General features: G+C 70.7%; 51 protein-coding genes and 1 pseudogene (1 of these 52 only partly in view). 27 read left to right on the top strand and 25 right to left on the bottom strand.

Features of this window, described 5'->3' with window-relative positions:
• The 8 genes from AQI94_RS16040 to AQI94_RS16005 form a co-directional block, all read right to left on the bottom strand.
• Positions 1 to 880 carry the 5' portion of a PHP domain-containing protein gene (locus tag AQI94_RS16040; protein WP_031046390.1) on the bottom strand. 788 nt of this gene lie to the left of the window's left edge, so only the first 880 of its 1,668 coding nucleotides appear in the window; it begins with the start codon at positions 878 to 880; its stop codon lies off the left edge, out of view.
• Positions 881 to 899: 19 nt separating this feature from the next.
• Positions 900 to 2,726, bottom strand: coding sequence for a LamG-like jellyroll fold domain-containing protein (locus tag AQI94_RS16035; RefSeq protein WP_031046393.1), 1,827 nt, complete (start codon positions 2,724 to 2,726; stop codon positions 900 to 902).
• A gap of 40 nt (positions 2,727 to 2,766) precedes the next feature.
• Positions 2,767 to 5,715 (bottom strand): glycoside hydrolase family 2 TIM barrel-domain containing protein, encoded by a 2,949-nt coding sequence (locus AQI94_RS16030; protein ID WP_031046395.1) that lies wholly within the window; start codon positions 5,713 to 5,715, stop codon positions 2,767 to 2,769.
• On the bottom strand, positions 5,712 to 6,650 hold the full coding sequence (locus tag AQI94_RS16025; protein ID WP_225890198.1) for an alkaline phosphatase family protein: 939 nt from the start codon (positions 6,648 to 6,650) through the stop codon (positions 5,712 to 5,714). Before AQI94_RS16025 ends, AQI94_RS16030 begins: the two co-directional genes overlap by 4 nt.
• Positions 6,651 to 6,883: 233 nt before the next feature.
• A complete protein-coding gene (locus tag AQI94_RS16020; RefSeq protein WP_031053596.1) occupies positions 6,884 to 7,753 on the bottom strand; it encodes a carbohydrate ABC transporter permease in 870 nt (289 codons plus the stop codon).
• Positions 7,750 to 8,724 (bottom strand): carbohydrate ABC transporter permease, encoded by a 975-nt coding sequence (locus AQI94_RS16015; protein WP_208611843.1) that lies wholly within the window; start codon positions 8,722 to 8,724, stop codon positions 7,750 to 7,752. The genes AQI94_RS16020 and AQI94_RS16015 overlap by 4 nt, the downstream gene beginning before the upstream one ends.
• 34 nt (positions 8,725 to 8,758) lie before the next feature.
• Complete coding sequence (locus AQI94_RS16010; RefSeq protein WP_031048284.1) at positions 8,759 to 10,036, bottom strand: ABC transporter substrate-binding protein; 1,278 nt, start codon at positions 10,034 to 10,036, stop codon at positions 8,759 to 8,761.
• Between the two features lie 64 nt (positions 10,037 to 10,100).
• A complete protein-coding gene (locus tag AQI94_RS16005) occupies positions 10,101 to 11,117 on the bottom strand; it encodes a carbohydrate kinase family protein (RefSeq protein ID WP_031048287.1) in 1,017 nt (338 codons plus the stop codon).
• 128 nt (positions 11,118 to 11,245) lie between these two features.
• Here AQI94_RS16005 and AQI94_RS16000 point away from each other — a divergent pair, with 128 nt between their 5' ends.
• The 4 genes from AQI94_RS16000 (at position 11,246) to AQI94_RS15985 (ending at position 17,716) form a co-directional block, all read left to right on the top strand.
• Complete coding sequence (locus AQI94_RS16000) at positions 11,246 to 12,010, top strand: DeoR/GlpR family DNA-binding transcription regulator (RefSeq protein ID WP_031048290.1); 765 nt, start codon at positions 11,246 to 11,248, stop codon at positions 12,008 to 12,010.
• Entirely contained in the window at positions 12,007 to 13,344 is a 1,338-nt protein-coding gene (locus AQI94_RS15995; RefSeq protein WP_031048293.1) for a 6-phospho-beta-glucosidase, read from the top strand. Before AQI94_RS16000 ends, AQI94_RS15995 begins: the two co-directional genes overlap by 4 nt.
• Before the next feature lie 76 nt (positions 13,345 to 13,420).
• Positions 13,421 to 16,462: an alpha-mannosidase gene (locus AQI94_RS15990; RefSeq protein ID WP_031048297.1), complete on the top strand. Its 3,042-nt coding sequence runs from the start codon at positions 13,421 to 13,423 to the stop codon at positions 16,460 to 16,462.
• 3 nt (positions 16,463 to 16,465) lie between these two features.
• Positions 16,466 to 17,716 (top strand): alpha-L-fucosidase, encoded by a 1,251-nt coding sequence (locus AQI94_RS15985; RefSeq protein ID WP_031048300.1) that lies wholly within the window; start codon positions 16,466 to 16,468, stop codon positions 17,714 to 17,716.
• 259 nt (positions 17,717 to 17,975) lie between these two features.
• Here AQI94_RS15985 and AQI94_RS15980 read toward each other — a convergent pair whose 3' ends face one another.
• Both AQI94_RS15980 and AQI94_RS15975 read right to left on the bottom strand, forming a co-directional pair.
• Entirely contained in the window at positions 17,976 to 19,649 is a 1,674-nt protein-coding gene (locus tag AQI94_RS15980; RefSeq protein ID WP_031048302.1) for a carbohydrate binding domain-containing protein, read from the bottom strand.
• 143 nt (positions 19,650 to 19,792) lie between these two features.
• Positions 19,793 to 20,926 (bottom strand): ATP-grasp domain-containing protein, encoded by a 1,134-nt coding sequence (locus AQI94_RS15975; protein WP_031048306.1) that lies wholly within the window; start codon positions 20,924 to 20,926, stop codon positions 19,793 to 19,795.
• A gap of 263 nt (positions 20,927 to 21,189) precedes the next feature.
• Here AQI94_RS15975 and AQI94_RS15970 point away from each other — a divergent pair, with 263 nt between their 5' ends.
• Both AQI94_RS15970 and AQI94_RS15965 read left to right on the top strand, forming a co-directional pair.
• Positions 21,190 to 22,050, top strand: a complete 861-nt coding sequence (locus tag AQI94_RS15970; protein ID WP_031048308.1) for a metallophosphoesterase family protein — start codon at positions 21,190 to 21,192, stop codon at positions 22,048 to 22,050.
• Positions 22,047 to 22,757: a 4'-phosphopantetheinyl transferase family protein gene (locus tag AQI94_RS15965; RefSeq protein ID WP_062229773.1), complete on the top strand. Its 711-nt coding sequence runs from the start codon at positions 22,047 to 22,049 to the stop codon at positions 22,755 to 22,757. Before AQI94_RS15970 ends, AQI94_RS15965 begins: the two co-directional genes overlap by 4 nt.
• On the opposite strand, the gene AQI94_RS15960 is transcribed toward AQI94_RS15965, so the two are convergent.
• A complete protein-coding gene (locus tag AQI94_RS15960) occupies positions 22,754 to 22,993 on the bottom strand; it encodes a hypothetical protein (RefSeq protein ID WP_031052610.1) in 240 nt (79 codons plus the stop codon). The two genes, AQI94_RS15965 and AQI94_RS15960, sit on opposite strands and share 4 nt — an antisense overlap.
• Positions 22,994 to 23,214: 221 nt before the next feature.
• Between AQI94_RS15960 and AQI94_RS15955 the strand changes: the two genes are divergently transcribed.
• Positions 23,215 to 24,237: an alpha/beta fold hydrolase gene (locus AQI94_RS15955; RefSeq protein WP_031052612.1), complete on the top strand. Its 1,023-nt coding sequence runs from the start codon at positions 23,215 to 23,217 to the stop codon at positions 24,235 to 24,237.
• A 14-nt stretch (positions 24,238 to 24,251) separates the two neighbouring features.
• Here AQI94_RS15955 and AQI94_RS15950 read toward each other — a convergent pair whose 3' ends face one another.
• Positions 24,252 to 24,782, bottom strand: a complete 531-nt coding sequence (locus AQI94_RS15950) for a hypothetical protein (RefSeq protein WP_031052614.1) — start codon at positions 24,780 to 24,782, stop codon at positions 24,252 to 24,254.
• A gap of 32 nt (positions 24,783 to 24,814) precedes the next feature.
• Positions 24,815 to 25,471, bottom strand: coding sequence for a helix-turn-helix domain-containing protein (locus AQI94_RS15945; protein WP_031052617.1), 657 nt, complete (start codon positions 25,469 to 25,471; stop codon positions 24,815 to 24,817).
• A gap of 224 nt (positions 25,472 to 25,695) precedes the next feature.
• Between AQI94_RS15945 and AQI94_RS15940 the strand changes: the two genes are divergently transcribed.
• The 8 genes and pseudogenes from AQI94_RS15940 to AQI94_RS15905 all read left to right on the top strand — a co-directional run bounded on the left by AQI94_RS15940 (position 25,696) and on the right by AQI94_RS15905 (position 35,059).
• Entirely contained in the window at positions 25,696 to 26,346 is a 651-nt protein-coding gene (locus tag AQI94_RS15940; protein WP_031052619.1) for an MmyB family transcriptional regulator, read from the top strand.
• A 241-nt stretch (positions 26,347 to 26,587) separates the two neighbouring features.
• On the top strand, positions 26,588 to 26,860 hold the full coding sequence (locus AQI94_RS15935; protein WP_159050637.1) for a hypothetical protein: 273 nt from the start codon (positions 26,588 to 26,590) through the stop codon (positions 26,858 to 26,860).
• 116 nt (positions 26,861 to 26,976) lie between these two features.
• Entirely contained in the window at positions 26,977 to 27,972 is a 996-nt protein-coding gene (locus tag AQI94_RS15930) for a LacI family DNA-binding transcriptional regulator (protein ID WP_031051850.1), read from the top strand.
• Positions 27,973 to 28,093: 121 nt separating this feature from the next.
• Positions 28,094 to 29,440 carry an ABC transporter substrate-binding protein gene (locus AQI94_RS15925; RefSeq protein WP_031051846.1) on the top strand — a complete coding sequence of 449 codons (1,347 nt, stop codon included), beginning with the start codon at positions 28,094 to 28,096 and terminating at the stop codon, positions 29,438 to 29,440.
• Positions 29,441 to 29,444: 4 nt separating this feature from the next.
• Positions 29,445 to 30,401 (top strand): carbohydrate ABC transporter permease, encoded by a 957-nt coding sequence (locus tag AQI94_RS15920; protein ID WP_031051843.1) that lies wholly within the window; start codon positions 29,445 to 29,447, stop codon positions 30,399 to 30,401.
• Positions 30,398 to 31,258: a carbohydrate ABC transporter permease gene (locus tag AQI94_RS15915; RefSeq protein WP_031051842.1), complete on the top strand. Its 861-nt coding sequence runs from the start codon at positions 30,398 to 30,400 to the stop codon at positions 31,256 to 31,258. Before AQI94_RS15920 ends, AQI94_RS15915 begins: the two co-directional genes overlap by 4 nt.
• A gap of 29 nt (positions 31,259 to 31,287) precedes the next feature.
• The gene (locus AQI94_RS15910) at positions 31,288 to 32,868 is read left to right on the top strand and encodes a glycoside hydrolase family 13 protein (RefSeq protein ID WP_062229771.1); all 1,581 of its coding nucleotides are present in this window, start codon (positions 31,288 to 31,290) and stop codon (positions 32,866 to 32,868) included.
• A gap of 54 nt (positions 32,869 to 32,922) precedes the next feature.
• Positions 32,923 to 35,059, top strand: a pseudogene (locus tag AQI94_RS15905) (discoidin domain-containing protein).
• On the opposite strand, the gene AQI94_RS15900 reads toward AQI94_RS15905, so the two are convergent.
• The 9 genes from AQI94_RS15900 to AQI94_RS15860 all read right to left on the bottom strand — a co-directional run bounded on the left by AQI94_RS15900 (position 35,028) and on the right by AQI94_RS15860 (position 41,692).
• The gene (locus AQI94_RS15900; RefSeq protein WP_199814349.1) at positions 35,028 to 35,852 is read right to left on the bottom strand and encodes an ABC transporter ATP-binding protein; all 825 of its coding nucleotides are present in this window, start codon (positions 35,850 to 35,852) and stop codon (positions 35,028 to 35,030) included. The pseudogene AQI94_RS15905 and the gene AQI94_RS15900 sit on opposite strands and share 32 nt — an antisense overlap.
• 26 nt (positions 35,853 to 35,878) lie before the next feature.
• Positions 35,879 to 36,658: an ABC transporter permease gene (locus tag AQI94_RS15895; RefSeq protein WP_031049080.1), complete on the bottom strand. Its 780-nt coding sequence runs from the start codon at positions 36,656 to 36,658 to the stop codon at positions 35,879 to 35,881.
• Positions 36,655 to 37,428, bottom strand: a complete 774-nt coding sequence (locus tag AQI94_RS15890) for an ABC transporter permease (RefSeq protein ID WP_031049078.1) — start codon at positions 37,426 to 37,428, stop codon at positions 36,655 to 36,657. The genes AQI94_RS15895 and AQI94_RS15890 overlap by 4 nt, the downstream gene beginning before the upstream one ends.
• Positions 37,425 to 38,396 carry an ABC transporter substrate-binding protein gene (locus AQI94_RS15885; RefSeq protein WP_031049076.1) on the bottom strand — a complete coding sequence of 324 codons (972 nt, stop codon included), beginning with the start codon at positions 38,394 to 38,396 and terminating at the stop codon, positions 37,425 to 37,427. The genes AQI94_RS15890 and AQI94_RS15885 overlap by 4 nt, the downstream gene beginning before the upstream one ends.
• Positions 38,397 to 38,522: 126 nt before the next feature.
• Positions 38,523 to 39,461, bottom strand: a complete 939-nt coding sequence (locus tag AQI94_RS15880) for a PDR/VanB family oxidoreductase (protein WP_031049074.1) — start codon at positions 39,459 to 39,461, stop codon at positions 38,523 to 38,525.
• Entirely contained in the window at positions 39,458 to 39,661 is a 204-nt protein-coding gene (locus tag AQI94_RS15875) for a hypothetical protein (protein ID WP_031049072.1), read from the bottom strand. The genes AQI94_RS15880 and AQI94_RS15875 overlap by 4 nt, the downstream gene beginning before the upstream one ends.
• Complete coding sequence (locus AQI94_RS15870) at positions 39,658 to 40,731, bottom strand: aromatic ring-hydroxylating dioxygenase subunit alpha (RefSeq protein WP_031049070.1); 1,074 nt, start codon at positions 40,729 to 40,731, stop codon at positions 39,658 to 39,660. The genes AQI94_RS15875 and AQI94_RS15870 overlap by 4 nt, the downstream gene beginning before the upstream one ends.
• A 93-nt stretch (positions 40,732 to 40,824) precedes the next feature.
• Positions 40,825 to 41,193 (bottom strand): hypothetical protein, encoded by a 369-nt coding sequence (locus AQI94_RS15865; protein ID WP_051832380.1) that lies wholly within the window; start codon positions 41,191 to 41,193, stop codon positions 40,825 to 40,827.
• 73 nt (positions 41,194 to 41,266) lie between these two features.
• Positions 41,267 to 41,692, bottom strand: coding sequence for a hypothetical protein (locus AQI94_RS15860; protein WP_031049067.1), 426 nt, complete (start codon positions 41,690 to 41,692; stop codon positions 41,267 to 41,269).
• A 473-nt stretch (positions 41,693 to 42,165) separates the two neighbouring features.
• Between AQI94_RS15860 and AQI94_RS15855 the strand changes: the two genes are divergently transcribed.
• Both AQI94_RS15855 and AQI94_RS15850 read left to right on the top strand, forming a co-directional pair.
• Complete coding sequence (locus AQI94_RS15855) at positions 42,166 to 42,960, top strand: hypothetical protein (protein WP_031049064.1); 795 nt, start codon at positions 42,166 to 42,168, stop codon at positions 42,958 to 42,960.
• Positions 42,957 to 44,498, top strand: a complete 1,542-nt coding sequence (locus tag AQI94_RS15850; RefSeq protein ID WP_062229770.1) for a serine/threonine-protein kinase — start codon at positions 42,957 to 42,959, stop codon at positions 44,496 to 44,498. The genes AQI94_RS15855 and AQI94_RS15850 overlap by 4 nt, the downstream gene beginning before the upstream one ends.
• 26 nt (positions 44,499 to 44,524) lie before the next feature.
• On the opposite strand, the gene AQI94_RS15845 is transcribed toward AQI94_RS15850, so the two are convergent.
• Together AQI94_RS15845 and AQI94_RS15840 are read right to left on the bottom strand one after the other, a co-directional pair.
• The gene (locus tag AQI94_RS15845) at positions 44,525 to 45,676 is read right to left on the bottom strand and encodes a serine hydrolase (protein ID WP_062229769.1); all 1,152 of its coding nucleotides are present in this window, start codon (positions 45,674 to 45,676) and stop codon (positions 44,525 to 44,527) included.
• Positions 45,677 to 45,765: 89 nt separating this feature from the next.
• Positions 45,766 to 46,260, bottom strand: a complete 495-nt coding sequence (locus AQI94_RS15840) for a hypothetical protein (RefSeq protein ID WP_031042268.1) — start codon at positions 46,258 to 46,260, stop codon at positions 45,766 to 45,768.
• A 235-nt stretch (positions 46,261 to 46,495) separates the two neighbouring features.
• Here AQI94_RS15840 and AQI94_RS15835 point away from each other — a divergent pair, with 235 nt between their 5' ends.
• The 10 genes from AQI94_RS15835 to AQI94_RS15790 all read left to right on the top strand — a co-directional run bounded on the left by AQI94_RS15835 (position 46,496) and on the right by AQI94_RS15790 (position 56,340).
• Positions 46,496 to 46,954 (top strand): hypothetical protein, encoded by a 459-nt coding sequence (locus tag AQI94_RS15835; RefSeq protein WP_031042271.1) that lies wholly within the window; start codon positions 46,496 to 46,498, stop codon positions 46,952 to 46,954.
• Between the two features lie 123 nt (positions 46,955 to 47,077).
• Positions 47,078 to 47,425 (top strand): hypothetical protein, encoded by a 348-nt coding sequence (locus AQI94_RS15830; protein WP_063760155.1) that lies wholly within the window; start codon positions 47,078 to 47,080, stop codon positions 47,423 to 47,425.
• Positions 47,426 to 47,694: 269 nt separating this feature from the next.
• Entirely contained in the window at positions 47,695 to 48,729 is a 1,035-nt protein-coding gene (locus AQI94_RS15825) for a chitinase (protein ID WP_318658109.1), read from the top strand.
• Positions 48,730 to 48,927: 198 nt separating this feature from the next.
• Positions 48,928 to 50,226 carry an extracellular solute-binding protein gene (locus AQI94_RS15820; RefSeq protein WP_031042278.1) on the top strand — a complete coding sequence of 433 codons (1,299 nt, stop codon included), beginning with the start codon at positions 48,928 to 48,930 and terminating at the stop codon, positions 50,224 to 50,226.
• A complete protein-coding gene (locus AQI94_RS15815; protein WP_031042281.1) occupies positions 50,226 to 51,167 on the top strand; it encodes a carbohydrate ABC transporter permease in 942 nt (313 codons plus the stop codon). Before AQI94_RS15820 ends, AQI94_RS15815 begins: the two co-directional genes overlap by 1 nt.
• A complete protein-coding gene (locus tag AQI94_RS15810; RefSeq protein WP_031042285.1) occupies positions 51,164 to 51,985 on the top strand; it encodes a carbohydrate ABC transporter permease in 822 nt (273 codons plus the stop codon). The genes AQI94_RS15815 and AQI94_RS15810 overlap by 4 nt, the downstream gene beginning before the upstream one ends.
• Before the next feature lie 70 nt (positions 51,986 to 52,055).
• Positions 52,056 to 53,201: an ROK family transcriptional regulator gene (locus tag AQI94_RS15805; RefSeq protein WP_031042287.1), complete on the top strand. Its 1,146-nt coding sequence runs from the start codon at positions 52,056 to 52,058 to the stop codon at positions 53,199 to 53,201.
• Positions 53,202 to 53,231: 30 nt separating this feature from the next.
• Positions 53,232 to 54,740: a GMC oxidoreductase gene (locus AQI94_RS15800; protein ID WP_031042289.1), complete on the top strand. Its 1,509-nt coding sequence runs from the start codon at positions 53,232 to 53,234 to the stop codon at positions 54,738 to 54,740.
• 20 nt (positions 54,741 to 54,760) lie between these two features.
• Positions 54,761 to 55,372, top strand: coding sequence for a nucleoside deaminase (locus tag AQI94_RS15795; protein WP_031042292.1), 612 nt, complete (start codon positions 54,761 to 54,763; stop codon positions 55,370 to 55,372).
• The gene (locus tag AQI94_RS15790; RefSeq protein ID WP_037941887.1) at positions 55,369 to 56,340 is read left to right on the top strand and encodes a sugar phosphate isomerase/epimerase family protein; all 972 of its coding nucleotides are present in this window, start codon (positions 55,369 to 55,371) and stop codon (positions 56,338 to 56,340) included. Before AQI94_RS15795 ends, AQI94_RS15790 begins: the two co-directional genes overlap by 4 nt.
• Here the strand turns inward: AQI94_RS15790 and AQI94_RS15785 are convergent.
• Entirely contained in the window at positions 56,287 to 57,585 is a 1,299-nt protein-coding gene (locus AQI94_RS15785; RefSeq protein ID WP_031042298.1) for an MFS transporter, read from the bottom strand. The two genes, AQI94_RS15790 and AQI94_RS15785, sit on opposite strands and share 54 nt — an antisense overlap.
• Positions 57,586 to 57,671: the final 86 nt, after the last annotated feature.

Raw genomic sequence — 57,671 nt, 5'->3', positions numbered from 1 at the left:
CCCAGTCGAAGCCGCCGTACGTCAGATACGCGTCCGCCGGGTAGCCCGACCAGGACTGCGCCGACGGCTTGTTCTCGTACTCGCCGCGGATCGAGGTCGCCCCGCGCAGGCTGGGGATCGCCGCGCCCTGGGCGCCCGGCGCGCCCTCCATGCCGATCATGATCTCGGGGGCCGCGTCCCGCCAGCCCCGCATCTCGTGCGGGGAGTCGATGCCGAGCCGCAGCGGGTGGTTGGCGAGGACGAGGACGTCGTCCACGTAGCCCGAACGGCGCTGCTCCGCCAGCCACTTGATGGCCTTGACGGCGTGGGCCTCGTTGCGGGCGGTGTCGGTGGCGCCCGCGGAGCCCTCGGTGTAGCCCAGGAGCTTGCCGTCGTAGGCGAGCTCGAACTGCGTGAGCAGGTCGGTCTCGTGGGGGCCGGGCGCGGCGAAGACCGTGCAGTGCTCCGCGGCCGGGATGTACCACTCCAGGCCCTGGAAGATGAGCTGGCGCGGGTTCTCCGCGCGGGCCCTGACGATCTCCGCGTGCTCCATCCTGGCGCCGTAGTAGGCGTGTCCGAAGTTGGAGTGCTCGTTGAAGACCATCCAGTCGAGGCCGTACTTCGCGGCGGCCTGCGCCTGCTGGGAGAACGTGTACTTGGCGTCGTGGCTGTACACGGAGTGCACATGGTGGTCGCCGACGAGATAGGCGAGGTGGGGGTCGTCGCCGCCGAGGCGAGGGCGGCCCGGAGCGGCCAGTGCAGGCGTCGCCGACCCCAGCGCGAAAGCCGCGCCGAACAGGCCCGCGCGGCGCAGGAGTCCGCGTCGCGACACGCCCTGCGCGTCGAGGTCGGCGGGGGAGACGGACGGGTCGGCCCAGGAGGGCAGTTGCTGCTCGGTCATGGTGATCCTCGAAAGGGGGTCAGTGAGTCATGAAGGACGAGACGGGCAGCGCCCGCGAGACGATCCGCACGTCACCGAGGCGGCCGTGGAAGATCTGGTCGATCGTGTCGGCGTAGGTGTAGCCGCCCAGCAGCCAGGGCTCGCCGACCGAGGTGATCCCCACGGCGGACGCCTTCGGGTTGCGGACCACCGGGCAGCCCTGGACGTACAGCGTGGTGTGCCTGCCGTCGTTGACGACGGCGAGGTGCCACCAGGTCTCCAAGGGGGTCTCCTGGCCCCAGTTGGTGGCGATGCCCTGCTGGTTGAGCGGGCGCATCGCCCACTGCGGCTCCCGGTCGTTGGAGAGCGAGAGCGTGGCGAGCGGCTCGTCGGGGTCGTCGCCGGTCTTTCCGGCAGCCCCGCCGGTACCGCGCCGACTGACCAGCCCCGCCCAGGCGTTGTGGTCCGGGTCCCAGTCGGCCGGCATGCGGTAGAACACCTCGATGGTGTAACCGTCCCTGAAAACCGCCGAGTTGAGCGGTGCCTTGTCGACGGTCTGCAGGTAGGCACCCTTCAGGGGCGACTTGTAGCCCTGGAACTCCAGGCTGCCGTGACCGGGCTGGTCGGGGTGGTGGTCCGCGGACCAGCCGAGCGAGCCCCCGCCGACCGACACGACGGTGAGGTCGTTGCCCTTGCCGGAGAGGTCGCGAACCGTGCCGGAGACCGCCGAGTCGAAGCGCCAGTAGGCCGCCGTCCCCGGTATCAGCATCTTCGCCGCCGGACGCGCAGCCCGCGCGGGCACCGGGTCGAAGCCGGCGAACCGCTTCTCGAAGTCGATCTCGACCGAGAACCGGTCGGCGTCGCCGCTGAGTTCGATCTCCTGCCGCTCCAGCTCGTTGAGGCCCTTCCGGGCCCGGCCGAGGATCCACGGGGAGACCGTCTCCACGTCGATCACCCCGCGGTCGAGGTCGAAGCGGTACAGGCGGATCATGGCCGCGCCGCCGAAGTACCGGTTCTGGTAGTTCGTCAGGTGCAGGTGGACGTCGTTGCCCGCGATGTTCTCGCGGGTCGCCCTGCCGGCGGGCCAGTAGTGGCCGTTGAGGGTGAGGAAGATCTGGTCGTGGTCCTTGACCAGCCGGTCCCACAGCTGCTGTCCGTGGTCTGAGAGGGTCTCGTCCTCGACGACCAGCTCGTGCGTGGTCAGGACGACCGGGGTCCTCGGGTGCGCGGCCAGGACGCTCTTCGCCCAGGCGTACCCCTGGTCGGAGAGCCGCCAGTCCAGCGCGAGGACCATCCACTCGCGGCCCGCCGCCCTGAAGAGGTGGTAGGAGTTGTAGCCGTCGGGGGAGGCGCCGCCGAAGGTCTTGTGGCCCTTGAAGCGGTCCGGGCCGAACACGTCCAGGTACGGGCTCGCACCGCGCTGGTCGGTGGTGGACGACTTCACGTCGTGGTTGCCCGCGAGGACGCTGTAGCCGACCCCGTGCCGGTCGAGGAGCCTGAACGCGTCGCCGATCGCGGCGAACTCGGCTGCCGCGCCGTTCTGGGTGAGGTCGCCGAGGTGCGACAGGAAGACGACGTTCTCGTCCTTGCCGTGCTCCAGCAGATAGCGCAGCGAGGCCTCGACGGGGGCCTTGTCGATGCTGGGCCCGTCGAAGAGGTACTGGGTGTCGGGCATGACGGCCAGCGTGAACCGCCGGCTCTCCGTGTCGGGACGCCAGGACGCACCCGGGGCGGCCTCGGCCGCCGTGGGCAGGGCGACCCCGGCCGTGGCGGCCGCGCCCAGCAGTGCCGTCGCCCGCAGGAAACTGCGTCTTCCGGCACCGGCCTGCGCGGCCTCGGCCTGATTCTGGTCATGCGAAGTACACACGTGTGCTCCGTACTGGGGAAGTCGGGGAAGTCGGGAGGGATCAGAGCGCGCGCAGGGTCCAGCTCCAGCGGTGGACGCCCGGCGGGACGCGGTAGGAGGCGAAGGTGTCAGGACCGCACGAGGCGGTGCCGAGGCCGCGATGGGCCGCGTCGATGTGCACCACACAGCCCGCCCCGGGGACGAGCTCGTCGTGGTGCGCCACGGCGGTGAGGTCCGCCGCGCGGTACCGGGTCACGCAGACCTGGCGCGGTTCGTCCAGGGCGACCGCGAGGTCGGTGGCGTCCCGCGCGGAGAGCGTGAAGTGCCGTACGCCGTGCCGGCCGCCGCTCTCCTGCGGGCGCAGATAGGGAGTGAACAGCTCGTCCACGGGAACCGCGTGATGGCCGACCGGAGCCCCGAAGCCGCGGTCCGGATACGACTCCCAGGGGCCCTGTCCGTACCACTCCATCAGGTCGAGACCTGCGACCGTCTCGAACACGGAGCCCACCCGTGCCACGTCGTCGAGCTCGTCCGGCAGCTCCGCCGACTCCTCGACGTGGATTCCGCCCTCGACGGCGGTGAGGACCTGCACATGGCGTACGACACCGGCCTCGCACGCGTACTCGGCGCGTACGGTGACCCGGCCGGAGGTCTGCCGTATGTGCGCGACCTTGCGCACCAGCACGTCGAGGCCCCAGCCGCGCCAGCGCGCCGCCATGCCGCCCAGCTCGTCGTTGTCGGTCGGTGCCCGCCACAGGGAGAGCGTGGGGGCCGCGGTGAGCAGCGGATGGACCAGGAGCCCGTCGTCATCGACCTTGACGGAACGATTCCGCACGATCGCGGGAGTCTGCGGCGCGGCCTCCCGCAGCCGGACCTGCGGCACGCACACTACCGTGCCGCGCGGCGCCCACGGTTCGTCCCGCGCGGTCGTCACCCGCAGCGTCAGCCACGCCTCGCCGCCGTCCTCGGGCAGGTCGAACGGCAGCGGTACCGCCGCCGTCTCACCGGGCCGCAGATCGGGCAGCTCGGCGGGCGCGGTCAGGGTGCGGCCGTCGGCCAGGGACAGTTCCCACTCGCCGGCCAGCCAGGCAAGGCCCCGGAAGTGCTGGTGGTTGCCGAGCACGATGCCCTCGTGCCGGAAGCACTCGATGCGCACCGGTGCCGCGATCTCCCGGTGCTCGTACATCACCGGCTTGGGCGTGCGGTCGGGGAGGACCACGCCGTCCGCGATGAAGGCGCCGTCGTGCAGGGCCTCGCCGAAGTCGCCGCCGTACGCCCAGCGATGCCCGGGCGCGGCGACACCGTTGTCATAGAGCCCGACGCCCCCACGTCCGACCGGTCTGCCGTCGTTCACACGCTGCAGAATGCCGTGGTCCCAGAACTCCCAGATGAACCCGCCCTGAAGACCCGGCGTTGACTCGATGGCCGCCCAATGGTCCGCGAGCGTGCCGTTGCTGTTGCCCATGGCATGCGAGTACTCGCACCAGATGAGCGGCTTGGTCTGCCGTCCGGACAGGGCGTGCGCCACGCACTCCTCCAGTGAGGCGTACATGGGGCAGGCGATGTCGGTCGCGTCGCCGGCCGCCGCCCAGTCGAGCTTCGCCGCGCCTTCGTACTGGACCGGCCGCGTCGGATCGTGCCGGCGCACCCAGCCGGCGGCCGCGTCGTGGTTCGCCCCGTAGTCGGACTCGTTGCCCAGTGACCAGACGATGACCGACGGGTGGTTCTTGTCCCGCAGCACCATCCGCGAGAGGCGGTCCACGAAGGCGTTCAGGTAGCGCGGGTCGTCGGCGATCTCGTGGGCGTGGTCGTGCGACTCGATGTCCGCCTCGTCGACGACGTAGAGACCGAGCTCGTCGGCCAGGTCGTAGAGGGAGGGATCACCGGGGTAGTGGGAGGTGCGGATCGCGTTGAACCCGAACCGCTTGAGCGTGACCAGGTCCGCGCGCATGTCGTCGTACGACACCGTCCGGCCGGTCAGCGGGTGGAAGTCGTGCCGGTTCACGCCCCGGACGAAAACCCGCTCGCCGTTGACCAGCAGGTCCCGGCCGGCGATCTCGACGTCCCGGAAGCCGATCCGGTGCCGTGAGGTGTCGGACACCGTGCCGTCGGCGCGGTGCAGCCGGACGGTCAGGTCGTACAGCTCGGGCGTCTCGGCGTTCCAGGTGCGGACGTCCTCGACGGTGGTGCGGATGCGTGCCTCGCCGAGGAAGTCGGAGACCCGGTCGTCCTCCCGGTTGAACCGGTCGAACTCCGTGTCCTGCCCGAGCGGCCGGCCCTCCAGTTCTCCGCTGACGTACCACCCCTCGGGCAGCGCGCCCCCAGCGTCCCGCACCTGGCAGTCGACCCGCAGCGAGCCGTCGAACGAGGCCCGCACGGTCACGTCGGACAGATGCAGCGGATCCGTGGCGTAGAGCAGCACGGACCGGGTGATCCCGCCGTGCCACCACTGGTCCTGGTCCTCGATGTGCGAGGCGTCCGACCACTTGACCACGGTCAGGCGTACGACGGCCCGTTCGCCGGCGCGCACCAGTCCCGTCAGGTCGAACTCGGCCGCCAGGTGGGAGTCCTTGGAGACGCCGACGGGCCGCCCGTCCACGTGCACGAGGAGCACGCTCTCGGCGGCGCCGACCTGGAGCACGACCCGGCGTCCGGCCCAGTCGGCGGGGACGTCCACCGCACGCTCGTACACCCCGGTGGGATTCGCCGCGGGGGAGTGCGGCGGGAACTCCGGGAACGGCATGCGGACGTTGAGGTACTGCGGCAGGTCGTCCGTGCCCTGCATCGTCCAGACGCCGGGGACGTGGATGGTCGACCAGGAGCCGCCGACCGGCGCGTCCGGAGTGGGCAGCAACTGGAACCGCCAGTCGCCGTCCAGGGGGAGTGCTCCGGAGCGCCGGTCGACGGCGTTCATGGGCAGCCGCCCCCAGGAGGTCACCTCGGGGGCGTCCCAGGGGCGCAGGGCGAGCAGAGGATCGGTGGGGCGGGGTCCGCGGGGTGCGTCGGTCATGACCGTTCCGTAGTCGGTGGTGCGGGGGCGTGGCAGGACTGTCCGTGGCCGTGCAGGACGCGGCCCTGCAGGCCCCAGGCCGGGTCGACGGGGACGCCGAGCCGGTCCAGGACGGTGGGGGCGATGTCGATGAGGCGTGGTGTGTCGAGACGGGTGCCGCCGGGCATGCCGGGCTCGGCGAGGACGACGAACACCTCGCGCTCGGCACGGGTGTCGCCGCCGTGGCCGCCGGTGTCGAGGTGCCCGTGGTCCGTGGTGACCAGCACGGTCCAGCGCTCGCGCGCGCGGGCGGGGTCCAGCCGACGGGTCTCGATGGCCGTCAGCAGCCACCCGAGGTGGGTGTCCTGGGTGAGCAGCGCCCGGTCGTGGGCGGCGCTGTGCGGGCCCATGGCGTGGGCGGCCTCGTCGGTGGCGCCGAAGTACACGAACACGGCGTCCGGGTCGTCCTGGGTGAGCCAGCGCTGGGCGGTGCGGGCGACGAGGCGGTCCGCGGTGCCGTAGCCGTCCGACTCGCCGTCGTAGCGCACCCGGCGGCCGACGGCGGGGCCGAGAGTGCCGCGCCGGATCAGCTCCGGCCAGGACACCGCGGCCGCGGTGCGCAGCCGGCGCCGGGCGGTGCCGGCCCGGCTCAGGAAGTCGGGGTAGCGGCCGTAGTCGGCACCGGCGAAGTCGTTGCCGCGCACTCCGTGCCGGTCGGGCCACACCCCGGTCAGCACGCTCGACCAGCCGGGTCCCGAGTCGGTGTAGGCCATGCTCGTGGTCGGCCCGTCCGGGGCCTGGCCGTCCGCCTCGCCGTAGGGCAGCAGGCTGGTGCCGTGGGCGCCGGACGCCATGAGCCCGTGCAGCACGGGCGCCACCGCCGGGGAGCGGGCGAGCAGGTCGTACCGCAGCCCGTCCATCCCGACCACGAGCACTTTGCCGACGGTGTGGCTCACCGCGCACCCCTCTCTCCTGGCGGCGGGCCGGTCGGTCCGGGTGCGGGGCGGGTTGTCCCGGTGGGTGGTCCGTCCGGGGCGTGGTGGTCTGCCCTGCCGCGGGGTGGCTCACCCGTTGTGTGGGCGCGCCGCAGCCCCTCCACGAGCACTTCTGTGTGGGCGCGCCGTAGCCCGACCACAAGCACTTCGCCGACGTCGTGGGTCACCGCGCACCCCTCTCTCCCGGCACCCGGTCAGGTGCCCTGGACCGCGCCCTCGGTGGCGCCCGCGATGAACCCGCGGGCGAAGATGCTGAACACGATGACCAGCGGGAGCGCCGCCATCAGCACACCGGCCATGACCATGCTGTAGTCGGTGGTGTGGCCGACGTTGAGCTGGGCGAGCTCCACCTGGAGGGTCACGTGGCCCGGGTCGGTGAGCACGACGAGCGGCCAGATGTAGTCGTTCCAGCAGTTGACGAAGGCGTAGATGGCGAGGAACGACAGCGCGGGCCTGATCATCGGCAGCGCGATGTTCCAGTACTGCCGGAAGAACCCGGCGCCGTCGATGCGTGCGGCGTCGAGGAGTTCGTCGGGCACGCCGTTCTGGATGTACTGGTGCAGCCAGAAGATGCCGAAGGCGTTGGCCAGGGAGGGCAGGGCGAGTGCCTTGAGCATCCCGACCCAGCCGATCTTCGACATCAGGATGAACTGCGGCAGCATCGCCAGCTGGAGCGGCAGCATCATGAACAGCAGCAGCGTGCCGAAGAGGATCTTGCGCCCGGGGAAGTCGAACTTGGCGAAGGTGAAGGCCGCCAGGGAGTCGATGAACAGCACCAGGACGGTGGTGACGGTCGCGACCATCACCGTGTTGAGCATCGACCCGAAGAAATCGATGGTGTTCAGCACGTGCCGGATGTTCTCCAGCAGATGGGAGCCGAAGGTGAACTTCGGCGGGCTCTTGTAGATGTCCTGCGTGGTGTTGGTCGCCATGATGATCGTCCACGCGAACGGGAAGACCGAGATCAGGACGGCCACGACGAGGACGATGTGCGCTGAGAGGCCCTTGGGGCGGCGCGGCTTCCTGCCGCCCGTGGCCGGCCGTGCGGTGTCGAGCGCGCTCATGCCTTCCTCCCTCGTGTGGTGATGCGCCAGTTGACGGCGACGAGGATGATGATCAGGACGAAGAAGGCCCACACGATGGCCGCGCCGTAGCCGTAGTCGTTGTTGAGGAAGGCCGACTGGTAGAAGTACAGCAAGGTCGTCAGGCCCGCCTGGCCCGGGCCGCCGAGGTTGGCGTTGGCGGCGTTGCTGGCGAACAGGACCTGCGGTTCGCTGAAGCTCTGCAGGCCGTTGATGGTCGAGATGATGACCGTGAACAGGATGATCGGCCGCATGATCGGGATGGTGATCTGGAAGAACGTGCGGATGGGACCCGCGCCGTCCATCTTCGCCGCCTCGTAGATCGAGGTCGGGATCGCCTGGAGACCAGCCAGATAGATGATCATGTTGTAGCCGGTCCACTGCCAGGTCATCAGCAGCGAGATGACCACCTTGATCAGCCACGGGTTGCTCAGCCACGGGACCGGCGAGATGCCGACCACGCCCAGGATCGCGTTGACCAGGCCGAAGTTGTTGCTGAACACCGCGCCGAAGAAGATCGCCACGGCGACGATCGAGGTCACGTTCGGCACGTACAGCGCGATGCGGTAGAAGCCCTTGAAGCGGCGCACCGAGTGCAGCAGCGTCGCCAGCGTCAGCGCGCCGAAGAGGGTCGGCACGGTGGACAGCACCCAGATCACCAGGGTGTTGCGGATCGACAGCCAGAAGACCGGGTCGTCCCACAGGAACCGGAACTGCTGGAGCCCCACGAACTGCATGGTGCCCATGCCGTCCCAGCGCTGGAAGGCCAGGTACAGCGAGTAGAAGACCGGGAAGAACGAGAACGCGGCGAAGATCAGGTAGAACGGCGAGATCGCCAGGTACTGCCGCCAGTACGCCAGCGGTCCGCGCCGCCTGGACCGGGCAGTGCCCGCGGGTGCGGTGCGCCGCGGGCGGAACCGGGCCGGGCCCGGCCCGCCGCGGCGCACGGGCACCGCGGCGGGACCGGTGACCGGAGGTGACGTCACCTCAGCTCACCCCCTGCCGCCGGGCGATCTGCTTGGCCTGGCTGACCGCGTCCTTCCAGGCGTCGTCGGGCTTCTTGCCCTTGGCCTCGATGTTGGTCAGCTCCGTCATGAACGGGGCCTGGACGGCGGCGTCGGCGGGCGCCTCGTAGGCGACCTGGATGTCCTTGGCGGCCGGGCCGAAGACCTCGATGATCTTCTGTCCGCCGAAGAAGGCGTCCGGACCGGTCATGGCCGGCATGGCGTAGGCGGCCGGCGCGGCCGGGAAGATGGCGGCGTCCGTGAAGCCGCGGGCGTCGTTGGCGGGGCTCAGGATCCAGCTGATGATCTTGAACGCCTCTTCGGGGTTGCGGCACTGCTTGGGCAGCGCCAGGTAGGAGCCGCCCTGGTTGGCCGGTCCGACCGGGTTCGCGCAGACCCGCCACTTGCCCTTGGTCTGCGGCGCCGCCTGCTCGATGTCCAGCGCGTGCCAGGCCGCGCCGAGTTCGGTGAGGAGGTTCTTGCCGACGGCGGCGTTCCAGGTGTTGTCGTTGATCTTGGCGTCGATGCCCAGGGTGTACGGGCGCACCGCCGTGGTCCACGCGGCGCGGATGTGGTCCTGGTCGCCGATGAAGTGGTTGTCCTTGTCGATGAACCGCTGGCTGCCCTGGCCGACCGCGATGTTGAAGACGGAGCTGATGTTGTTGACCAGGTAGGTGCCGGGGTTCTTCTTCTGCAGCTCCACACCGAGCTGGAAGTAGTCCTCCCAGGTCTTCACCAGCGCGGCCACCTTGGCGGGGTCGGTGTCCACCCCGGCCTTGGCGAACAGGTCCTCGCGGTAGAACATCGCGGTGGGCCCGATGTCGATCGGGAAGCCGACCTGCTTGCCGTCCTCGGTCTGGGCGAGCTTGGTCTTCCAGTCCAGGTACTGCGACGAGATCTTCTTGAAGCCGAGGTCGTTCAGGTCGAGGAAGCGGTTGGCGTTGGGCAGGAAGGACGCGATGTCCTCGCCCTTGATGCCGGTGATGTCGGGCACCGAGGTGCCCGCCGCGAGGGTGGTGGTGAGCTTCTGCTTGAAGTCGCCGCCTATGGACGCCGTGGTCAGCTTGATCTGGCTGCTGAAGTGGGTCTTCGCCTCCGCGACCACCTTGTCGCTGAGCGCGCCGCCCCAGTACCACAGGGTGAGGTTCTTGCCGTTCTTGGTGCCGCCCGAGCCCGAGCTGCCGCCGCAGGCGACGGTCAGTCCGGACGCGGCCGCGGTGAGCGCGGCGGCCTGGAGGAAGCCTCTACGTGAAAGGTCCACGGGTCACTCCTGTTGTTCCTGTTCGTGGTGCTGAGGGGCTTGGACTGTGGGGGCGTGGTGAGGGTCAGTGCTGCCGGGGCGGGGTGACCGGGGCGTGGCGGACCGGCGGGCCGACGTCCGCCGGCAGCCGGTCGGCGAGGAAGCCGTAGGTTCTGCGCAGGTCGGGGTCGGTGAGGGAGCGCCACCAGCGGTCGACGCCGTACCAGCCGGGGGCCGCGAGGGCGCCGCCGTGGTGCCGGACGGACAGACCGGCCGCGAGGACGGCGAACCGCAGCCGTTCCGCCAGCGGCCAGCCGCCGAGCGAGGCCGCGACGAAACTCGCGCCGAAGACGTCTCCCGCGCCCGTGGCGTCGAGCACGTCCACGGCGAGGGCCGGGACGTCCGCGTACTCGCCGGTGATCTGGTCCACGGCGACCGCGCCGTCCCCGCCGCGGGTGACCACGGCGACCGGGACCAGCTCGGCGAGCGTGCCGAGGGCCGCGACCGCGCTGTCGGTACGGGTGTAGGCCATCGCCTCGCCCTCGTTGGGGAGGAAGGCGTGGCACAGGGCCAGCTGGTCGAGGAGGTCGGTGGACCACTGCTGGGTGGGGTCCCAGCCGACGTCCGCGTAGATGTGCGTGCCGTTCGCGGCGGCCTTGGAGAGCCAGGCGCGCGGCTCGGCCTCCAGGTGGACGAGGGCCGTGCGCGCCTCGGGCGGGTCGCCCATCAGCGCGTCCTGGGAGTACGGCGGTTCCTGCCCGTGGGTGACCAGGGCCCGGTCGCCGCCGGTGGCGAGCGCGACGGTGACGGGGGTGTGCCAGCCGTTCGCGACCTGGGAGAGGGAGACGTCGACGCCCTCCTGGGCTGCGAGGACCTCCTGGCAGTGGGCACCGTAGAAGTCGTCGCCGAAGACCGTGGCCAGGGAGGTCCTCAGGCCGAAGCGGGACGCGGCGACCGCCAGGTTGGCGATGCCGCCGGGGCCGCAGCCCATGCCGGCCGTCCAGATCTCCTCACCCGGCGTCGGCGGCTTTCCGAGGCCGGTGAGGACGAGGTCGTAGAAGAGCAGCCCGGTCAGGAGCACGTCGGGCCTGTCGTCGTCCACGCGAGGAGCCTCTCGTCAAAACTCGTCAATTTCGATGACCGGAATCGTGCGCTGATCCGAGAGATTGGTCAATACCCGAGCAGAACTGAGCATGGATTTGATTGAAGATGACGAGTAGTGTTCACGCCGTGCTGGCAGAACGACGACACCAACTCATCCTGCGGGCCCTGCGCTCCGGTGGCCCCGCGTCCGTGACCGATCTCTCCGAGCAGCTGGGTGTGAGCCCCGCCACGATCAGGCGTGACCTGGTCAAGCTTGAGGAGGACGGGCTGCTCACGCGTGTCCACGGCGGCGCCGTCGTGGACGAGGGCGACCAGCCCTTCGCCGAGGTCGCCGAGGTGCGGGTGTCCGAGAAGGACGCCATAGCCGCGCACGCCGCCGCGATGGTCTCCGACGGCCAGTCCGTGCTGCTCGACATCGGCACCACGGCCTTCCGGCTGGCCCGGCAACTGCACGGCCGCCGCCTCACGGTGATCACCAGCAATCTGGTGGTCTACGAGGAGCTCGCCGACGACGAGGGCATCGAACTGGTGCTGCTCGGCGGCATGCTCCGCCGTGAGTACCGCTCCCTGGTCGGCTTCCTCACCGAGGACAACCTGCGCCAGCTGCACGCCGACTGGCTCTTCCTCGGTACCAGTGGAGTGCGTCCGGGTGGGCAGGTGATGGACACGACGGTCGTCGAGGTTCCGGTGAAGCGGGCCATGATCAAGGCCGGCGACAAGGTCGTCCTGCTCGCCGACGCCGCCAAGTTCCCGGGTACGGGCATGGCGAAGGTCTGTGGTCCCGAGGACCTGGACGTGGTGGTCACGAACGCCCCGGCCGACCCGGTGACCCGCTCCTCGCTGGAGGAGGCGGGCGTCGAGGTGGTCGAGGCAGGAAAGGTGCAAGAATGAAGCTGACGATTCTGGGCGGCGGCGGGTTCCGCGTGCCGCTCGTGTACGGCGCCCTCCTCGGCGACCGCGGCGAGGGCAGGGTCACCGAGGTCGTGCTGCACGACCTGGACGCCGGACGGCTGTCCGCGGTGACCCGGGTCCTCGCCGAGCAGGCCGCCCGGGTCGAGGACGCCCCACGGGTGAGCGCCACGACCGACCTCGACGAGGCCCTGCGCGGCGCCGACTTCGTCTTCTCGGCGATCCGCGTGGGCGGCCTGGAAGGCCGTGCCGAGGACGAACGAGTGGCTCTCGCCGAGGGCGTCCTCGGCCAGGAGACGGTCGGCGCGGGCGGCATCGCCTACGGCCTGCGCACGGTCCCGGTGGCCGTGGACATCGCCCGCCGCGTGGCCCGCCTCGCCCCCGACGCCTGGGTCATCAACTTCACCAACCCGGCCGGCCTGGTCACCGAGGCCATGTCCCGCCACCTCGGCGACCGCGTCATCGGCATCTGCGACTCCCCGGTCGGCCTCGGCCGCCGTATCGCGCGCGTGCTCGGCGCCGACCCCAACGAGGCCTGGATCGACTACGTCGGCCTCAACCACCTCGGCTGGGTCCGCGGCCTGAAGATCGCCGGCCGCGACGAGCTGCCCCGGCTGCTCGCCGACCCGGACCTGCTCGGCTCCTTCGAGGAGGGCAAGCTCTTCGGCGTCGACTGGCTCCAGTCGCTGGGCGCGATCCCCAACGAGTACCTGCACTACTACTACTTCAACCGCGAGGCCGTCCGCGCCTACCAGCAGGCCGAGAAGACCCGCGGCGCCTTCCTCGCCGACCAGCAGGCGCGGTTCTACGACGAGGTCGGCGCCCCCGGTGCGAAGGCGCTGGACGTCTGGGACCGCACCCGCGCCGAGCGCGAGGCCACCTACATGTCCGAGAACCGGGAGACGGCCGGCGCCGGCGAGCGCGACGCCGACGACCTCTCCGGCGGCTATGAGAAGGTCGCCCTCGCCCTGATGCGGGCCATCGCGCGCGACGAGCGCACCACCCTGATCCTCAACGTCCGCAACCAGGGCACGCTCGCCGTGCTCGACCACGACGCCGTCATCGAGGTTCCCTGCCTCGTCGACGCCAACGGCGCCCACCCCGTCTCCGTCGCCCCGCTGCCCGAGCACGCCACCGGCCTGGTCTGCTCGGTCAAGGCCGTCGAGCGGGAGGTGCTGGCCGCCGCCGAGTCCGCCTCGCGCACGACCGCGGTGAAGGCCTTCGCGCTGCACCCGCTGGTCGACTCCGTCAACGTCGCCCGCAAGCTGGTCGAGGGCTACACCTCGGTGCATCCCGGGCTCGCGTACCTTAAGTAGCATCCGTTTTTGGAAAGCGCTTTCTCCTGGCTTCCCGGCCCCACCAGCTCGCCCTCTCCCTCCCTGGAGACCTTTCATGCACGACGAAAGCCGCCGCATCGAGGAGCGCGTCCAGCGCGCCCACGACCAGCGCATCAAGCCCGCGATCTACGCGGCCACCGTCCCCTTCGAGGTCGAGGCCTGGCAGGCGCCGGGCGAGCCGGTCTCCTTCGAGGAGGCCGCGGCCGCCCGCTACACGCCCTTCGCGATGGACACCCCGTGGGGCCCGCCCTGGGGGACCACCTGGTTCCGGATGCGCGGCCGGGTGCCCGCCGAGTGGGCCGGACGGCGCGTCGAGGCCGTCATCGACCTCGGCTTCGTCGGCGACTGGCCCGGCAACCAGGCCGAGGCCCTGGTCCACCTGGCTGACGGCCGCCCCCTGAAGGCCGTCAACCCGCTCAACCAGTACGTCCCCGTCGCGAACCCGGCGGACGGTGGCGAGGAGATCGACTACCTGGTCGAGGCCGCCTCCAACCCGGACATCCTCAAGGACAACTTCTCCAAGGTCACGCCGATGGGCGACAAGCTCACGGCCGGCTCCGCGCCCCTCTACACCTTCCAGCGCGCCGACCTCGCCGTCCTCGACGAGGAGGTCTTCCACCTCGACCTGGACCTCCAGGTGCTGCGCGAGCTCATGGTCCACCTCCCCGAGCACGAGCCCCGCCGCCACGAGATCCTGCACGCCCTGGACCGGGCCATGGACGCCCTCGACCTGGACGACGTCTCCGGCAGCGCGGCGGCCGTCCGCGAGGTGCTCGCGCCCGTGCTGGCCAAGCCGGCCAACGCCAGCGCGCACACCATCTCCGGTGTCGGCCATGCCCACATCGACTCCGCCTGGCTCTGGCCCATCCGCGAGACCAAGCGCAAGACGTCCCGCACCTTCTCCAACGTCACCGCGCTCGCCGACGAGTACGACGACTTCATCTTCGCCTGCTCCCAGGCCCAGCAGTACGAGTGGGTGCGCGACAACTACCCGCACGTGTGGGCCCGCATCCAGGAGTCGGTGAAGAAGGGCCAGTGGGCGCCGGTCGGCGGCATGTGGGTCGAGGCCGACGGCAACCTGCCCGGCGGCGAGGCGATCGCCCGCCAGCTCATCCACGGCAAGCGCTTCTTCATCGAGCACTTCGGCGTCGAGACCAAGGGCGTCTGGCTGCCGGACTCCTTCGGCTACACCGCCGCCTACCCGCAGCTCGCCAAGCTGGCCGGCAACGACTGGTTCCTCACCCAGAAGATCTCCTGGAACCAGACCAACAAGTTCCCCCACCACACCTTCTGGTGGGAGGGCATCGACGGCACCCGCATCTTCACCCACTTCCCGCCCGTCGACACCTACAACGCCCGCTTCAGCGGCGAGGAGATGGACCGCGCGGTCCGCAACTACTCGGAGAAGGGCGGCGGGCAGCGCTCCCTGGCCCCCTTCGGCTGGGGCGACGGCGGTGGCGGCCCCACCCGCGAGATCATGGAGCGGGCCCGGCGCCTCGCGAACCTGGAGGGCTCCCCGAAGGTCGTCATCGAGCACCCCGACGACTTCTTCGCCCAGGCCCGCGCCGAGTACCCGGACGCCCCCGTCTGGGTCGGCGAGCTCTACCTGGAGCTGCACCGCGCCACCTACACCTCCCAGGCCCGCACCAAGCAGGGCAACCGCCGCTCCGAGCACAGGCTGCGCGAGGCCGAGCTGTGGGCGACGACGGCCGCGCTGCACGCGCCGGGCTACGCCTACCCGTACGAGAAGCTCGACCGGCTGTGGAAGACGGTCCTGCTCCACCAGTTCCACGACATCCTGCCGGGCTCCTCGATCGCCTGGGTGCACCGCGAGGCCGAGGCCGAGTACGCCCGGGTCGCCGAGGAACTGGAGGCGCTGACCGCCGAGGCCGTGGCCGCGCTGGGGGCCGGCGCCACCCGGGTCTTCAACACCAGCCCGTTCGACCGGGCCGAGGTGGTCCGTACGTCCGAGGGCGCTCCGGCCTACGTCGAGGTGCCCGCGAACGGCAGCGCGCCGCTGGCGGACGCCCGCCCCGCCCAGTTCGTGAAGACCGAGGGCCGGGTCCTCGACAACGGCCTGGTGCGCGTGGAGGTGGCCGAGGACGGCACCCTGTCCTCCGTGTACGACCTGCGGGCCCGGCGCGAAGTCCTCGGCGACAAGGGCAACCTGCTCCGTCTGCACACCGACCTCCCGAACTACTGGGACGCCTGGGACATCGACAAGCACTACAACAACCGGTACACGGACCTCCTGGAGCCCACGTCCGTCGAGGTCGTCTCGGAGGACCCGCTGCTCGGCGCGGTCCGCGTGACCCGGTCCTTCGGCAAGGGCTCGACGATCACCCAGACCATCACGCTGCGCGCCGGCAGCCCCCGGATCGACTTCGAGACCGACATCGACTGGCACGAGGCCGAGAAGATCCTCAAGGCCGCCTTCCCGGTGGACGTCCGGGCCGCGCACTCCTCCGCGGAGATCCAGTTCGGCCACGTCCAGCGGCCCACCCACACCAACACCAGCTGGGAGGCGGCCCGCTTCGAGGTCTCCGGCCACCGCTGGGTGCACGTCGGCGAACCGGGCTACGGCGTCGCGGTCATCAACGACTCGACCTACGGCCACGACGTCTCCCGCACGGTCCGCGAGGACGGCGGTACGACCACCACGGTCCGGCTCAGCCTGGTCCGCGCCCCGCGCATCCCGGACCCGGAGGCCGACCAGGGCAGGCACCGCTTCACCTACTCGCTGCTGCCCGGCGCGAGCATCCAGGACACCGTCGCCGAGGGCTACTCCCTCAACCTCCCGCTCCGGGTGGCGGACGCGTCCGGCGCCTCCGAGCCGGTCATCTCGGTCGACGGCGACGGCGTGACCGTCGAGGCGGTCAAGCTCGCCGACGACGGCTCCGGTGACGTGGTGGTCCGTCTCTACGAGTCGGGCGGCGGCCGTGCCCAGGGTGTCCTGCGCACCGGCTTCCCGCTGGCCGGCGCCCAGGTCACCGACCTGCTGGAGCGCCCGCTGGAGGACGCCGCCGTCGAGGAGGGGGGCGTGCCCGTCTCCCTGCGCCCCTTCCAGGTGCTGACACTCCGGCTGCGGAGGAGCTGACGCATGGCCGTCCAACCCTGGTTCACCGACGCCAAGTTGGGGATCTTCGTCCACTGGGGCATCTACGCCGTGGACGGCGTCCAGGAGTCCTGGTCGTTCTACGACGACATCGTCCCGCACGAGCAGTACATGTCCCAGCTGGAGCGCTTCACCGGCGCCCGGTACGACCCGCGTGCCTGGGCGGACCTGTTCGCCCGGGCGGGCGCGAAGTACGCGGTGCTGACGACCCGTCACCACGACGGCGTGGCCCTGTGGGACACCGAGCACGGCGACCTCGGCCTCGGCAAGGACTACGTCGGCCCGTACGCCGAGGCCCTGCGGGAGAAGGACCTGAAGGTCGGCCTGTACTACTCGCACTCCGACTGGAACCACCCCGACTACGCCTCCACGCGCAAGCCGGGCCGCCCGCCGGAGCAGGAGGACAACCGCTACTCCGAGGTCGCCGCCGAGGACGAGGACCTGGCGGCCTGGGAGCGTTTCCTCGCCTACCGCGACGGCCAGGTCCGGGAGCTCGCCTCCCGCTACCGGCCCGACCTGCTGTGGTTCGACGGCGAGTGGGAGCGCAGCGAGGAGCAGTGGCGCATCCCCGAACTCGCCGCGCTCGTCCGGTCGTACGTGCCGGACGTCGTCTTCAACGCGCGCATGCTCGGCGAGGGCGACTACGCCACCCCGGAACAGGGCGCTCCCATCGAACCGCCCGAGGGCCCCTGGGAGTTGTGCCTGACGATCAACGACTCGTGGGGGTACCAGCACCACGACCACAACCACAAGTCGCTCGCCCAGCTGATCCGGTACTTCACCGAGACCATCGGCGGGGGCGGCAACCTGCTGCTGGACGTGGGCCCGAGGGAGGACGGGACCATCCCCGAGCCTCAGGCCGAGCGCCTGGAGGGCCTGGGGGAGTGGATCCGCAGGCACGCCGAGGCCGTGTACGGGACCGTGCGCGGGCTGCCCGCCGGGCACCACTACGGACCCAGCACGCTGTCCGCGGACGGCCGGACCCTCTACCTGGTGCTGTTCGACGCCCCGCGCGCCGAAGTGGGCCTGCGCGGCCTGGTCACCCCGGTCCGCAGGGTCACCGTCCTGGGTACCGGCACGGAGCTGGGCCACCGGGTGGTCGGCGGGCTCCACGATGCCGTGGGCGTCGTGTGGATCGACCCGCCGCCCGGCGCCGACCTCGATCCGTACGCCACGGTCCTCAAGGTGGAGCTGGACGGGGAAGTGGAGCTGTACCGCGGGGCGGGCCGGTCCTGATTCCCATGGAGAACCAAGGAAGCGGTAACGCCCCCGGGATGCGGACGAACGGCGAGAGAAAGGTGGATCCGCGCCCCGCACGAGACGCGTCTGCGCACCCTGCGCGTCGAGTTGGGCCGTGACTTCTCCTCGGAGGCGACGCGGGCACTCGAACTCAGGTCGGGGCGCGTGCGGCCCGCCCGAGCGGCCGTCCCGGAAGCCGAACTGCCCCCACGCCTGGCCGAGTCGGCGCAGGCGTGGGGGTACGGGGAGGGATGACTCAGCCGGTGAAGCCTGCGGTGATCGAGGTGAACTGCCAGGTGCTCTGGCTGATGCCGGAGCAGTTGCTGACCACGCCACCGCCCGGGCACGGCCGGTCGCGGTTGACCGACCAGAAGGCGAGCCGGGCGATGTGATGCGAGTTCGCCCAGTCGCGGATCTGGGTCCAGATCGCCGGGGTCGTGTTCTCCTGCTGGTCGGAGAGCCCGTTCATGCCCGAGATGCCGATGTGGGAGTAGGCCGTGGCGTCGTCCCAGCCGAACGTCGACTTCAGCTTGGCCTTCAGGCCCTCCGTGGCGTTCACGGTGCTGCCGTACATGTCGGAGCCGCCGCCGAAGTCGAACGGCATGATGGTGAAGACGTCGATGTTCGCGCCCAGTGACTGCGCCTGCTCGATGAGCCGGTTGCCGTAGTAGGTCGGGCCGGTCGTGGAGGTGCCGAAGGTGACGATGGTCTTCAGGCCGGGGTTGTTGGCCTTGACCGTCTTCAGCGCGGTCAGGATCCTCGCCTGCACGGCCTCGTTCTCGAACTCGTCGGTGTTCTCGATGTCCATGTCGATCGCCTTGAGCGAGTAGGCGTCGATCACCTTCTGCAGGGCGGCCGCGAGCGCGCTCGCCGAGGAGCAGTTGGCGCCGAGCTTGCTGCCCTGCCAGCCGCCGAAGGAGGGCACGATGTCACCACCGGCGGCACGGATCTGGTTGATGGCGCTCTGGTCGGCACCGCCGGTCAGCGGCCTGCTGCCGTCCCAGGCGGGATTGCAGCCACCGGAGTCCAGCACGAAGGCCATCGTGAACCACTTGACGCCGGTCGCGCTCATCACCGTGCTGGGGCTCGGCGGATCGCCCCAGCCTTCGTACAGATAGGGCGCTGCCTGCTTGAAGCCGGTGCCGCCACCGCCCGCGTCGGTCGTCACGCTCACGGAGTTGGAGGCCCCGGAGGTGTTGCCGGCCGCGTCACGCGCCCTGACGGTGAAGGTGTACGCCGTGCTGGGCGAGAGCCCGCTGACGGTGGTGGACGTGCCGGAGGCGGTGAGGAGCCTGTTGGAGCCGCTGTAGACGTCGTACCCCGTGACACCCACGTTGTCCGTCGAGGCGTTCCACTTCAACGACACGCTCGACGACGTCTTGCCCGTGGACGCCAGTCCGGTCGGCGTGCTCGGCGCCTGGGTGTCCGAGCCCCCGCCGCCGGGCCCGTCGAGGCTGATGTCGTCGGCGTAGTAGGTGCCCTGGGCGTACCAGCCGTGGACGTAGACGGTGGCGCTGGTCTGCGAGGCGCCGGTGGTGAAGGAGACGGACAGCTGGCTGTACGCCGACGGCGATGTCGTCCAGGCGGAGGCCCCGCCGTTCACGCCGAGGTAGACGTAGGAGCCGCGTACCCAGCCGCTGAGGCTGTAGGTGGTGTTCGGCTGCACCGGGACGGTCTGGCTGCACTGGGCGTTGTCGCTTGAACTCACCGCGCCCGCAAGGGCTTTGGAGCCGCCGTGCACGGGCGAGGAGACGACCGAACCGAGGTTGCCGGTGCAGGTCCAGGGGGAGAGGCTCCCGGACTCGAAGCCGGGGTTGGTCAGGACGTTGGCCGCCTGAGCCGTGCCGGGAAGGGCGACGGCTCCGGCCAGCGCGAGAGCGGCGGTGCCGAGCAGAGCGAGGACTCTGGAACGTCTGAGTGGGTTGCGCACGCGATCTCCCTGAAGAAATGGGGGTGTTCGGGAGTGCAGAGAGGTGGTGCAGGGGGTGCGCAACCAAGTTGGTATGGACCAATCGGCCTGTCAAGATGAGCGGCAGAATTGGTCCATACCGGTGGGGGTGAGGTGAGGGCGACCTAGAGCGGCAGTGCCTGACCCGCTGCCTGGACGACGACCGACTCGGCGGCCGCGGGCGCCGGCACGGCGGGCAACGGTTCCGACACCTCGGCCCGCTGAGCCGGGATCGACACCGGCCGCAACTGCCTGGGCCCCGACACCACCGTGTAGTCCTGTCCCAGGAACGGCGGCTCGATCACCCCGGTGTCCTCACCGAGCGCCAACTGCACGGCGGCCCACGGGACGTTGACCCCGCACAGCGACAGCTGGTGCAGGCCGCCCGCAGGACGCGTGTTCACGTCCATCAGTACGGGCCGGTCGCCCAGCATCCGGAACTGGATGTTGGACAGGTAGTGCAGCCCGAACCCCTCGGCGATCAGCCGCGCCGGCTCCAGCCACTGCTCGTGCTGGGTGAACCCGCGCCGCCGGCCGTTCTTCGTACGGCCGATCGCGAGCCGCACCCGGTTGTCGGGTCCGGTGAGCGTGTCCACCGACACCTCCGGCTGCTCCAGGCGCGGCATGACCAGCCAGTCCACCTGCTCGTCACCCTGCCGGAGGGCCTCGACGACCATGTCGAGCGAGACGTAGGGGCTGGGGAACCCGTTGAGCTGCGCGAGCGAGAAGGGGGCGCGCGTGATCATCCGGAAGCCCACCCCGCCCGCGCCGGACGCGGGCTTGAAGCAGGCCTTGTGGCCGCCGGCCTCCAGCTCCTCGACGGCCGCGACCAGCTCGTCCGCGGTCCGCACCCGCCACCACGGCGGCACCGGCACACCGACCGCCTGGACCGCCTCGTAGGCGATCACCTTGTCGTGGAAGACGGCGACGGCCTCCGGCGGCGGCGCGAGCAGCGCCGTGCCGAGTACGGCGAAGTCGGCGCGGTGGGCGACGATCGCCGCCTGGTGCAGGCGCGGCACGAACACGTCGATGCCGCGCTTCTGGCACTGGTCGAGGGCGAACTCGACGTAGGCGGCCGGGGACAGCCCCTCCGGCTCCAGCTCGGCGGTGTCGGCCGCGGCCAGCACGGGCGAGTCGGCGTCGCCGTGCGTCGCATGGATCTCGACGGCTCTGTCGCTGGGATTTCGCCGCAGCTGATCCATGAAGAACACGTTCTCCGCGTACGTGCGGTTGAGCCAGACGCGTACGCGAGAATGCATTCAGGCCGCCTTTCGGGTTTTCGGGCAGGGCGAAGCGGGCCCGTGCCCGGGCAGGGTGATTGGAGGGACACCAAACCGCCCCTTGGAAGGGAAGTTCACTGCGGTGGTGTTGGGGCGATCATACGGCTTTCAATGGGCCACGCGTGCAACGCCCGTGTTACGGAATTCCCGATCATGGAACTGCGTCGCCCCGGGCCACCCTTGCTCCCGGGCGGACACCTGTGTTCTCGTAATCCCACTGAGGTGCTCGGAGGGGGCGAGAGGTGACATCGACGGCCGGTGGCGCGGCACAGCTCCTGGCCGTCAGTGACCTGCACATCGGCTATCCGGAGAACCGCTCCCTCGTCGAGCGGATGCGCCCGGACAGCGAGGACGACTGGCTCCTGGTGGCCGGTGACGTCGCCGAGACCGTCGCCGACGTCCGCTGGGCCCTCGAGAGCCTCGCCGGCCGCTTCCGCCAGGTCGTCTGGGCCCCCGGCAACCACGAGCTGTGGACCCACCCCAAGGACACCGTCACCCTGCGCGGGGTCGCCCGCTACGAGCACCTCGTCGAGATGTGCCGGGAGCTCGGCGTCCTCACCCCCGAGGACCCCTACCCGGTCTGGGACGGCCCCGGCGGCCCCGTCGCCGTCGCCCCGCTGTTCCTGCTGTACGACTACTCCTTCCTGCCCGCCGGCTGCGCCACCAAGGAGCAGGGCCTGGAGTACGCGCACGGCACCGGCATCGTCTGCAACGACGAGTTCCTGCTGCACCCCGACCCCTACCCGTCCCGCGAGGCCTGGTGCCGGGCCCGGGTCGCCGAGACCGAGCGCAGGCTCGCCGCCCTCCCCGACGACCTGCCCACCGTCCTGGTCAACCACTACCCGCTGGACCGGCACCCCACGGACGTCCTGTGGTACCCCGAGTTCGCGATGTGGTGCGGCACCACGCTGACCGCCGACTGGCACCGCAGGTTCCGGGTGGAGACCATGGTCTACGGCCATCTGCACATCCCGCGGACCACCTGGCACGAGGGCGTCCGCTTCGAGGAGGTGTCGGTGGGCTATCCGCGGGAGTGGCGCAAGCGGACCGAGCCGCCCGGCCGGCTGCGCCGGATCGTGCCCAGGGAGGTCGGCGCGCTGTGATCGAGGAACTCCTGCCGGACTCGGTGGTGGCCGTCGAGGTCCACGGCCACGACGAGCCGGAGAACGCCGCGCTGTACCCCGAGGAGGCCGCGCTAGTCGCGCGCGCCGTCCCCAAGCGCCGCCGAGAGTTCACCGTCGTGCGGGCCTGTGCCCGCCGGGCCATGGAGAAGCTCGGCGTGCCGCCGCAGCCGGTCCTGCCCGGGGAACGCGGCGCCCCGCGGTGGCCGGCCGGACTCACCGGCAGCATGACCCACTGCGACGGCTACTGCGCCGCCGCCCTGGTCCGCGCCGGCGACCTGGCCTCGCTCGGCATCGACGCCGAACCCCACGGGCCGCTCCCGGACGGCGTGCTGGAGAGCGTCTCGCTGCCGGGGGAGCGGGTCAGGCTGCGGGAACTCGCCGCGGCGAACCCCGCCGTCCACTGGGACCGGCTGCTGTTCAGCGCCAAGGAGTCCGTCTACAAGGCGTGGTCCCCGCTCACCGGCGAGTGGCTGGACTTCGCCGAGGCCGACATAGACATCCTCGTCACCCCCGGAACGCCCTACGGCGGCACGCTGCGCGCCGAACTCCTCGTCCCCGGCCCGCTGGTGGGCGGCGAGCGGCGCGGCGTCCTCCAGGGCCGCTGGACGGTCCGCGACGGCCTGGTGGCGACCTCGGTGACCGTGCCGTACGCCGGAGCGTGCGGCACGGCCCCTCGTCCTCGCTAGAACTCCGGCGGGCACCAGCTCTGCAGCAATCTGAAGAACGCCTCCTCGTTGCCCGCGAGCCCCGCGTCCGCCAGGGCCTGCTCGGCCTCGGCGAGGACCGCCGGCGGGACGACCGGTGGCCGGGCGGTGTCGGGTGGGCCGGCCGCCGTGTCGAAGGCGGCTCGGACCGTGTGCAGCAGCCGCAGATACGCCTGGACGGCGGTGCGCTCACGGTCGGTCAGTACGGCGGTGGGCATCGGCGGCTCTCCCCAAGTCGTTGTCGGTCATACGGGCGTGCATCTCCAGCTTGCCGCCCACCACTGACAATCCGGGTTCCACGCCCCTTCGTCCGCCCGCTTAGCGGAGGCGAAACCTCACCGAAATCAGCGTGCGGAAAGCAGCCTTACGCTGGGAGGAAGGGCTTGAGGAAGGGCTTGCTGCCACCGTGCGGCGGCCAGGACCAGGGGAGGGCGAGCACGTGGTCGACCACCCGCGCCGGCGCCCGGTGCGCGCCGTCCGGCTGCGCCCGGTGGGCGACGCCGAACTGGAGTTGCAGTACCGCGTGGTGCACGGGTACCGCCGGGCCTTCCGCAAGGCGGGCGAGGGGCCGCCGCTCGTCCTCATCCACGGCATCGGCGACTCCTCGGCGACCTGGGCCGAACTGATCCCCGACCTCGCCCGCACCCACACCGTGATCGCCCCCGACCTGCTCGGCCACGGCGACTCCGACAAGCCGCGCGCCGACTACTCGGTGGCCGCGTACGCCAACGGCGTCCGCGATCTGCTCACCACCCTCGGCATCGAGTCCGCCACCCTGGTCGGGCACTCGCTGGGCGGGGGAGTGGCCATGCAGTTCGCCTACCAGTTCCCCGAGCGCACCGAGCGGCTCATCCTGGTCAGCGCGGGCGGTGTGGGCCGTGAGGTCAACCCCGTGCTGCGGCTGGTGTCCCTGCCCGGCGCCCACCTGATGCTGTCCTCGCTGCGGCTGCCCGGCATGCGGCTCCAGGTCGGCCTCGCCGTGCGCCTGATGAAGCTCCTGGACACCGATCTCGGCCAGGACGCGCCGGACCTGCTGAACCTCGTCGACGCCCTGCCCGACGAGACCGCCCGCAACGCCTTCATCCGCACCCTGCGCGCGGTGGTGGACTGGCGTGGACAGGTCGTCACCATGCTCGACCGCTGCTATCTGACCGAAGGCATGCCGACCATGCTGCTGTGGGGCGACCGGGACAGTGTGGTGCCCGTACGGCACGCCTTCGGGGCGCACGAGGCGATGCCCGGCAGCCGTCTGGAGATCTTCGAGGGCGCGGGCCACTTCCCCTTCCACACCGACCCGGCCCGGTTCGTCGCCCTGGTCGAGGAGTTCACGGCCACCACCGCCCCGGCGGACTGGAGCCGGGAGCACTGGCGGGAGCTGTTGCGTGAGGGCAGCCCGGGCAGCGCGCGGGCGCACGGCGGGGAGCGGGAGTTGCGCGAGGCCAGCGAGCGCAGCGCGACCTGACGCGCGCCGAACCCTCAGCCCTGCGGGCCCAGATACCCCAGCGAGGCCTCGATCCGCCCCGCCAGCCGGTCCCGCTGCACCGGCCCGCGCAGCGGTGAACCCGCCAGCCAGGTACGGCACCTGCTGGCCAGCAGCAGGCCGAAGCTCTCCGCCTCCCGCTCGTCGTCGAGCTCGAAGCGGCTGCGCGCGGCGACCTTGCGCACGGTGGCCTGCAGATCGGCGTCGTCGTGCAGGAGACGGGCGGCGACCGCCGCGCCCTCGACGTGGTGGGAGCAGTGGCCGGCGTTCATGTGCCACAGTTCGTGGCCGAGGATGACCAACTGGTGGTCGGGGGCGGTGCGTTCCTCGATCACGACGAGGTCCTGGTCGGCCATGTCGAGCCACAGCCCGCTGGCCGTGCCGGGCGGGAAGGGCGCCGTACGGAAGTGGACCGGGCGGCCCCGGCGTCTGCTCATCGCTTCGCACAGGGCGCCGTAGAGGTCCTCGGGCCGTGCCGGGGCGTCGAGTTCCAGCTCCGCCACCAACTCGCCGCTCAGGCGGCGCATGTGCTTACCGATGCCCACAGTTGTCTCCCGGATCAGGACTCGGGCCGCTTGACGCTCTCCAGGAGCATGTCCAGCCACTCGGCGACCTTGTCACGGTGCTGGTCGGTGGGCAGCTGCGCGGCCCGCCAGGCGATTCCCCGCACGCCGTGGTCCTGCAGCAGCCGCTCCAACGGGTCGCGGGCGGCCAGCGCGGCCTCCCGCTCCCGGTCGGCGAGCTTGTGCAGGAGCTCCTGCTCGGTGTGCTGGAGCGCACCCGCGAGCGCCTCGGGGTCCTCGGCCGTGAGGAACCCGGCGTGCACGCGGAAGAACCGCTGGATGGCGTCGCAGTGCTCCATGGTGGGGCGCCGGTCGCCGTTGATGAGGGCGCCCGCCTGCTGCCGGGACATGCCCGCCCCGTCGGCGATCTCCTGCTGGGTGTACTTGCGCCCGTTGGGCTTGAGCCGGGTGCGGCGCAACAGGTCGAGCCGCTGGAGGAACCGCGCCTGGACGTCCGGCTCACCCGCCCGGCGCCCGCCGAGCAGGACCTTGACCACGGTTTCGGGGACACCGGAGGCGACGGACAGCCGACCGGTGTCGAAGACCTGCGCGTGCGGCACGCCGAGCCGGTCGGCGAGTGCGGTGACGCGGGCGACGACGGCCGTCAGTACGACCGTTGCCGCGTCGTCCGGGCTCTCGAAGCCATCCGACACCGACTGATCTCCTACGTCTCTCACCCGACTTCTCACAGGCGGTCGCCGTGAACTTCCCGGAGAGTAGCCCGTGATTCGAACTCACATCCAGGTCTCGCCACAACTGTGGCCAATTTCAGCCGTCAACCGCCGTGGAATGCCACGATAGTTGACATGCCTTGCTCCGGGGAAGCAGGATCAAGGCGCCGCGTGAAGGCCGCATAGGCAAGAGGGGTGACCTCCCGATGGCATATCAGGCAGGTGGGCAGCGGTCGGAACTGCGGCCCGTCCCCGAAGGGCTCGAAGCCCAGGCGTACCTTCAGGACTACGCCACGCTCCTGGAAGCCGTCCCCTTCCCGTCCGTCGTCCTCGACCACCGCTGGGACGTCGTTCTCGCCAACACCGCTTTCGCGTCACTTTTCCGTGCCGTGGGTCCGCATCCGACGGCCATGCCGGGCGACAACTTCCTGCGCTTCGTCCTCTTCCATCCCGACGCGAGCAGTGTCCTCGGCGAGCACGAGTCCCGCTGGTGCCTGCCGATGCTCGCGCACTTCGCGGCCGCGGTCGAGCGGCACGGCCACGACCACGGTCTCCAGGCGATCCGCCGGGACATCGCCCAGGACCCGATCATGGACGCCGCCTACCGGCACGGCCTGCCGCACTGGATCCGCGCGGTCGGCGAACAGGCCGTGGAGCACGACGGCTCCGTACGCCCGCTGGTGCACCCCGACCCGCGCTGGGGCGCCACCGACTGCCGGATCGTGGACGAGACCCCGCGCACCCTGCGCGACCTCGGCTACACCCGTCTGACGCTGGTGCTCCGCCCGGCTCCCACCCGCCGCCGTCCGCGGCGCGCGGCGGCCCACCTCACGGTGGTGCCCACCCCCAAGGCCTGACGGGCACCGTCGACGTTCAGGTCGTCGACGGCGCCTCGTCAGTAGTTCTGGGCCCGCGTGGGGCAAGGGTGTTCCAGGGGTCCGCCGGTTGCGGCTCACTCCGTCACCACCGGTACCTCTGCGGCGGCCGCTTCGAAGTGCCGCAGGTGTACATCCTTCGCGGCCGCCCCGGGGGACCGGTCCGCCACCTCGGCCGGCGGGCTCTACGGCCGCCTCGTACTGGTCTGCCGCCGATCCGGCCGTGCCGGGCCACGTCCGCCGGCAGGCCGGGCGCGGCGACGAAGCCTGCACCGGACACCCGTGCGTGCCGGGCGAGCCGTGGATGAAGGCCGGCCGCGGGGCGGCGGGCCTCGGCGGGCGCGCGCTCCGCAGAGCCGTCGTGTCCGCCCGCCGCCGCGAGGACGCGGCCACGGCGTCGAGGGCCGTCCCGGCCGCCGAGCGGGCCCGTGCCCTCGGCCTACCCCTCCGGTGCCTCGTCGCGCAGGGCCGGCACGAGGCCTGTGGCCGGGCGTGACCCCGGTCTGCCGTTGAGCACCCGGCTGTCGGCGGACCTCACGCGACCGCAACCCTTCCGCAGCGGATGACGCGATGACGCAAGCCACTTGCGTTTCTTGCGCTATTCTTGCGCTCATGACGCGACGACTTGCCGAGGTTGCCAAGAAGGTCGGGGTCAGTGAGGCCACGGTCAGCCGGGTGCTCAACGGCAAGCCGGGGGTCTCCGAGGGCACCCGGCAGGCCGTGCTGTCCGCGCTGGACGTGCTCGGGTACGAGCGGCCCACGCAGTTGCGCGGCGAGCGCGCGCGGCTCGTGGGGCTGGTGCTGCCCGAGCTCCAGAACCCGATCTTCCCGGCCTTCGCCGAGGTGATCGGCGGGGCGCTGGCCCAGCTCGGGCTGACACCGGTGCTGTGCACGCAGACCAGGGGCGGGGTCTCGGAGGCCGACTACGTGGACCTCCTGCTCCAGCAGCAGGTCTCCGGTGTGGTGTTCGCCGGCGGGCTCTACGCCCAGGCGGACGCGCCGCACGACCACTACCGCCGGCTCGCCGACCGGAACATCCCGGTGGTGCTGGTCAACGCCTCCATCGACGACCTCGGTTTCCCGGGCGTGTCCTGCGACGATACGGTGGCCGTCGAGCAGGCCTGGCGCCATCTCGCCTCGCTGGGGCACGAGCGGATCGGGCTGGTGCTGGGGCCCGCGGACCACGTGCCGTCGGCGCGGAAACTGGCCGCCGCGCAGGGGCTCGGTGAGCTGCCCGACGAGCGGGTCGCGCGGGCCATGTTCTCCATCGAGGGCGGCCACGCGGCCGCCGCCCGGCTCATCGACCGCGGGGTCACCGGCTTCATCTGCGCCAGCGACCCCCTGGCGCTCGGCGTCATCCGGGCCGCCCGCCGCAAGGGACTCGACGTGCCCGGCCAGGTGTCGGTGGTCGGCTACGACGACTCCGCGCTGATGAACTGCACCGAGCCCCCGCTGACCACCGTCCGCCAGCCCATCGAGGCCATGGGCCGAGCCGCCGTGGAGCTGTTGAACGCGCAGGTCGGCGGCAGTGCCGTACCGCCCGAGGAGCTGCTCTTCGAACCCGAGCTGGTGGTCCGGGGGTCCACCGCGCAAGCGCCTCGCGGCTGAGATCCGCTCCTCTTCCCTCGACCTGTCGAATAATTACAGATTCTGCGCGACATCTTGCGGTCGGATGTCGGCGGTGCTTGAGTGTGCGGCGCCCACCGCTCCTGCCACGAGGGGTCCACCGATGAGAAGCACCGGGTACCGCCGTACCGTCGCCGCGCTCAGTGTCTGTTCCCTTGCCCTCGCCGTCTCCGCCTGTGGATCGGGCGACGACACGGCGAGCGGCAAGACCCGCATCACCGTCAACTGCATGCCGCCCAAGAGCGCCAAGGTCGACCGGACGTTCTTCGAGCAGGACATCGCGTCCTTCGAGAAGCAGCACCCGGACATCGACGTCGTCGCGCACGACGCCTTCCCCTGCCAGGACCCCAAGACCTTCGACGCCAAGCTCGCCGGCGGGCAGATGGAGGACGTCTTCTACACGTACTTCACCGACGCCAGGCATGTCGTCGACATCAACCAGGCCGCCGATCTCACCCCGTACGTCAAGGAGTTGAAGAGCTACGACACCCTCCAGCAGCAACTCCGCGACATCTACACGGTCGACGGCAAGGTCTACGGCATCCCGCGCACCGGCTACTCGATGGGCCTGATCTACAACAAGAAGCTGTTCGAGAAGGCCGGCCTCGACCCGGAGCAACCCCCGGCCACCTGGGAGGAGTTGCGCGCCGACGCCAAGAAGATCGCCGCGCTCGGTGACGGCACGGTCGGGTACGCCGACTACAGCGCCCAGAACCAGGGCGGCTGGCACTTCACGGCCGAGCTGTACTCGCAGGGCGGTGACGTGGTGAGCGCCGACGGCAAGAAGGCCACCATCGACACCCCCGAGGGCCACGCCGTCCTCCAGAACCTCCACGACATGCGCTGGACCGACGACTCCATGGGCAGCAAGCAGCTCCTCGTCATCAACGACGTCCAGCAGATGATGGGTTCGGGCAAGCTCGGCATGTACCTCTCCGCCCCGGACAACATCCCGATCCTGGTCAAGGAGAAGGGCGGCAACTACAAGGACCTCGCCCTCGCCCCCATGCCCGGCGGCAAGGGCACGCTCATCGGCGGCGACGGCTACATGGTCGACAAGAAGGCGAGCCCCGCCCAGATCAGGGCCGCCCTCAAGTGGCTCGACCACATGTTCCTCACCCCCGGTGCGGGCTTCCTCGGCGACTACGCCCGCGCCAAGAAGGCCGACGCCCCGGTCGGGCTGCCCGAACCGCGCCTGTTCACCGGAGCCGCCGACGCCAAGGACCAGCAGGTCAAGAAGGCCAACGCCAACGTGCCCGTGGACAACTACCAGGCCTTCCTCGACGGCAACCAGAGCCTGACGATGAAGATCGAGCCGCCGAGCGCCCAGCAGATCTACTCCGTCCTGGACGGCGCCGTCTCCGCCGTCCTGACCAAGAAGAACGCCGACATCGATCAACTCCTCAAGGACGCCTCCGGCAAGATCGACGGCATTCTGGCCCGGGGCTGACCCCATGAAGACGGTGGAAAGCCCGCCCCGCGAGGCCCTCGCCGTACCCCCGATGCAGGCGCCGCCTCCCGCAGGGGACCGGAGGCGGCGCCGCCTCGCCGACCAGGCCCGCGCCTACGGCTTCCTCCTCGGCGGCCTCGTCTGCTTCGCCCTCTTCTCCTGGTACCCGGCGATCCGCGCCGTCGTGATCGCCTTCCAGAAGTACACGCCGGGCTCCGAGCCCGAATGGGTCGGCACCGCCAACTTCACCCGCGTCTGGCACGACCCGGAGTTCACCGCCGCCTGGCGCAACACCCTCACCTTCACCCTGCTGGCCCTGCTCATCGGCTTCGCCGTCCCCTTCGTGATGGCTCTGGTGCTCAATGAGCTGCGGCACGCGAAGGCGTTCTTCCGCGTGGTGGTCTACCTGCCCGTCATGATCCCGCCGGTGGTCAGCGCCCTGCTCTGGAAGTGGTTCTACGACCCCGGAGCCGGCCTCGCCAACGAGGTGCTGCGCTTCCTGCACCTGCCCACCTCGAACTGGTCCAACGGTGCCGACACCGCACTCGTCTCCCTGGTGATCGTGGCGACCTGGGCCAACATGGGCGGCACGGTCCTGATCTACCTGGCCGCCCTGCAGTCCATCCCCGGCGAGCTGTACGAGGCCGCGGAACTGGACGGCGCGAGCCTCCTCCAGCGCGTCCGCCATGTGACGGTCCCACAGACGAGGTTCGTCATCCTGATGCTGATGCTCCTTCAGATCATCGCCACCATGCAGGTGTTCACCGAGCCCTTCGTGATCACCGGCGGCGGACCGGAGAACGCCACCGTCACCGTCCTCTACCTGATCTACAAGTACGCCTTCCTCTACAACGACTTCGGCGGCGCGTGTGCCCTGAGCGTCATGCTCCTGGTGCTGCTGGGCGCCTTCTCCGCGGTGTATCTGCGGCTGACCCGCTCCGGAGAGGGGGATCCCGCATGAGCACCCGAACCCTGATCTCACCGGCGACGCTCGCCCGCCCGCGCGGCAGGGCCGCCTACTGGACCGTCTTCACCACGGTCGTCCTGCTCTTCGCGCTCGCGTTCCTCTTCCCGGTCTACTGGATGGTCACCGGAGCGGCGAAGTCGCCGGACGAGGTGACCCGCACCCCGCCCACCCTCGTGCCCGAGCACTGGCACCTCGACGGCTACACCGACGCCTGGGACCTCATGCAGCTCCCGCAGCACCTGTGGAACACGGTGGTCCAGGCCGCCGGCGCCTGGGCGTTCCAGCTGGTCCTGTGCACGGCCGCCGCCTACGCCCTGTCCCGGCTGAAGCCCGTCTTCGGCAAGGTGGTCCTCGGCGGCATCCTCGCCACGCTGATGGTCCCGGCCCAGGCCCTGGTCGTACCGAAGTACCTGACCGTGGCGGACCTGGGCCTGCTGAACGACCCCCTGGCCATCTGGCTGCCGGCCGTCGCCAACGCCTTCAACCTGTACCTGCTCAAGCGGTTCTTCGACCAGATCCCGCGCGATGTGCTGGAGGCCGCCGAGATCGACGGCGCCGGAAAGCTGCGCACCCTGTGGTCGATCGTGCTGCCCATGTCACGGCCGGTCCTCGGGGTGGTGTCGATCTTCGCCCTGGTCGCCGTCTGGCAGGACTTCCTCTGGCCGCTGATGGTCTTCTCCGACACCGACAAGCAGCCCATCAGCGTGGCACTCGTCCAGCTGTCGCAGAACATCCAACTGACCGTGCTCATCGCCGCGATGGTGATCGCCAGCGTCCCGATGGTCGCCCTGTTCCTCGTCTTCCAGCGGCACATCGTCGCCGGGATCAGCACGGGCAGCACGAAGGGCTGACGTCCCCTCTCCGCAGAAAGGCAGGCCTCGTGGCACAGCAGGACTGGTGGCGCTCCGCCGTCATCTACCAGGTCTACGTCCGCAGCTTCGCCGACGGCGACGGGGACGGCACCGGCGACCTCGCCGGAGTCCGCGCCGGGCTGCCGTATCTCGCCGAACTCGGCGTGGACGCCCTGTGGTTCAACCCCTGGTACCTCTCGCCGATGAAGGACGGCGGTTACGACGTCGCCGACTACCGGGCCGTCGACCCCGCCTTCGGCAACCTCGCCGAGGCGGAGAAGCTGATCGCGGAGGCGCGGGAGCTGGGCATCCGCACGATCGTCGACATCGTGCCCAACCACGTCTCCGACCGGCACCCGTGGTTCCGGGCCGCGTTGCAGGCCGGGCCCGGCAGCCCCGAACGCGAGCTGTTCCACTTCCGGCGCGGACGCGGTCGGCGCGGTGAACTCCCGCCCAACGACTGGCCGTCGCAGTTCGTCGGCTCCGCCGAGCCCGTGTGGACGCGGCTGCCCGACGGCGACTGGTACCTGCACCTGTTCACCCCGGAACAGCCCGACCTCAACTGGGCCCACCCCGTGGTCCGCCAGGAGCACGAGGACATCCTGCGCTTCTGGTTCGAACGGGGAGTGGCGGGCGTCCGCATCGACTCCGCCGCCCTGCTCGCGAAGGACCCGGCGCTGCCCGACCTCGCCTCCGCCCCCGACCCGCACCCCTTCGTCGACCGCGACGAACTCCACGACATCTACCGCTCCTGGCGGGCCGTCGCCGACGAGTACGACGCGGTCTTCGTCGGCGAGGTCTGGCTCCCGGACACCGAACGCTTCGCCCGCTACCTGCGCCCCGACGAGCTGCACACCGCCTTCAACTTCTCCTTCCTGTCGTGTCCCTGGGACCCGGAGCGCCTGCGCGCGTCGATCGACACGACCCTCGCCGAACACGCCCCCGTCGGCGCCCCCGCCACCTGGGTGCTGTGCAACCACGACGTCACCCGCACGGTCACCCGCTACGGCCGTGAGGACACCGGATTCGACTTCGCGGCCAAGGCCTTCGGCACCCCGACCGACCTCGCCCTCGGCACCCGGCGCGCCCGGGCGGCGGCTCTGCTCACCCTCGCCCTGCCCGGCGCCGTGTACGTCTACCAGGGCGAGGAACTCGGCCTGCCCGAGGCGGACATCCCCCGTGACCGCATCGAGGACCCGATGCACTTCCGCTCCGGCGGCACGGACCCGGGGCGGGACGGCTGCCGGGTGCCGCTGCCCTGGGCGGCCGGGGCGCCGCACGCGGGGTTCGGCGGCGAGCCCTGGCTGCCGCAGCCCGCCGGCTGGGCGTCGTACGCGGTCGACCGGCAGTCCGGGGACCCCGCGTCGATGCTCAGCCTCTACCGCGAGGCCATCCGGCTGCGGCCGGCCTTCGGCGACGGCCCGCTCACCTGGCTGCCCGCGCCCGAGGGCGTCCTCGCCTTCGCCCGAGCACAGGGTTCCCTGTGCGTGGTGAACCTCGCGGACACCCCGGCCGACCTCCCCCCGCACAGCCGACTGCTGCTCGCCAGCGGCCCCTTGGACCCGCGGGGCCGACTGCCGAAGGACACGGCGGTCTGGCTGCACGGCTGAGACCGCCACACCCCCACACGAAGGGACCAGCACATGCGCAGATCTGTCAGGAGCATGTCAGCAGCCATCACCGTGGCCCTCACCACCGGCCTCCTCACCGCCACCGCGCCCACCGCCCACGCGGCCGCGGGCGCCACCCTCCCCTTCACCTCGGTCGAGGCCGAGTCCGCCACCACGACCGGCACGAGGATCGGCCCCGACCACACGCAGGGCACGCTCGCGTCTGAGGCGTCAGGGCGGCAGGCGGTACGGCTCGGGCCAGCGCGTGGAGTTCACCGTGCCGCGCGCGGCAAACGCCGTGAACGTCGCCTACAGCGTCCCGGACGGCCAGTCGGGCACGTTGAACGTCTACGTCAACGGCACCAGGCTCGCGAGGACGCTCCCGGTGACCTCCAAGTACTCCTACATCGACACCAGTTGGATTCCCGGTGCGAAGACGCACCACTTCTTCGACAACGCCCGCCTCCTGCTGGGCCAGAACGTCCAGGCGGGCGACAAGGTCGCCTTCGAGTCCACCGGAACCCAGGTCACCCTCGACGTGGCCGACTTCGAACAGGTCGCGGCGGCCGCCGGTCAGCCCGCCGGGTCCGTGTCCGTGACCGCCAAGGGCGCCGACCCGACCGGGAATGGCGACTCCACCCAGGCCTTCCGGGACGCGATCTCCGCCGCGCAAGGGGGAGTGGTCTGGATCTCGCCGGGCGACTACCGGCTGACGTCCGCCCTCAGCGGCCTCCAGAACGTCACCCTCCAGGGCGCCGGAAGCTGGCACTCGGTGGTGCACTCCTCCCGCTTCGTCGACCAGTCCAGCTCCTCGGGGGGTGTCCACCTCAAGGACTTCGCGGTCGTCGGCGAGGTCACCGAGCGTGTCGACTCCAACCCGGACAACTTCGTCAACGGCTCGCTCGGGCCCGGGAGTTCGGTGTCCGGGATGTGGCTCCAGCACCTCAAGGTCGGTCTCTGGCTGACGGGCAACAACGACAACCTGGTCGTGGAGAACAACCGCTTCCTCGACATGACGGCCGACGGCCTCAACCTCAACGGCAACGCCCGCGGCGTGCGCGTCCGCAACAACTTCCTGCGCAACCAGGGTGACGACGCGCTCGCCATGTGGTCGCTCTACGCCCCCGACACGAACAGCAGCTTCGAGAACAACACCATCACCCAGCCGAACCTCGCCAACGGCATCGCGATCTACGGCGGCACCGACATCGCGGTGCGGAACAACCTGGTCTCCGACACCAACGCCCTCGGCAGCGGCATCGCGATCTCCAACCAGAAGTTCCTCGACCCGTTCTTCCCACTGGCGGGCACCATCACGGTCGAGGGCAACACCCTGATCCGCGCCGGCGCGATGAACCCCAACTGGAACCATCCGATGGGGGCGTTGCGGGTCGACTCCTACGACAGCGCGATCAACGCCACGGTGAACATCACCGGCACGACCATCACCGACAGCCCGTACAGCGCCTTCGAGTTCGTGTCCGGCGGGGGACAGGGGTACCCGGTCCGCAACGTCACCGTGGACGGCGCGACCGTCCGCAACACCGGTACGGTCGTCGTGCAGGCGGAGGCCCAGGGTGCCGCGACCTTCCGGAACACCACCGCGACGGGTGTCGGCGCGGCCGGCGTCTACAACTGCCCCTACCCGGCGAGCTCCGGCGCCTTCGCCCTCACCGACGGCGGCGGCAACTCCGGCTGGAGCAGCACCTGGTCCGACTGCTCGACCTGGCCGCAGCCGGGGCAGGGCAACCCCGACCCGGACCCGAACCGCAACCTCGCCAAGGGCCGCCCGGCCACCGCGACCGGCTCCCAGGACGTCTACACGCCCGGCAAGGCGGTCGACGGGGACGCCAACAGCTACTGGGAGTCCGCCAACAACGCGTTCCCGCAGTCCTGGACGGTCGACCTGGGAGCGGCCGAGCCGGTGCGCAGGCTGGTGCTGAAGCTGCCTCCGCAGAGCGCCTGGCAGGCCCGCACCCAGACCGTCACCGTGCTGGGCAGCACCGACGGCAGCACCTACAGCACCGTCGTGGGCGCACAGGGCTACCGCTTCGACCCGGCGACCGGCAACACGGCCACCGTCGCTCTGCCCGGCAGCACCAGCCTGCGGTATCTGCGGCTGTCGGTGAGCGCCAACACCGGCTGGCCCGCAGGCCAGTTCAGTGAGGTGGAGGCGTATCGGACTTCGTGACCGCAGCGTCCCGCACGACCCCGCGCTTGGCCGCCTGGATCTGCTCGTACACATGCGTGCGCAGTTCGGCGAAGCGCGGGGCCACCCGCGTGTGCAACTGGTCCCGCTCCTCCGGCAGATCGATCTTCAGCTGCTCCTGCACGACGGTGGGGGAGGCGGACAGCACGATCACGCGTTCACCCAGGTACACGGCCTCGTCGATGTCGTGGGTGACGAACAGGATCGTGATGCCGCGCTCGCGCCACAGCCGCCGTACGAGGTCCTCCAGGTCGGCGCGGGTCTGGGCGTCCACGGCCGCGAACGGCTCGTCCATCAGCAGGACTTCGGGCTCGTACGCGAGGGCGCGGGCGATCGCGACACGCTGCTGCATACCGCCGGAGAGCTGCCAGGGATACGCGCCGGCGGCCTCCGCGAGGTCCACCGACTCCAGCGCGTCGGCGACCAGCTCGCGTCGTCTCGACTTGGTCAGGCCCTTCTGTCTCAGGGGGAGTTCGACGTTGTCGGCGACGCGCATCCACGGGAAGAGGCTGCGGCCGTACTCCTGGAAGACGAGGGCCATACCGGGCGGGGGACCGCTCACCTTCCGGCCCGACAGGTGGACCTCGCCGGCCGTCGGGGTGAGCAGGCCGCCTATGCACTTCAGCAGGGTCGTCTTGCCGCAGCCGGACGGGCCGACGAGACACACGAGTTCGCCCGACTCGACGGTGAAGGTGAGATCGCGGACCGCCTCCACACGGCGTCCCGACCCCTCGTAGACCTTCTTCAGGCCGGATACGCCAAGAAGCGCGTGCATGGACCGCCCTTTCGCGTTCGGGTGACTCACGGGGACCGCCGGGCCGAGGCGCGCAGGCCGTGGTACCAGGCGAGGACCCGCCGCTCGACCACTTGGAAGACGACGGAGAGCAGGAAGCCGAGCAGACCGAGCACGAGGATCCCGGTCCACATGTCGGGGACCGCGAAACTGCGCTGGAACTGGACGATGGTGAAGCCGATGCCGTTGCTGGCCGCGAACATCTCGCTGATGACCATCAGGATGATGCCGATCGAGAGCGCCTGGCGCAGGCCCGCGAAGATCTGCGGACTCGCCGAGCGCAGCACCAGGTTGCGCAGTCGCGACTGCCCCGTGATGCCGTAGGAGCGGGCCGTCTCCAGCATCACCGGGTCGACCGCGCGCACCCCCTCGACGGTGTTGAGCAGGATCGGCCAGACGCAGCCGCTCGCGATCACGGTGACCTTCATGGTGTCGCCGATGCCCGCGAACAGCATGATGACCGGGATCAGGACCGGCGGAGGTACCGCTCTCAGGAACTCCAGGACCGGTTCGCACACCGCCCGCACCCGCCGGTAGGAGCCGATGACCGTGCCGAGGGCCACCCCGGCGACGGCGGCGAGCGCGTAACCGGCCGCGAGGCGCCAGAGGCTGGGCAGGACGTCGTCACGCAGGCGATCGGCGGTCCACACGTCGGGGAAGGTCCGCAGGATCGTGCGCAGCGGCGGCCAGAAGACGTTGGTGCTGCTGTCCGAGGCCAGCCACCAGACGGCGACCAGCAGCGCGGGCAGCGCGAGCACGAGGACCAGCCGCAGCAGGAGCCGCTTCACACCGCCACCTCCCCGCGCACCGACTGGTGCCAGGCCAGCGCCCGTCGCTCCACGGTACGCGCGCCGACGTTGATGAGCAGCCCCAGAATGCCGGTCACCACGATCAGCGCGTACATCTCGGGCACCGCCTGCGAGTTCTGCGCCACCGCGATCCGGGCGCCCAACCCCGGTGCCCCCATGACGAGTTCACCGGTGATGGCGAGGATCAGCGCGACGGCCGCGGCCAGCCGCACGCCGGTCATCACATACGGCAGCGCGGTCGGCCACAGCACATGCCGGATCCGCGCCCAGGTGCCGAGGCCGTAGGACCGTGCCGTCTCGTCGGCGACCGGGTCGACGTCCTGGACGCCGTAGAGCGTCTGGATGAGGACCTGCCAGAAGCTCGCGTAGACGACGAGCAGCAGCACCGAGCGCAGTTCGCTGCCGTACAGCAGCACCGCCAGCGGGATGAGGGCGACGGAGGGGATCGGGCGCAGGAACTCGATCGTCGAGGCCGTCGCCTCGCGCAGATACGGCACGACCGAGACGATCACGCCGATGACGATTCCCGCCGAGGCGGCGATGACCAGGCCCAGGGCCCAGCCGGTGAGGGTGTCGCCGAGGGCCGTCCAGAAGGTGCCGTCGGCGAGTTCGTCGGCGAAGGCACGGGCGATCCGGCTGGTCGGCGGGAAGTACGCCTCCTTGACCAGCCCGATTCGGGGCAGCGCCTCGCCCAGGGTGAGGAAGGCCGCGAGGCCGGCGGCGCCCAGCGCCGCGTTCTGGAGTCTCACGGAAGCAGCGCGTCGACGTCGGGGGTCTTCTTGAAGAACCCGTCCTCCTCGCCCAGCTTCGCGAGCGCTTCGATGGAGGCCTTGTTCGGCTCGGCCGGCCACTTCGGCAGGGTCACCTGCGCCAGCACAGAGGCCGGGATCTTGGTGTACGTCGTGATGATCCGGCGTGCCTCGTCCGGGTGGGCGTCGGCGTAGGCGAGGGACTCGGCGGTGGCCTCCTGGAACTTCTTCACCAGGTCGGGGTGCTGCTGCTGGTACCGCGTCGAGGTGAAGTACAGGGCGACCGTGGTGTTCGCGGCCACGTCCACCAGTGGGGAGGCGATCACCTGGCCGCCCTGGCTCTTGATGGTGGCGAGCGCGGGCTCGACCGCGCAGGCCGCGTCGACCTGTCCGCCGTCGAGGGCGGCCGGCATCTGGTCGAAGGCCAGCTCCACGAACTTCACCTTGTCCGGGTCGCCGCCTGCCTTGCGGACCGACTCGCGCACCGCGGACTCGTTGATGTTCTTCAGCGTGTTGATGGCGACCTTTTTGCCCTCCAGGTCCTTCGCGGACTTGACCGAGCTGCCCTTCTTCACGGCGATCCCCGCAAAGTCCTTGCTCTGCACGCCTGTTGAGGCGATGCCGTTGGAGACCGCTTTGATCGGGACTCCGGATGCCTGGGCGATCAGCAGGGAGGTGACGTTGGAGAAACCGAACGGGAACTGCCCGCTGGCGACTCCGGGCACGATCGCCGCACCACCGGAGGCTGTCGATATGTCGAGCTTGAGGCCGTGCTTGCTGTAGAAGCCCTTCTTCTGGCCCAGATAGACCGGCGCGACATCGACGATCGGGATGAGGCCGAGCTTGACGGTGGTGGTGCCGTCGGACGACGATCCCGAATCCGAGGCCTCCGGGTCCCCGGACGAACCACAGGCCGACGCGGTGACCATTAATGCTCCGGCCGCGAGGGTGACGAGCAGACGACGCATGGCTCCTCCTGTGCAGACTTCGTCGTTCCGACAGGCTGTGCGCAGACCGCACGCTACAACGTCAGCGTCACGCCGGCCCAGATCGTCGACCCGCATCTGGAGCAACTGGTCGAGAACACAAGGGAGCTACAGGTCCAGCACGAGCTTCCTCCCCCGGCACCGGGACACGCAGATCATCATCGTCTCCCCGGCCTCCCGCTCCTCGTCCGTGAGCACCGAGTCCCGGTGGTCCGGGGTGCCGTCGAGGACGTCGGTCTCACAGGTGCCGCAGGTGCCCTCGGTGCAGGAGAACAGCACCTCGACCCCCGTGGCGCGGACGGCGTCGAGCACGGAGACGTCCGGAGCGACGGTGACCGTTGTGCCGGTCTGCGCCAGCTCTACCTCGAACTGCGTGTTCTCGCCCTCCGGTTGCTCCTTCGGCGCGAACCGCTCGACGTGCAGCAGACCGGCCGGGCAGTGCTCCTGAACCGCGTCGAGCAGCGGACCGGGCCCGCAGCAGTAGACGAGGGTGCCCTCGGGAACGCCGTCCAGCACCGAGGCGAGGTCCAGGAGCCCCGACTCGTCCTGGGGAGCGACGGTGACGCGGTCGCCGTAGCGGCTCAACTCCTCGGTGAACGCCATGGAGTCGCGGGTCCGCCCGCCGTACAGCAGGGTCCACTCCGCGCCCGCGGCCTGCGCCGCCGCGAGCATGGGGAGGATCGGGGTGATGCCGATGCCGCCCGCGATGAAGCGGTAGCGGGGCGCGGGCCGCAGGGCGAAGTGGTTGCGCGGGCCGCGCACCCGGACCTTGCCGCCCTGCCTCAACTGCTCGTGCACATGGGCGGATCCGCCACGTCCCGCGGGCTCGCGGAGCACGGCGATCCGCCAGGACGTACGGTCGGACGGATCGCCGCACAGGGAGTACTGCCGCTCCAGGCCGGGGCCGAGCACCACGTCGATGTGGGCGCCGGGCTCCCACGCCGGGAGCTGTTCGCCCAGCGGGTGGCGCAGGGTGAGGGCGAGCACGCCGTCGGCCGCGGAGTCCCTGCGGTCGACGACGAGTTCGGCTTCGTACGCGTCGCTCATGAACTGTTCCCTCGCGGCTCGTTTCCTCGGAGCTCGGGTCCTTGCGGGGCGTGTCCGTTCGGGTGGGCGAGCATCCACTCCCACATCTCGATCGGGTCCTGCGAGGTGTGCTCGCGGCCGCAGTGACAGGTGCCGTGCAGGGTGTCCGTGCCCGGCAGCCAGTCGATGCGGTAGATCTCCCCGGTGGGCGCGGCACTCACAGGACCTTCTCCACGGGCTTGTCGCCCTCCTCGACGAGACGGGCGAGGATACGGCGGGCGGCGAGACCGCCGGTGTCGATGTTGATGCTGAGCTCCTGGTAGCCGGAGCGCTCGGTGCCGAGCGTGCGCTGGAGCAGGTTGAGCGCGTCGACGTCCTGCATGACGACCGTGTGGTTGTTGCCCCGCAGGAACTCGGTGACCTCGGCGTCCTCGGTCGCCCAGTCCCGCGAGACCATCCAGAAGTCGTACACGTGACCGTCGCTCGACGGTGTGATGGCGTACGTGATCTCGGTGTGGAAGCCGTTCGGGTCGCTGCCGTCGGCCTCGGGGAGCACACCGACCGGGGCGATGCGGCTGTGCAGCAGATACAGACAGGGCGCGTGGTACTCGATGTCCTGCCAGCGGGTGATCCGCCCCTCGATGCCGGTGGACTTCGCGTAGAACGGCGGGCACGCGGCGTCGTCCATGTGCCGGCTCACCCGCACGATGCCGGCGCCCTCGTCGACCTCTGTGGTGATCGGCGTCTCGGCGACCTCGGGGGTGCCGATGTAGCCGCCGTGCAGATAGGTCTCGTGCGAGAGGTCGAGGAGGTTGTCGACCAGCAGGCCGTAGTCGGCGTCGATCGGTTCCATGCCGCGCACGGTGACCCAGCCGGGGGAGTCGAGGTGCCGGGCCCGCGGGATCGTGTCGGCGTCGGCGAGCGCCGGGTCGCCGATCCACACCCAGATCAGGGAGTCCAGCTCGACGACGGGGTAGGAGGCGACCCGGGCGGTACGCGGTACCCGCTTCTGCCCCGGCACGTACACACAGGTGCCCGTCGTGTCGTACGTGAACCCGTGGTAGCCGCACACGAGCTTGTCGCCGTCGAGCCGGCTCGGCTTCTCGTGGAGCGGGAACCTGCGGTGCACACACCGGTCGGCGAGCGCGACGGGCGTCCCGTCCTCCTCGGTCCGGTAGAAGACGAGCGGCTCACCGAGGATCGTCCTGCCGAGCAGCTCCTCACGCCCCACCTCATGGCTGTAGGCGGCGACGTACCACTGGTTCCTGGCGAAGGCGGTCGTGTGCGGCATCGTTGCGGCTCCCGTCGTTGGGTGATGACGACATCGTCGGGAAGGGCGTGACGGGGCCGCAACACTGCTTCCGTCACACGGAAGGCCCGCGGGTCACGGCGGCGAGCAGGGGTAGTTGTCGCCGGTGCCGAGCGCGATGGAATTGATCGGGCTCAGGTTTTCGACGAAGCCCCACCCCGCGGAGATGATGGACTCGCCTCGGCCGGTGCCGTTGTAGCCGGTGCAGAGCTCCACCCACGCGTCGTCGTACTGGTTGTTCAGCACGTAGTGGTCGCCGAACTGGTTGCTGAGGTTGTGCGGACCGTAGGCCCAGTAGACGCCGCCGCTCTCGATGCCCGAGGTCGGGTCGGCGTTGTTGTAGATGCACACGGCACCGTACGGGCATCCGTAGTCGTTGTGCGTCGCGGACGCGGGCGCGGCGGTGACGGCCATGAGCGACCCCGCCATCGCGACGGCGGACACGGCCGTCCTTGCCAGTTTTCCGAGAATTTCGGGTACCTCCTTGTGGGAACGCGGTGTGCTGTCGTGTTCGTGGTCAGCAGTTGCGGATCGACCAGACCGGCTCCCAGTCCACGTCGGGCGCGTCGGTGGTGTCGACCGGGAAGGTCTGGAGCACATCGCCGTTCTGGCCGTGGAGCGTCGCCTGGGCGTTGTCGGTCTGGCTGTTCATGACTTCGCCCGTGCCGTGCCAGTTCGACAGGTAGTAGCGGTCGCAGTCGTACAGGAAGAAGACCCGCCACTGGTCGGCCGTGGGGTCCCAGACGCCGGCGCAGAAGTTCCCGGTGTCACAGGTGACATGGTCTCCGGCGGGCACCAGTTGCGAAGGGGCGGCCGGAGAGATCGTGGGGGAGACGGCGGAGGTGGCGGAGGACGCCGCCTGGGCCGAGCCGGAGGCGCAGACGGAGCCCAGCACCAGGGTCATGGTGCCGATCGCGCCGAGAAGGGATCGCTTGGTGCGCATGGGTTCGGATACTCCTGAGTGAGGACGGACGCCGGTCGTGGCGACCGGCGCGAGTGCCTGCGGAGGTGGGGCCTGCGGAAATGGGGCCCGCGGAGGTGGTGCGCACCGCACCTTAGGGAGCCGCCGGTCCCGACGGTCCCTGACAGATGTCAGGGACCCGCGCCGGTCGGCTCACGCGCCGGGAACCGTGATGATCGGCCGATCGTCCTAGTGGACGTGCCTCGCGCTCTCGCCCCTGGAATCGGCCCGCCCACGGTGCCGGGCAGGGAGGACGATGCCACCTGTGCGGCTTTTGACCAGAAGCAGGCACGTCGTGGCGAACCATCCGTCGTCGCCTTCACGGTAGCGACGGGCGAGGTGGCGGAGCGCCGACTGTGACCACGAGAATCGCCCTGCCCGGTGCCGGCACGCCGGGGCGGCGGCAACCGGAATCGCCTGTGCGATCCCGGCGACCACATCGGGGGAAGACCGGTATGGAAACGATCATCGTGCAACCGCCCGGCCCGGCACGGCCAGGTGAAGTCGACCCGGGCCGACCGGAGTTGCTGCATATGGGGCCGGGTGACGTGGCCGACTTCGGGCGCGGGGTGCCCGGCGGCCGGGACGTCTCCATCGTGCTCCCCGATCCCGGGATCTCCCGGCGGGCGGGGCGGCTGGAGGCGGCCGAGGACTACTGGCGGCTGTCGAACTTCAGCCGTGACACCGCGTACGCGGTCGAGAACCTGGAGGGGGCCGGCGAGTACATCACCGTCGCGCCCGGCCGGCTCGGAGCGCCGGTGCCCTTCGAGTTCTCCCGCGTCGTCCTGCCCGCACTGTCCGGAACCGTCGACTTCAAGGTGTTCGCCCCGCAGCACGCCTACCTGGGCGAGCAATCCTCGCCCGGGGCAGGTGAGTTGACCGTGCACCCGTACGCGCTCGACGCGACGGCCAAGTACTTCCTGGTGCTGGTGGCCCTGTGCGAGCCGCGGCTGCGCGACCCCTCGGACGGGGCCCTGCCGGGCGCCGGGGACATCGCGGAAAGGCTCCGCCCGCTGGAGAGCTGTCGCGGGCTGACCCGCTCCGCCGTGAACTACCACATCGACTATCTGGCCTTCGCCAAGCTGCGACTGGACGTCGGCGAGGAGCCCGGAGCCGAGGGCACCGCCCGCACGGGCGCCAAGCGTGCCCGACTCGCCTCCCTCGCCCTGCGCTTCGGCCTGGTGCGCGAGGAGCATCTCGCCCTGCTGCCGTCCCGCAGACGGACCGTCCCGCAGACGAGCGGCGCATGAGCACGTCAGGCGCCCAGGAGGGTGCCCTCGACATGCCGCGGCTGCCGGCCGGTTTCCGGATCGACGGCTGGGAGTTGGACGCCGTCATCGGGTCCGGCGGCTGGGGCACCGTGTACGAGGCCCGCGCGGTCGCCGACGGCACGATCGTGGCGGTGAAGGTGCTGCCGACCGGCGCCCTGGCACCCGGTCAGCGTGCCGCACTCGGTGAACTGGTCGCGCGCGAGGCACGGTTCAGCGCCGAGGCGGACCATCCGCACCTCGTACGGACGCATGCCGTGTGCACGGTGGACGCGCCGGACCTGCCCGCGCTGGACGGGGCGATCGCGCTCGTCATGGACCGCGCCGAGGCCAGTCTGCGGCAGGCGCTGGACTCCGCCGGGACGGGCCGACCGATCCCGGACGCACTGCGGGTCCTGCGAGGTGTCGCCGCCGGGCTCGCCCACATGCACGGCGCCGGCTGGGTGCACGGCGACCTCAAACCCGCCAACGTGCTCCTCGGCGCGGAGGGCGCCGTCTGGCTCGCCGACTTCGGCCTGGCCACCGAACTCGAAGGCACCCACGCCTATCTGCCACCGCTCGGCACACTCGACCACGTGCCGCCCGAGTGGTGGTCCCAGCGCACCGGTGCCGGCGGGACGGTGGTGCGGCCGACCGCCGACATCTGGGCCTTCGGTGTCCTGGCCCACCAGGTGCTCACCGGTGGCCTGCATCCGTTCCCCGGCGCCACCGCGCGTGCCCGGTCGTTCGCGGCGCAGGCATACGCCCGGGGGAGCGCGCCGCTGCGTCTGGACGCCGGACTCGAGGACGACTGGCGCCGACTCATCGAGGACTGTCTGGCACCCGACCACGCGGGCCGCCTGCGCCACACCGCCGACAGTCTCTCGGCCCGGATCGAGCGTCTGGGAGGCCCCCGTGGCCGACGCCGGTTGCTGCCGGTCGTCGCCGCGGCGCTTGCCGCGGTGTCGGCCGCCGCGATCGCCGCGACCGCGCTGCTCGGGGGTGACGGGGGCGGGGCCGACGACGACCGGGAGAGCGGCACGCCGGCCGTCGTCACCGGCGCGCTCAGCCCGGCCGCAGACGAGATCCCGGAGGACTCCGACGTACCGAAGGCATTGCGGCCGGTCATCGTGAAGGCCGCCCACCGCTGCACCGACGCGGAGGTCACGCCCGCCTTTCTCGCCGCCATGCTCAAGGCGGAGAGCGGCTTCGACGTGAACGCGTCCCGCCCGGCGACCGAGGAGTACGGCGTCGCCATGTGGACGCCGTCGGTGTTCCGGGCCTGGGCGGTCGACGGCGACGGCGACGGGGACAAGGACTACCGGTCGCCACCGGACGCGATCTCCACCATGTCGCTGTACGTGTGCTGGCTCGACCAGCAGTTCAAGAAGGCCGACCTGCCCGCCGAGGACCTTCCCGCGCTGATGGCGGCCGGCTACCGCACGAGCGACCGTACGGTCATCACCGAGCGCGGCGTCCCCGAACGGGTGCGGCCCCATGTCGAGAAAGTGCTCCGCTACCTCGCCGACTACGAGCGGTGAGGCAGCGGAGCGGTCACCGCGGCCGTTCAGCAGTCCTTGACGTCCGGCATCTTGTTGTCCGGCGAGCTGACGTAGATGTTGGAGATCCAGCCCTTGTACTGGGGGAGGTACGCCCACCACTCGTTGCTGTACGGCGGTACGTCGACCCGCTCGCCCTTCGCCTGGCATCCCACCAACACCTCGACCCCTGCAGGGAGTTGAGTGAGCGGTGCGCTGCCCGTGCCGGGATCGGGGCGGACGTTCACATGGTCGCTCCACGTGCCGTACCACCATCCCGCGGGCCGCGCGGCTCCGGGGACGTTCAGGGAGCGGGTCAAGCGGCCGATGTCCGTGTACGCCTTCCCGTACGAGGTGCCGACGGGGTGCAGCGTGAACACGGCCACGATGGAGCGGTCACCGGCGCCGACCGTGCCCGTGCTGTGCAGCGCCGGCCGGGTCAGGTCCACGTCCGCGGCGGCGGCCGGTGCCGGGCCGGCCCAGTGCGGCGCGGCGGCGGTGCGCGGCGGGCCGCAGGTGCCCTTCTCGTAGGAGGAGCCCGCCCAGCCCTGCTTCACCGCCCACGGTTTCTCGAACGCCCCGGCGACACCGAAGTGCTGGTCGAAGGCGTCCGAGGCGCAGCGGGTGGACTGGCGCAGATTCCCCATCACGAAGTCGCGCACCGGGGCGGGCGCCGAGTCCAGGAGGTAGCGGTAGATCGTCACCGTGTCGCGTGCGGAGAGAGCGGTGTAGCCCCAGTAGCCCTCGTACCCGGAGGGCGGTGGGGCCGTGTCCTTGAGGCCGAGGCGGCTCGTCATGCGGGTGATGATCGCCGTACCGCCGTGGTCCGACCAGTAGGTGCCGGCCGCGTCGTCGTCGCTGCTGCGCAGCATCGGCTCCAGCCACGCCCGGTCGGCCGGGGGCACGGTGTAGTCGGGGCCCCGGTTCCACAGGTGGTCCAGCGCCAGCAGCAGCTTGACGACCGAGGCGGAGCGGAAGCGTGCTGCCGAGTTGAGCTGCTCGGTGAACGTACCGGTCTGCCGGTCGAAGACGGCGACCCCGGCGCTGACACCGGCGGGCACCTCGACGGACGCGGCACGGGGCCGCGCGGACTGCCCGGCCGGGGTGTCGGCAGCGGCGGAACCGGCCGCACCGCCGATCAGCAGCAGGGCGGCGGCGGCAGCGAAAAGACGGAGCTTCACAGGTGGTGCTCCCTGGGACGGGTCGGGTCACGGACGAGAGGAGAGGGGCGGTGGGGACGGGGCGGCCGGGCCAGGTGTCGGCGTCGGCCCTAAAGGGCGTCCCAGACCTTGAAGTAGGCGATGTCGTCGTTCGCCCGGTCGCCCACGTACGGCGTGGCGGAGCCGTAGTAGTAGAAGGTGGTGCGGCCGTCGTTGAGGACGGCCTGCTGCCCGTCGCAGTTGTTGTACGTCTCGAACGACGAGATCATGTAGCGCGACAGGCCGGTGTCGAGCAGGTAGCCCGACGTGTCGCACGGGCCGTAGTCCCCGTACACATGGGTCATGTCGCCGCCGAACCGGGCGTGCTGGTACCAGGTCATGAGCAGTGTCCCGGCGTTGCCTCGCAGCGCCGTGGACCGGTCGTCGGAACAGGTCCGGCTCTTGACCCGGGAGACCTTTTCGCCCGGCTTCACGTGTTCCACCACCACGGCGCAGTATCTGCCCCGCGGTGTCTCCGCGGCGGAGGCCGGCGGTGCGAGTCCGAGGAGGCCGATCAGCGAGGCGGCCACAGCGAGCGTGACGGACGTGCGGGTGCGCAGACGCATGATGCGTGCTCCTTGCGGTGGGAATGACCGGCGCATGGTGCACGAAAGGCTAGGAGCGCGCGGGCGATTGCGGTCCTGACGGATGTCAGGGGAAACCGGGCGCATCCCGTACGGGGGTGTGCCCTGACATGTGTCAGGAGTTCGGCGCGCGCTCTCTGACTAGCGTCTGTCCACGTCGCCGTCTTTCAGGTCGACACCTTCACTTCCGAGACGAGGGGGACTTATGAGTCGCTCCATGGATCGCAGGGCGCTGCTGAGGTCGGCCGGGTCGGCGGCGGTGGCGGGATCGCTGGGCGCGTTGGGCGTCGCGGCGTTCGCCACACCCGCGCACGCGGCACCCGCGACGATCAACACCGATCAGGTGATGGCCACCACCGATCGCGTGACCCACGCCCCGAACCAGCGCGGAACCATCGGCATCGAGCTCCGCTCGGGCTACTACGGCGGCTACCAGTACGGCTGGGGGCGGCTCGTGGGCTCCGGCTGGGACCCGCGTGGCTGGATCTGGCTGGACATCAGCACGGACGGCGGCAGGACCTGGTCCTTCGCCGACGGCACCTATCTCTCGGACGGCACCGGCTACGCGCACACCTCCGGGTGGCTCACCCAGTCCAGCCCGAACTACGTGTTCCGGGCCAGTTATGACAGTAATTTCCGGGCCGTCAACCCGTATGTCCAGAGCGGAATCTGGTGACGGTCTTTTTGATCGCCTCATAGCAGCAGCGACACCGCATCGCGTCATGAAAGGGAGGTACCTGCGATTTTCGGAAAACTGGTGAGGACGGCGGTCTCGGCCGTCGCGGTGGCGGGGTCGCTCATGGCGGTTTCCGCCGGACCCGCGTCCGCGAGCGCCAACGCCGACTACTACGGATGTCCTTACGGCGCCGTGTGCATCTACAACGGCGCCGACCCGAACTCGGGTATCGAGAGCGGCGGCGTCTACTGGGCCTATGGTCCGCACAACCTCAGCAATCAGTTCGGCTACCACTACGTGGTGAACAACCAGTACGGCGGCGCCTGGGTGGAGCTGTGCACCGGGTACAACGGCACCGGCAGAGGTGAGTCGATCATCTTCGGCTCGCCGTACGGGAACTCCGAGGATCTGGGGCCGATCAACTCCATCGTGCTGGGCACCGGCAACACCTTCCCCTGCACTCCTCCGTGATCCGTGATCCGTGATCCGTGCGACGCAGCACGCGGGGGACGCGGTGCACCTCGCCCTCACGGGTGGGGTGCACACCCGTCGGACCACCTGATCGGCGCAGGCCCGGGGACGCTAACTGTTAAGAACCTTGACAGTTATGTGGTCTAGTCCAATCATGGGGCACGGTTCATCCCGCGGTTCAGCCCTTCCGCTGTCCCCGCATGCCCTTTTCCCTGGGAGCGTCAATGAGACGACCTGGTCACCTTCGTGCGTTGCTGTCCTGCCTGAGCGTGAGCGCTCTGTCCGCCGGGCTCGTCGGGCTCGGGGGAGGGGGCGCACTCGCGGCGCCCTCCTCGCCCTCGCTCCCCGCCTTCGGCAAGCCCCTGCCCGCCCACGTGGCGGCGCCCTACGTCGAGTCGTGGACCGGCGACAGCCCGGCCGCACTCGCCGCCGCCTCCGGCAACAAGTACCTCACCCTGGCCTTCCTCCAGACGGACACGGCGGGTTCCTGCACCGCCTACTGGAACGGCGACACCGGCCGGCCGATCTCCAAGGCGGCCTTCGGGCGCGACATCGCCACCCTCCAGGCACGCGGCGGTGATGCGATCCCGTCCTTCGGCGGCTGGTCCGCGGACACGACCGGCACCGAACTGGCCGACAGCTGCACCAGCGTCGACGCCATCGCCGCGGTGTTCAAGAGCCTCGTCACGACGTACGGCATCAGCCGCATCGACCTCGACGTCGAGGGCGACTCGATCAACAACGCCGCCGGGATCGACCGCCGCAACAAGGCGATCGCCGAGGTCCAGCACTGGGCCCGCCGCACCGGCCGCACCGTGCAGTTCTCCTACACCCTGCCGACCTCCACGAAGGGCCTGGAGGCCAACGGCCTCGCCGTGCTCCGGAACGCCGTCGCCAACGGCGCCCGCGTGGACGTCGTCAACCTCATGACCTTCGACTACTACGACGGTGCCCCGCACGACATGGCGGCCGACACCAGGACGGCCGCCGAAGGTCTGCACGGCCAACTCGCCGCGCTCTACCCGCACAAGAGCTCCGCGAAGCTGTGGAGCATGATCGGGGTCATCGAGATGCCCGGCATCGACGACTACGGTCCCGCGGAGACCTTCACCGTCGAGAACGCGGTCGCGGTGGAGCGGTGGGCCGAGGCCAGGAAGATCAACACCCTCTCCTTCTGGGCGCTGCAGCGCGACAACGGCGGCTGCCCGGGCACCGGCGGCTCCGACTCCTGCTCCGGCATCGCCCAGGACACCTGGGCCTTCAGCCACACCTTCGAGAAGTTCACCAGCGGCGGTCACAAGTAGCGGCACGTCTCGGGGCGGTGGCGAGGGCCCGGTGCGCATCGCGCGCACCGGGCCCTCGCCACACCGATTTCGCTACAAGTTCCGAAATTATTCGGGGCGAGGGCCGCCACGTGGCCGAAACACGTGGTTCATAGCGTCGGGACACATCACGCCACTGCCCTCAGTACTCGTGAGGAATCTCGTGTCACAGGAGTCCCCGTGTCCAAGCTCTCCCGCCGCACCGCCCTGCGGCTGACCGCCTCGATGGCCCTCGGCGCCGCGCTTCCCCTGGCCGGCTGCGGGCGCGAAGGTGACGCTGCCGCCGCCTCCGGCGCCAAGAAGGTCGACGCGTCCCCGGCCACCGGCACCGTGAACGTCTGGGCCGCCCAGGGCGACGCGGACGTGCTCGGCACGGTCGTCAAGCCGTTCAGGTCCGCCAACCCCGACCTGGTCGTGAAGACCACGCTGATCCCGAACGCGGAGTACTACACCAAGCTCCAGGCGGCGATCGCGGCGGGCAAGGGACCGGACGTCGCCCAGTTCTTCCCCGAGTCGCAGGCGCAGTTCCTCGACTCGTCGACCCTGCTGCCCGTGCCGGACGGCCTGGTGGATCCGGGCAGCTTCTTCACGAGCCTGTGGGACGCCGGGGTCGTGAACGACGTGGCCTACACGGTGCCCTGGTACGCGTACACGTACGCGCTCGTCTACCGAGCGGATCTGGCCAAGAAGGCGGGCGTCGAGGCGCCGACCACCTGGGCCGGCATGGAGCCCTTCCTCAAGGCGCTCCAGGGCGCCGGCGCGGCCCACGCGCTCGGGGCCGACATCGGGTGGGACATCTTCAACGGCCAGGACGTGGCGATGTACGCCTGGCAGGCCGGAGCCTCACTCGTCACCTCCGGCGGCAAGTGGAACCTGAACACGCCCCAGATGGTCGACGCCCTCGACTACAACGCGTCCTTCTTCACCGCCGGGACCGCCGACACCAGCGGACCGGCCTTCCTCGACGCACAGCCGTACTTCGTCTCCGGAAAAACAGCGAGCATGATCACCGGGCCGTGGGTCATCGGCCAGCTCGACACCGCCGCCAAGAAGAGCGGCTGGACGGCCTCCCACGTCGCCACCGCCCCCCTGCCCGCCGGAGCGTCGAGCAGCGTCTCCTTCTCCGCGGGCGGCACCTGGGGCGTCCTCGCCGACAGCGGCAACACGGACGCCGCCTGGAAACTCGTCCGGTATCTGGCCAAGCCGAGCACCCAGGTCGCGCAGTACAAGGCGTACAGCTCGATGCCGGCCGTCATCTCCGCCTGGGACGACCCGGCGATCAAGGGCCAGCCACTGCTGGACGCCTTCTTCACCCAGCTGAAGACCACCCGGGCGTTCCCGCAGGTCAGTACGTGGCAGCAGGTCGCGACCCGGCTGGGCAAGGAGGTGGAGGCCGTCGCCAAGGGCAAGGAGACCGCGGCGGGGGCGGCCGCGAACATCCAGGCGTACGCCGAGAGCGTCGGCACGGGCACGCGGTGATGACCACGACGCTCGCACCGGCCACCAAGAGGGCCACGGCCGTACCGAGGACGGCGGCACCCAAGGCGTCCCGCGCCCGCCGCACCGCCGTCGCCTGGCTCTTCCTCGCCCCCTTCGGCCTCGTCTTCCTGGTCTACACCGCGATCCCCACGGTCGCCGCGCTCGCCCTGAGCCTCACCGACATCCGCGGCGCCGACCTGCGCACCCCCTTCGCCGTCGACTTCACCGGTGCCGACAACTACCTCCGGCTGTTCCAGGACGACACCTTCGTACGGGACATCCTCAACACCGCCCTCTTCGTGGCCGTGGGCGTACCCCTGACGATGGGCGTCGGCTTCGCCCTGGCCCTCGCGCTGAACTCCGGCATCAGCCGGCTGCGCGGTGTCCTGCGCACCGTCTTCTTCGTGCCCGTCGTCACCAACGTCGTCGCCGTCGCGCTGATCTGGCAGTACGCCTTCCACCTCGACGGCACCGTCAACAAACTGCTCGGCGCGGTCGGATTCGCCGGACCGAACTGGCTGGACGACCCCCACCTGGCCATGCCGGTCGTCATCCTGCTCGGCGTCTGGCGCAACTTCGGCATCGCGATGGTGCTCTTCCTCGCCGGCCTCCAGGCCGTCCCACGGGACGTGTACGAGGCCGCCGCGCTGGACGGGGCGAGCCGGTGGCGCCAACTCCGGCACATCACGCTGCCGTTGCTGCTGCCCACCACCCTCATGGTCTCCGTCCTGCTGACCGTCTTCTACCTCCAGGTCTTCGACGAGCCCTACCTGCTCACCGGCGGCGGCCCGCTCGGCTCCACCGAGTCGGTCGCGCTGTACACCTACCGTCAGTTCGGGGCGGGCGAGTTCGGGATGTCCTCGGCGGCGTCCTTCGTGACGCTCGCGCTGGTGACCGTGGTCAGCGTCGTCCAGTTCCGGCTGCTGAGGTCCCGCACATGAACCGTGCCGCCCGTCCCGCGCTGTACGCCGCCCTGGTGCTGTGCGCCCTGCTCACCACGCTGCCCTTCGCGTGGGGGGTGAGCGGGTCACTGCGCAGCCTGGACGAGATCCGCTCCGACCCCGGGGCCCTGTTCCCGCACCACCTCACCTTCGGCAACTTCACGCGGCTGTTCGAGACCCAGGGCTTCGGCAGGTTCCTGGTCAACAGTGTCGTCGTCGCGATGGTCGTGGTGGCCGGGAACATCCTGGCCGCGTCCGCCGCCGGATACGCCCTCGCCAAACTCGACTTCGCGGGCCGGCGGCTCGCGTTCGGCGCGGTCATGGCGGCGATGATGGTGCCGTTCACCGCGGTGTTCGTCACCCAGTTCGTGATCACCGTGGACCTGGGCCTCGCGGACACCCTCGCCGGAATCGCCCTGCCCGGCGCGGCCCTTCCCCTGTCGGTCTTCATCGTGCGCCAGTACGCCCTGTCGATCCCCGACGAACTCCTCGAAGCGGCCCGCATCGACGGCGCGGGCGAGTTCCGGATCTTCTTCAGGATCTTCCTGCCGCTGGCCGGCCCCGCCGTCGCCACGATCACGATCATGTCGTTCCTCAACTCCTGGAACAACTTCATCTGGCCGCTGGTCGTCGCCCAGAGCATGTCCACCTACACCCTCCCCGTCGGCCTCGCCGCCACCAGCCAGGCCGCGGCCCACGTCACCGACTACGGCCTGCTGCTCGCCGGAGCGATCGTCGTGATGCTGCCGGTGCTCTTGCTCTTCCTCTTCCTGCAGCGGTACTTCGTGCAGGGCATCGCGGGAACGGGCCTGCGATGAGCACGCCGGGCGACGCGTCGCGCGCATCCGGCACCCTGTGCCGGTACGACCCGGTGACAGGAGGGGAACCGTGCTGACGGCCGGCCTGAACCAGAGTGCCGTACGACGGGTCAACACCTCCGTGATCCTGCGGGCGTTGGCGGTGTCGGCCGAACCGAGGCGACTGAGCGAACTCGCCGGGCAGACCGGTCTGTCCCGCCGCACGATCGAGCTGATCCTGGACTCCCTCGTCGACGCGGGCTGGGTCGCCGAACTCGACCGGGTGCCGAACAGCGGCTGCGCCGGACGCCCGGCCCGCCGCTACGAACTGCGGGCCGAACACGCCCTGCTGGCCGCCGTACGCGTCACCACCGTCGACGCCTCAGCCGTCGTCGCCGACGTGCGTGGCCACATCCGCGGCCGGGCACACCGGCCGCTGCGCGCCTACAAGGACCCGAGCACCACCCTCGACGACGCCGCCGAACTGGTCCTTGAGGCCCTCGACGACGCCGGCGGCTCGGTGGAGAGGCTGCGCGCCGGGGCCGTCGCCGGCGGCGGTGCCATCGACGACGAAGGGGTCGTGCGGCGCCTGGTGCACACCACGCGCTGGGAAGGCGTGCATCTTCCCGAGGAGCTCGGACGGCGCGTCCCGGTGCCCTGGTTCGCCGACAACGACACCAACCTCGGTGCACTGGCCGAGCGTTGGCGCGGCGTGGCCGCCGATCACGACAACGTCGTATGGGCGATGCTCGGGAACCGGACCGGCCTCGGCATCCTCATCCGGGGGGCCGTGCACCGCGGGCTCGACGGTGCCGCGGGCGAGATCGTCGAGGCACGCTCGATGCCGGCCGGTTCGGTCGAGGACCGGCCCGTCGCCGCCCTGACCTCGCCGCTGGCCGCCCAACGCGCCCTCGCCCTGGCCCGGTTCGAGGCGGCCAGGAACGGTGACGCCGCCGCGCTCGCCGAGGTCGACGAGTTCGTGGAGAACATCGCGTCGATCCTCATCACCCTGTCCTGGACGGTAGCCCCCTCGCTCATCGTCCTCGGCGGCGGGCTGGAGGACGCGGCCGACGTCCTGCTGCCCCGGGTGCGGGACGCGCTGCGGGCCGCCCGTGCCCCCGGGGTCGAACTGCGCGCCACCGCGCTCGGCCACGACGCCCCGCTCATCGGCGCGGTGAAGCTCGCCCTGGACCGCATGGACACCCAACTGTTCGGACCGCTCGTCCCGGTCGACTGACCCCCGCACCCCACGTACCCGGAGCTCCACTTGACCCACACCCCCCGCACCGACGTCCTCATCGTGGGCAGCGGCATCATGGGGTCCCTCGTGGCCCGCCTCCTGCGCCGGAGCGATCCGGCGCTGCACATCACCATGGCCGACGGCGGCAGCCCGATCGGCGGCGCGCCCGGGCGGCACCTGCACGACCTCGACGACCCCGACCTGTGGTCCCGTTACAACGACCAGGTCGCCACCGGCATCCAGGGCATGTACACGGGAGCGGAGGTGGTCCGTGAGGTCGCCGGCAGCCTCTCCGGCCTCACCCCGGGCATGTTCCACGCGCTCGCCTTCGGCGAGGACGCCGAGGCGATGCCGCAGGCCGCGCTCGCCTGGAACGCGGGCGGCATGGGCGTCCACTGGACCGCCGCCACCCCGTGGCCCGCCGGGGACGAGGTCTTCGACTTCGGCGACCCCGACGCCTGGGCGGCCGACCTCGACACCGCACGCCGGCTGCTCGCCGTCACACCCGCCGCGATCGGCCCGACCGAGGTCGGCGCACTCGTCCTCGACGTCCTGCGCCGACGCTACGGCGGTGCCGGTCCGGCCGACCGGGCCCCGCAGCCCATGCCCATGGCCGTCACCCCCACCCCGTCGGGCCCCATGCCCCGCACGGCACCCGGGACGATCTTCCCGGCACTCGCCACGGGCGGCGATCCCGCCTTCACCCTGCTCACCGGCACCCTCGTGACCGCCCTCGACCAGGACGCCGGCCGGGTCACCGGGGCCCGTCTGCGCCGCGTCGCCGACGGCACCGAGTCCGCACTCCGCGCCAGCACCGTGGTGGTGTGCGCCGACGCCCTGCGCACCCCGCAACTCCTGTACGCCTCCGGCATCCACCCCGAGGCCCTGGGCCGCCATCTCAACGAGCACGCCTTCGTCACCGCCCGCGTGCTGCTCGACCTGGACCGGTTCGGCCTCGACCCCGATGACCTGCCCCTGCCGCGCCCCGGCGAGTTCAGCACCGACTCGCTGTGGTTGCCGTGCCACGGACCCGGCCGGCCCTTCCACGGGCAGATCATGAACCGCACCTACGTCGACGAGGCCGGCCGGCCCCTCGCGCACTCCGTCGGTCTGTCGCTGTACGTCCCCGTCGAGTCGCGCCCGGAGAACCGGCTCGTGTTCTCGGCGAGCGAGACCGACCTGGCCGGGCTGCCCCGCATCCGCGTCGAGTTCGGCTACTCCGAGAACGACCGCGCGCTGATCCGGCGGGCGCTGGACGAAGTCCGGTCCGTCGCCGAGGAGTTCGGTCCCTTCGATCCCGCGACCGAGTCCACCGTGCTGCCGCCCGGTTCCTCGCTGCATCTCACCGGCACGGTCCGGGCAGGCGTCAGCGACGACGGCAGCAGCGTGTGCGACCCGGACGGGAGGGTGTGGGGCTTCGACAACCTGTACCTGGCGGGCAACGGAGTCGTTCCCACGTCCATGGCCGCCAACGTCACGCTGACCGGCGCCGTCACCGCGGTACGGGCCGCCCGTGCCGTCACCGCACGCACCTGAACCATCGAGAGGAACCCATCGTGATCGACATCGCCAGGGAATACCACGTGTCCCTGCCCGCCTGGATCGACGACGAACTCGCCGACGTGCCCGCCGCCGTGGCCACCCGCGAGGACCGGATGCGTCTGGTGCACCGCCTCGCCGACCGCAACTGGCGCGAGGGCAACGGCGGTCCGTTCGCCGCGCTCGTCGCCGAGCGCGACTCCGGCCGGATCGTCTCCGTCGGCGTGAACGTCGTCCTGTCCAGCGGAGTCTCCAGCGCGCACGCCGAGGTCGTCGCGCTCGGCCTCGCCCAGCTGGCCACGGGCAGCTGGGACCTCGGCGGCGACGGTCTGCCGTCCCACGAACTGGTCGTCAACTGGCGTCCCTGCGTGCAGTGTTACGGCGCCACGATGTGGTCCGGGGTGCGCGGCCTGGTGGTCGCGGGACAAGGCCCGGAACTGGAGGAGATCACCACGTTCGACGAGGGCCCGGTCGGCTCCGACTGGGCCGAGCAGTTCGAGACACGCGGCATCGAGGTCGTGGGAGACGTCCTGAGGGACGAGGCGCTGGCCGTGTTCCGCGACTACCGCAAGGCCGTCGACGAGTCCGACGAGGTCGTCGTCTACAACGCGCGCGGGGGAACGGAATGAGCCCTCGGTTCGCGACGGACGTCATCACCTTCTACCACCCCGGCTTCTGGGAGCTCGACTCCGCCGACGCGGTCCGCGACTGGGCCGCGGATCATCCGGACCGCTTCTGGCGGCGGGTGCTGGACACGCTCGCCGAGACCGAGGTCACCGGCATCGAGCTGACGTTCGCGCCCGGCGGCATCGACTCGGTCCTGCGCGCCTACGGCAGCGCGGAGGCGTTCCGCCGGGAACTGGCCGACCGCGGCCTGGCCGTGGTCAGCGCCTTCGTCGCCGACAGCGACGCCCCCGACTGGCGGCACGGCGACAACCTCCCCGCGATCGTCGCCGACGCCGAGCGCCGCGCCGCCTTCCTCGCCGAGGCGGGCGCCGAGGTCCTGGTCGCAGGACTCCCCATGAGGGCGACGTACGGCACTCGCCCGCCCTTCTTCGTCGACGCCGCCTACATGTCCCGCATGGCCGACATCGCGCACGCGGTGGGCGAGGCGGTGTCCCGGCACGGGGTGCGGCTGGCCTTCCACACCGAGTCCCACAGCACCCTCTGGTACGAGCGGGACATCGACCTGTTCATGGCCCTGACCGACCCGCGCTATGTCTGGCTGTGCCCCGACTCCTGCCACATCGCCCTGGGCGGCGGTGACCCCGTCGCGGTGGCCCGGCGCCACACACCGCGTACGGCCCTGGCCCACTGGAAGGACGCGGTCGCCCCGATCGACGTCCACCTCACGATCGACGACACCGTGTACTCCCGACAGCAGCCGTACATGGCGGAGTTGGGCACCGGGATCGTCGACTGGGAGGGCTGGGCGGACGCGATGTCCGCGACGCCCGGCGCGGGTACGGTCCTGATCGAACTGGACGAGGCCGCCGATCCGGTGGCCGCGCTGAGGTCGGGCACGGCGGTGGCGAAGCGGGCGCTAGCGGCGCAGTTCTCCGTGAGCGGTCTCCGGGAGCCGCAGATAGACCAGTGACGAGCCGAGGCAGAGGGCGGCCACGTACCATGGGAACGCTCCCGCGTGGCCCAACTCCTTGAACAGCGTGCCCACATAAGGTGCCGTCCCCCCGAAGGCCGCAACCGTCAACGAGTACGGGAAGCCGATCCCGGCCGCCCGCACCCGCGCCGGGAACACCTCCGCGTTCACCGCCGCGCTGATCGACGTGAACCCGGTCAGCAACACCATCCCCGCGCACTGCACGAGCAGCAGCACCGCGAAGGAGTCCCGCAGCGCGTGCAGCAGCGGCACGCTCGACAGCGCGAAGCCCAGCCCGAAGAAGAGCAGCAGGGGCCGGCGTCCGAAGCGGTCGGACAGGAGCCCGCCGAGCGGCTGGAGCAGCCCGAAGAACGCGAGCGAGATCGTCCCCGCGAGCAACGCGTCCGACGTGTCGACACCGGCGTTGAGCGCGGCGTACGTCGGCAGGTACGACGTCCATGTGTAGTAGGCGATCGTGCCGCCCATCGTGATCCCGCAGATCAGCAGGGACTCGCGCGGATGGCGCCGCACCCCCTCAAGGAGCCCGGGACGCGGGGCCCGCCGCTGCTCCTCGCTGCGCGTTTCCCGCGCGCCCCGCCGGATCCAGAACCCGACGAGCGACAGCAGGGCACCGAGGACGAACGGGACGCGCCACCCCCAGCCGTCCATCCGTCCCTCGTCCAGCGTGTCCACGAGCAGGGTGGCGATCCCGGACGCGAGGAGCTGCCCGGCCGTCGTCGACACGTACTGGAAGCTGGAGAACAGCCCGCGCCGGCCGGGCCGCGCCGACTCAACCAGGAAGGTCGTCGAGGCCGCGAACTCCCCGCCCACGGAGAGCCCTTGGAGCAGTCGCGCGAGCACCAGCACGACCGGGGAGAGGACGCCGACGGCCGCGTACGTCGGCGTCAGTGCGACCAGGAGACTGCTGCCGCCCATCAGCAGGATGGTGACCGTGAGCGCCGAGCGCCGCCCGTGCCGGTCCGCGATCGCCCCCATCAGCAGACCGCCGACCGGCCGCATGAAGAACCCGACGGCGAACACCGCGAACGTCGACAGCAGCGGCACCAGGGAGTTGTCCGCGCCCTTGGGGAAGACCGCGCCGGCGATGTAGGTCGCCAGAAACGTGTAGGCGTACCAGTCGTACCACTCCACGGCATTGCCCACGGAGGCGGCGAACAGCTGGCGTACGGGTCGCTGCGTGGGCGGCGCGCCCGGATGGGGTGTCACGGTCATGATCGCGACCATCCCCCGAACGGGGGCCGGCACACCTCCCGTACCCATGACTTTCACATCAGCGCCACCGCACCCTTCCCTGACGTTTGTTGCTCTTG

It is taken from the genome of Streptomyces pseudovenezuelae (assembly GCF_001513955.1).
Taxonomy (GTDB): domain Bacteria; phylum Actinomycetota; class Actinomycetes; order Streptomycetales; family Streptomycetaceae; genus Streptomyces; species Streptomyces pseudovenezuelae.
The sequence above is the reverse complement of the archived record's forward strand: the minus strand, read 5'-3'. Positions and strand labels throughout refer to the sequence as shown.

What these genes read in the sequence shown, in the direction of transcription:
- AQI94_RS15850 (WP_062229770.1), top strand. Translation starts at nt 42,957, where the DNA reads ATGAGCACGTCAGGCGCCCAGGAGGGTGCCCTCGACATGCCGCGGCTG.
- AQI94_RS15880 (WP_031049074.1), bottom strand. Translation starts at nt 39,461, where the DNA reads ATGAGCGACGCGTACGAAGCCGAACTCGTCGTCGACCGCAGGGACTCC.
- AQI94_RS15900 (WP_199814349.1), bottom strand. Translation starts at nt 35,852, where the DNA reads ATGCACGCGCTTCTTGGCGTATCCGGCCTGAAGAAGGTCTACGAGGGG.
- AQI94_RS15840 (WP_031042268.1), bottom strand. Translation starts at nt 46,260, where the DNA reads ATGCGTCTGCGCACCCGCACGTCCGTCACGCTCGCTGTGGCCGCCTCG.
- AQI94_RS16030 (WP_031046395.1), bottom strand. Translation starts at nt 5,715, where the DNA reads ATGACCGACGCACCCCGCGGACCCCGCCCCACCGATCCTCTGCTCGCC.
- AQI94_RS15830 (WP_063760155.1), top strand. Translation starts at nt 47,078, where the DNA reads ATGGCGGTTTCCGCCGGACCCGCGTCCGCGAGCGCCAACGCCGACTAC.
- AQI94_RS15815 (WP_031042281.1), top strand. Translation starts at nt 50,226, where the DNA reads ATGACCACGACGCTCGCACCGGCCACCAAGAGGGCCACGGCCGTACCG.
- AQI94_RS16020 (WP_031053596.1), bottom strand. Translation starts at nt 7,753, where the DNA reads ATGAGCGCGCTCGACACCGCACGGCCGGCCACGGGCGGCAGGAAGCCG.
- AQI94_RS15990 (WP_031048297.1), top strand. Translation starts at nt 13,421, where the DNA reads ATGCACGACGAAAGCCGCCGCATCGAGGAGCGCGTCCAGCGCGCCCAC.
- AQI94_RS15810 (WP_031042285.1), top strand. Translation starts at nt 51,164, where the DNA reads ATGAACCGTGCCGCCCGTCCCGCGCTGTACGCCGCCCTGGTGCTGTGC.
- AQI94_RS15960 (WP_031052610.1), bottom strand. Translation starts at nt 22,993, where the DNA reads ATGCCCACCGCCGTACTGACCGACCGTGAGCGCACCGCCGTCCAGGCG.
- AQI94_RS15920 (WP_031051843.1), top strand. Translation starts at nt 29,445, where the DNA reads ATGAAGACGGTGGAAAGCCCGCCCCGCGAGGCCCTCGCCGTACCCCCG.
- AQI94_RS15915 (WP_031051842.1), top strand. Translation starts at nt 30,398, where the DNA reads ATGAGCACCCGAACCCTGATCTCACCGGCGACGCTCGCCCGCCCGCGC.
- AQI94_RS15930 (WP_031051850.1), top strand. Translation starts at nt 26,977, where the DNA reads ATGACGCGACGACTTGCCGAGGTTGCCAAGAAGGTCGGGGTCAGTGAG.
- AQI94_RS15975 (WP_031048306.1), bottom strand. Translation starts at nt 20,926, where the DNA reads ATGCATTCTCGCGTACGCGTCTGGCTCAACCGCACGTACGCGGAGAAC.
- AQI94_RS15835 (WP_031042271.1), top strand. Translation starts at nt 46,496, where the DNA reads ATGGATCGCAGGGCGCTGCTGAGGTCGGCCGGGTCGGCGGCGGTGGCG.
- AQI94_RS15885 (WP_031049076.1), bottom strand. Translation starts at nt 38,396, where the DNA reads ATGCGTCGTCTGCTCGTCACCCTCGCGGCCGGAGCATTAATGGTCACC.
- AQI94_RS15950 (WP_031052614.1), bottom strand. Translation starts at nt 24,782, where the DNA reads ATGCGCCGCCTGAGCGGCGAGTTGGTGGCGGAGCTGGAACTCGACGCC.
- AQI94_RS15925 (WP_031051846.1), top strand. Translation starts at nt 28,094, where the DNA reads ATGAGAAGCACCGGGTACCGCCGTACCGTCGCCGCGCTCAGTGTCTGT.
- AQI94_RS15940 (WP_031052619.1), top strand. Translation starts at nt 25,696, where the DNA reads ATGGCATATCAGGCAGGTGGGCAGCGGTCGGAACTGCGGCCCGTCCCC.
- AQI94_RS15790 (WP_037941887.1), top strand. Translation starts at nt 55,369, where the DNA reads ATGAGCCCTCGGTTCGCGACGGACGTCATCACCTTCTACCACCCCGGC.
- AQI94_RS15855 (WP_031049064.1), top strand. Translation starts at nt 42,166, where the DNA reads ATGGAAACGATCATCGTGCAACCGCCCGGCCCGGCACGGCCAGGTGAA.
- AQI94_RS15870 (WP_031049070.1), bottom strand. Translation starts at nt 40,731, where the DNA reads ATGCCGCACACGACCGCCTTCGCCAGGAACCAGTGGTACGTCGCCGCC.
- AQI94_RS15985 (WP_031048300.1), top strand. Translation starts at nt 16,466, where the DNA reads ATGGCCGTCCAACCCTGGTTCACCGACGCCAAGTTGGGGATCTTCGTC.
- AQI94_RS15860 (WP_031049067.1), bottom strand. Translation starts at nt 41,692, where the DNA reads ATGCGCACCAAGCGATCCCTTCTCGGCGCGATCGGCACCATGACCCTG.
- AQI94_RS15785 (WP_031042298.1), bottom strand. Translation starts at nt 57,585, where the DNA reads ATGGTCGCGATCATGACCGTGACACCCCATCCGGGCGCGCCGCCCACG.
- AQI94_RS15995 (WP_031048293.1), top strand. Translation starts at nt 12,007, where the DNA reads ATGAAGCTGACGATTCTGGGCGGCGGCGGGTTCCGCGTGCCGCTCGTG.